This window comes from Vibrio sp. 10N.261.46.E11 (assembly GCF_041472735.1).
In the GTDB taxonomy this organism is placed as follows: Bacteria; Pseudomonadota; Gammaproteobacteria; order Enterobacterales; family Vibrionaceae; genus Vibrio.
Map to the genome: position 1 here is coordinate 95,165 of NZ_JBFRQW010000009.1, position 49,718 is coordinate 144,882.

At 42.0% G+C, this 49,718-nt stretch carries 37 protein-coding genes and 3 pseudogenes; 15 read left to right on the forward strand and 25 right to left on the reverse strand.

Features of this window, described 5'->3' with window-relative positions; all coding sequences use genetic code 11:
• Positions 1-44 precede the first annotated feature (44 nt).
• The 7 genes from AB4407_RS03775 to aspT form a co-directional block, all read right to left on the reverse strand.
• Positions 45-1,205, reverse strand: coding sequence for a BamA/TamA family outer membrane protein (locus AB4407_RS03775; protein ID WP_372118766.1), 1,161 nt, complete (start codon positions 1,203-1,205; stop codon positions 45-47).
• 255 nt (positions 1,206-1,460) lie between these two features.
• Entirely contained in the window at positions 1,461-2,369 is a 909-nt protein-coding gene (locus AB4407_RS03780; protein WP_372118768.1) for a LysR family transcriptional regulator, read from the reverse strand.
• 158 nt (positions 2,370-2,527) lie between these two features.
• A complete protein-coding gene (locus AB4407_RS03785) occupies positions 2,528-2,881 on the reverse strand; it encodes a hypothetical protein (protein ID WP_372118861.1) in 354 nt (117 codons plus the stop codon).
• A gap of 88 nt (positions 2,882-2,969) precedes the next feature.
• Complete coding sequence (locus AB4407_RS03790; protein WP_372118864.1) at positions 2,970-4,142, reverse strand: patatin-like phospholipase family protein; 1,173 nt, start codon at positions 4,140-4,142, stop codon at positions 2,970-2,972.
• A gap of 217 nt (positions 4,143-4,359) precedes the next feature.
• Positions 4,360-5,217 (reverse strand): pyridoxal kinase PdxY, encoded by an 858-nt coding sequence (pdxY, locus tag AB4407_RS03795; RefSeq protein ID WP_372118771.1) that lies wholly within the window; start codon positions 5,215-5,217, stop codon positions 4,360-4,362.
• Between the two features lie 200 nt (positions 5,218-5,417).
• Complete coding sequence (locus tag AB4407_RS03800) at positions 5,418-7,016, reverse strand: bifunctional aspartate transaminase/aspartate 4-decarboxylase (RefSeq protein WP_372118774.1); 1,599 nt, start codon at positions 7,014-7,016, stop codon at positions 5,418-5,420.
• Positions 7,017-7,178: 162 nt separating this feature from the next.
• A complete protein-coding gene (gene aspT / locus AB4407_RS03805; protein ID WP_372118777.1) occupies positions 7,179-8,894 on the reverse strand; it encodes an aspartate-alanine antiporter in 1,716 nt (571 codons plus the stop codon).
• A gap of 472 nt (positions 8,895-9,366) precedes the next feature.
• Here aspT and AB4407_RS03810 point away from each other — a divergent pair, with 472 nt between their 5' ends.
• The 6 genes from AB4407_RS03810 to AB4407_RS03835 all read left to right on the forward strand — a co-directional run bounded on the left by AB4407_RS03810 (position 9,367) and on the right by AB4407_RS03835 (position 17,697).
• Entirely contained in the window at positions 9,367-9,579 is a 213-nt protein-coding gene (locus tag AB4407_RS03810; RefSeq protein WP_060466791.1) for a DUF1656 domain-containing protein, read from the forward strand.
• A gap of 10 nt (positions 9,580-9,589) precedes the next feature.
• Entirely contained in the window at positions 9,590-10,450 is an 861-nt protein-coding gene (locus AB4407_RS03815) for an HlyD family secretion protein (protein WP_372118780.1), read from the forward strand.
• Between the two features lie 12 nt (positions 10,451-10,462).
• The gene (locus AB4407_RS03820) at positions 10,463-11,818 is read left to right on the forward strand and encodes an FUSC family protein (protein ID WP_372118782.1); all 1,356 of its coding nucleotides are present in this window, start codon (positions 10,463-10,465) and stop codon (positions 11,816-11,818) included.
• Positions 11,819-12,145: 327 nt separating this feature from the next.
• Positions 12,146-13,807 (forward strand): hypothetical protein, encoded by a 1,662-nt coding sequence (locus AB4407_RS03825; RefSeq protein ID WP_372118785.1) that lies wholly within the window; start codon positions 12,146-12,148, stop codon positions 13,805-13,807.
• Positions 13,808-13,998: 191 nt separating this feature from the next.
• Positions 13,999-16,155, forward strand: a complete 2,157-nt coding sequence (locus tag AB4407_RS03830) for a carboxylesterase family protein (protein ID WP_372118787.1) — start codon at positions 13,999-14,001, stop codon at positions 16,153-16,155.
• Positions 16,156-16,239: 84 nt separating this feature from the next.
• Positions 16,240-17,697, forward strand: a complete 1,458-nt coding sequence (locus AB4407_RS03835; protein WP_372118790.1) for a phospholipase D family protein — start codon at positions 16,240-16,242, stop codon at positions 17,695-17,697.
• A 261-nt stretch (positions 17,698-17,958) separates the two neighbouring features.
• On the opposite strand, the gene AB4407_RS03840 is transcribed toward AB4407_RS03835, so the two are convergent.
• The 5 genes from AB4407_RS03840 to AB4407_RS03860 all read right to left on the reverse strand — a co-directional run bounded on the left by AB4407_RS03840 (position 17,959) and on the right by AB4407_RS03860 (position 25,333).
• Complete coding sequence (locus tag AB4407_RS03840) at positions 17,959-19,677, reverse strand: autotransporter assembly complex family protein (protein WP_372118867.1); 1,719 nt, start codon at positions 19,675-19,677, stop codon at positions 17,959-17,961.
• Between the two features lie 197 nt (positions 19,678-19,874).
• On the reverse strand, positions 19,875-21,161 hold the full coding sequence (locus tag AB4407_RS03845; protein WP_372118793.1) for a DEAD/DEAH box helicase: 1,287 nt from the start codon (positions 21,159-21,161) through the stop codon (positions 19,875-19,877).
• 320 nt (positions 21,162-21,481) lie between these two features.
• A complete protein-coding gene (locus AB4407_RS03850; protein ID WP_009845310.1) occupies positions 21,482-21,670 on the reverse strand; it encodes a hypothetical protein in 189 nt (62 codons plus the stop codon).
• A gap of 312 nt (positions 21,671-21,982) precedes the next feature.
• Positions 21,983-22,984: a TerC/Alx family metal homeostasis membrane protein gene (locus AB4407_RS03855; protein WP_372118796.1), complete on the reverse strand. Its 1,002-nt coding sequence runs from the start codon at positions 22,982-22,984 to the stop codon at positions 21,983-21,985.
• 609 nt (positions 22,985-23,593) lie between these two features.
• Positions 23,594-25,333, reverse strand: a complete 1,740-nt coding sequence (locus tag AB4407_RS03860) for a bifunctional UDP-sugar hydrolase/5'-nucleotidase (protein WP_372118799.1) — start codon at positions 25,331-25,333, stop codon at positions 23,594-23,596.
• Between the two features lie 238 nt (positions 25,334-25,571).
• Here AB4407_RS03860 and AB4407_RS03865 point away from each other — a divergent pair, with 238 nt between their 5' ends.
• Complete coding sequence (locus AB4407_RS03865) at positions 25,572-27,377, forward strand: ATP-dependent endonuclease (RefSeq protein WP_372118802.1); 1,806 nt, start codon at positions 25,572-25,574, stop codon at positions 27,375-27,377.
• A 178-nt stretch (positions 27,378-27,555) separates the two neighbouring features.
• Here the strand turns inward: AB4407_RS03865 and AB4407_RS03870 are convergent, their stop codons facing one another.
• Together AB4407_RS03870 and AB4407_RS03875 are read right to left on the reverse strand one after the other, a co-directional pair.
• Positions 27,556-28,050 carry a DUF1097 domain-containing protein gene (locus AB4407_RS03870; protein WP_372118804.1) on the reverse strand — a complete coding sequence of 165 codons (495 nt, stop codon included), beginning with the start codon at positions 28,048-28,050 and terminating at the stop codon, positions 27,556-27,558.
• 204 nt (positions 28,051-28,254) lie between these two features.
• On the reverse strand, positions 28,255-29,160 hold the full coding sequence (locus AB4407_RS03875) for a LysR substrate-binding domain-containing protein (protein ID WP_372118807.1): 906 nt from the start codon (positions 29,158-29,160) through the stop codon (positions 28,255-28,257).
• 273 nt (positions 29,161-29,433) lie between these two features.
• Here AB4407_RS03875 and focA point away from each other — a divergent pair, with 273 nt between their 5' ends.
• Positions 29,434-30,885, forward strand: coding sequence for a formate transporter FocA (gene focA / locus AB4407_RS03880; protein ID WP_372118810.1), 1,452 nt, complete (start codon positions 29,434-29,436; stop codon positions 30,883-30,885).
• 350 nt (positions 30,886-31,235) lie between these two features.
• Here the strand turns inward: focA and AB4407_RS03885 are convergent, their stop codons facing one another.
• The 3 genes from AB4407_RS03885 to AB4407_RS03895 all read right to left on the reverse strand — a co-directional run bounded on the left by AB4407_RS03885 (position 31,236) and on the right by AB4407_RS03895 (position 32,771).
• A complete protein-coding gene (locus tag AB4407_RS03885; RefSeq protein ID WP_372118813.1) occupies positions 31,236-31,805 on the reverse strand; it encodes a YceI family protein in 570 nt (189 codons plus the stop codon).
• Positions 31,802-32,341, reverse strand: a complete 540-nt coding sequence (locus AB4407_RS03890; RefSeq protein ID WP_372118816.1) for a cytochrome b — start codon at positions 32,339-32,341, stop codon at positions 31,802-31,804. The genes AB4407_RS03885 and AB4407_RS03890 overlap by 4 nt, the downstream gene beginning before the upstream one ends.
• A 184-nt stretch (positions 32,342-32,525) precedes the next feature.
• The gene (locus AB4407_RS03895; protein ID WP_372118819.1) at positions 32,526-32,771 is read right to left on the reverse strand and encodes a DUF2164 domain-containing protein; all 246 of its coding nucleotides are present in this window, start codon (positions 32,769-32,771) and stop codon (positions 32,526-32,528) included.
• A gap of 289 nt (positions 32,772-33,060) precedes the next feature.
• Between AB4407_RS03895 and AB4407_RS03900 the strand changes: the two genes are divergently transcribed.
• Positions 33,061-33,696, forward strand: coding sequence for a hypothetical protein (locus tag AB4407_RS03900; RefSeq protein ID WP_009845296.1), 636 nt, complete (start codon positions 33,061-33,063; stop codon positions 33,694-33,696).
• 561 nt (positions 33,697-34,257) lie between these two features.
• Complete coding sequence (locus tag AB4407_RS03905) at positions 34,258-34,995, forward strand: EAL domain-containing protein (RefSeq protein ID WP_372118822.1); 738 nt, start codon at positions 34,258-34,260, stop codon at positions 34,993-34,995.
• Positions 34,996-35,218: 223 nt separating this feature from the next.
• On the opposite strand, the pseudogene AB4407_RS03910 reads toward AB4407_RS03905, so the two are convergent.
• Together AB4407_RS03910 and AB4407_RS03915 are read right to left on the reverse strand one after the other, a co-directional pair.
• Positions 35,219-36,896, reverse strand: a pseudogene (locus tag AB4407_RS03910) (efflux RND transporter permease subunit); the annotation flags it as partial.
• Positions 36,887-37,423 (reverse strand): annotated as a pseudogene (locus AB4407_RS03915) (efflux RND transporter periplasmic adaptor subunit); the annotation flags it as partial. The pseudogenes AB4407_RS03910 and AB4407_RS03915, both read right to left, overlap by 10 nt.
• A 149-nt stretch (positions 37,424-37,572) precedes the next feature.
• Here AB4407_RS03915 and AB4407_RS03920 point away from each other — a divergent pair.
• A complete protein-coding gene (locus tag AB4407_RS03920) occupies positions 37,573-38,319 on the forward strand; it encodes a TetR/AcrR family transcriptional regulator (protein WP_372118824.1) in 747 nt (248 codons plus the stop codon).
• Between the two features lie 112 nt (positions 38,320-38,431).
• On the opposite strand, the gene AB4407_RS03925 is transcribed toward AB4407_RS03920, so the two are convergent.
• The 3 genes from AB4407_RS03925 to AB4407_RS03935 form a co-directional block, all read right to left on the reverse strand.
• On the reverse strand, positions 38,432-39,703 hold the full coding sequence (locus AB4407_RS03925; protein WP_372118827.1) for a DEAD/DEAH box helicase: 1,272 nt from the start codon (positions 39,701-39,703) through the stop codon (positions 38,432-38,434).
• 57 nt (positions 39,704-39,760) lie between these two features.
• Positions 39,761-40,372, reverse strand: coding sequence for an ACP phosphodiesterase (locus AB4407_RS03930; protein ID WP_171387831.1), 612 nt, complete (start codon positions 40,370-40,372; stop codon positions 39,761-39,763).
• Positions 40,373-40,546: 174 nt separating this feature from the next.
• On the reverse strand, positions 40,547-40,675 hold the full coding sequence (locus AB4407_RS03935) for a hypothetical protein (protein ID WP_017059831.1): 129 nt from the start codon (positions 40,673-40,675) through the stop codon (positions 40,547-40,549).
• A 447-nt stretch (positions 40,676-41,122) separates the two neighbouring features.
• Between AB4407_RS03935 and AB4407_RS03940 the strand changes: the two genes are divergently transcribed.
• Together AB4407_RS03940 and AB4407_RS03945 are read left to right on the forward strand one after the other, a co-directional pair.
• Positions 41,123-42,346 (forward strand): aromatic amino acid transport family protein, encoded by a 1,224-nt coding sequence (locus AB4407_RS03940; protein WP_372118830.1) that lies wholly within the window; start codon positions 41,123-41,125, stop codon positions 42,344-42,346.
• Between the two features lie 148 nt (positions 42,347-42,494).
• On the forward strand, positions 42,495-43,919 hold the full coding sequence (locus AB4407_RS03945; RefSeq protein WP_372118832.1) for a methyl-accepting chemotaxis protein: 1,425 nt from the start codon (positions 42,495-42,497) through the stop codon (positions 43,917-43,919).
• A gap of 434 nt (positions 43,920-44,353) precedes the next feature.
• Here the strand turns inward: AB4407_RS03945 and AB4407_RS03950 are convergent, their stop codons facing one another.
• The 3 genes from AB4407_RS03950 to AB4407_RS03960 form a co-directional block, all read right to left on the reverse strand.
• Positions 44,354-45,082, reverse strand: a complete 729-nt coding sequence (locus AB4407_RS03950; protein ID WP_372118834.1) for an HAD-IA family hydrolase — start codon at positions 45,080-45,082, stop codon at positions 44,354-44,356.
• Positions 45,083-45,290: 208 nt separating this feature from the next.
• Positions 45,291-47,099 (reverse strand): HD domain-containing phosphohydrolase, encoded by a 1,809-nt coding sequence (locus tag AB4407_RS03955; RefSeq protein ID WP_372118836.1) that lies wholly within the window; start codon positions 47,097-47,099, stop codon positions 45,291-45,293.
• Between the two features lie 60 nt (positions 47,100-47,159).
• Positions 47,160-47,654, reverse strand: a complete 495-nt coding sequence (locus tag AB4407_RS03960) for a hypothetical protein (protein WP_372118839.1) — start codon at positions 47,652-47,654, stop codon at positions 47,160-47,162.
• Positions 47,655-47,902: 248 nt separating this feature from the next.
• Between AB4407_RS03960 and AB4407_RS03965 the strand changes: the two are divergent.
• Both AB4407_RS03965 and AB4407_RS03970 read left to right on the forward strand, forming a co-directional pair.
• A pseudogene (locus AB4407_RS03965) lies at positions 47,903-48,004 on the forward strand (lipoprotein); the annotation flags it as partial.
• 574 nt (positions 48,005-48,578) lie between these two features.
• Positions 48,579-49,718 (forward strand): DUF262 domain-containing protein (locus AB4407_RS03970; RefSeq protein ID WP_372118841.1); only part of this gene is annotated, 1,140 nt, incomplete at its 3' end.

The window sequence follows — 49,718 nt, forward strand, 5'->3', positions numbered from 1 at the left end:
TTAGCGCCTTTTTTATTAGAAAAAATCAAACCGATTTAGTAGTTCTAGAAACCACTGCCTATATTAAAGTAGATAGCGCGTTCTTCATGGCTTTGCGCATAATCCATACCAAGGTGTAAACCGTAACGTCTAGCGATTTGGTATCTGAAACCGACACCTCCTGCATTCACCTTGTTACTTTGATCAGCTAGCTCCGTTGCTTTTCCTGAACCATAGAAGCCTGACACTTTCCAACGATGACTAATACTGTAGGTCAGCTGCCCTTGGAGGGTTTCAATTTCATCCCCTTGATAGCGAAATGAGGAGACACCTCTTAACTCAACATATGGCTTAGCTGTTGGAGACACAAATCCATCACCTTGCTCGTAATTTTGATAGTTACCCGCTAAACCAAGTGTCCACTTTTCAGACACTGGAATGTAACCTTCCGCTTCAACATTTAGATTTCTGTAATTTGAATCACTGCCAATCGCATCATCAAAGACCATGTAGTCTGCAGAAAATCGGTATCCTTTTGTTGGGTAAAACAAGTTGTTTCTTGTATCAAATTCAGCTTCAATACCTAAGCCCGATGTCACTGATTCATTGCCTAGCGTAAGCTCCATTAACTTATCGACCAAACGATTATCAGCTTCGATCTTAGATTTAGCCAAAAGCTGTTTTACACCAATCATCCATGGCGTATCCCCAATTCTAAATTGTACCTTTTGTGAAAGTACGGCCACTGAAGTTGATGTGCCAAACTTAAGGTCCAGCTCTTTCCCACCCAAAGAAAGTTGCTTATACAAATCAATATTCGCAACACCAAAACCGCCGCCACCAATATAACGAATTGAATCATTCATCCATGAACGTCTGTGGCCACCAAAAAAAAACCAGGTTTCATTTTCAGTTCCCAAAGCACCAACAACACTCATCGCAGATGGAACAAGTTGCGCACCACCATCAATAGCCTTTAACGCTGCTTCTTTACGAATTCGTTTTTCTTCTTCGCTCTCGTGTAAAAACAATCCAGCACCACCACCACCGTAGCCCACCGCAGGCTCGGTAATTAGTATAGGTATAGGTAAAAACCCCGTTGCGTTTTCTGCAATGTGATGGCCCATATCAAACTGACCATCCACAGGGTCGTAAAAGGATGCCATAGCAGTTAAAGATATTAATAAGGAGCTTGAGAATAGTGCAAGCACACCACAACGGTTCATATAAATTGCCTCAAAAAAAACCGAGGCGCGAGCCTCGGTCGAAAGTTTGCTTCCGTGCAATAAACATTGAAATTAAGAACTTTTACTGCCAAGAGAGTTCCTCGCCAGCACAAGTAGAATAGTTCTATTTATACGTTTCCCCTACTCTCATATAGAGGGTGTCATCCTACAACTGAAATTAATATGCAGATAATAGATATAAAAAAGGCTCATACAAAATGAGCCGTTATCGAAAAGATAACAATGTACTCTTTTTCACTCATCTCTTTTTAACGCTTGAGTGACGTGTTCTTTGATAATAGACAAGATCGATAACTTCACTTCACTTGTTTGTTTAGAATGATTGCACCAAAGAGCAAAGCCAAACTTAAAACCATGTTCCATTTCAGATGATTGTATAGCTTCAACGTCGTAATGCGAAAATTCAGAATAAGCAAATGTTTTTGGTAGCAATGCCCACCCTAAACCAGCTTCAACCATTTTGATAACTAACGCTAATTGGTCGACTTCTTCATTGTCAGAACTCACGGTTATTTTTTCGGACATTCCTTCTTCAATGAAGGATTTTAAGACAAACTGCTTCGTATTTCTTAGCGCTAAAAGTACATCTTCTTTTGCCAAAGACGAAAACTCGCCATTTTTTTGAACGAAAGGGAAAAATTCTATATGGCCTAAAAAAGTGGCATCAAAACTGTGTATTCCACGACTGTCATGCACATTGACCAGTCCAAAATGATACTCGCCACTTTCAAGGCCTTGCTTAATGTCTTTTTTATTTCGGACTAGAAAATTTACTCGCATCATTGGAAAATCACGACGTAACTTCTTTCGAATATCCACAAGTATTTGGTGAGGTATTACACTTGAATAAGCAAAAGTAATACTTTCCAATCCGCCATAAGACAAGCTCAAAGCGACCTTGTCGAAAGTTCGTGCTTGTTCAATCGTTTGCTTAGCATAATGATAAAGGTGATGACCATCCTCTGTCGGCTTAACCGATCGCCCTACTCTTTCAAAAAGGTTTACTGCGAGTTGGTCTTCAAGGTTCGTAATCACCTGTCCGATTGTCGTTCTGTGCTTATTAAGCTTAACGGCAGCCTTGCTAAAAGACAGTTGTTCATAAACGGTAACGAACGCGAGAAGTTGTTCAATGCTAAAATTCATTTTGTTGTGCTTACTTTTAGTTGTTATGTATTTAAATTATCACAAGTTAACGAAATATCTACTTTTTCAAAGTAATAATATTGAAATCAATTCGTCTGGTTGAAACAAAAAAACCTACTTAAGTCAGTAGGTTATTTCATTGACGTGTAACGAATAACTTAAATGTATTCGATAACTCGAGCTAGGTAGTTAAAGTCGCCTGAGTCACCATGGTAATTGCGGTAAACATCGACACTGAAATATTTAGGTTGATCTGCTTGAATGTGCTCAGCAATACGCAGCTCAATAGACTCTAGAGTTTCACCCGTTTTAGAGTAAATGTATTTCTTGGTGCTCTTTTGAAGCTGTCGCTCTTTGGCTTCTTTGTGTGTGACGTAATTGTTCACCTCAACCCATTGACCAATATAATCAATCGCCACGTAGTCTGAACCCTCTTCGACCATAATTAGCGCCGCTTCTTGCTGAACGTCGGCCAGTTGTAACATGTCGTTGTCGACTTTTTGCTGATCCATTGAGGTTGCGTTTTGTGCCATTGCAGCGCTAGACGTTGCTAAGATAAGTAGCGTTAATGCTGTTCTTTTCATTCTTTAATATCCCTAATCAAGGTAATTCGGTTACCCAAGGTTTCCCCTGAGTTGCTTTGTGATAACCATATTCGTATATAGTTAATAGGTAATGTTCATCAAACATGTCTTTGGTTCGTTTGGCGTAACCAAAGTCGTGCTCGATGTAGGTGAATTGCATATCAATGTTGTTAATTTCACTGATGTATTTCATTCGATATAAGTCACCACGCGTTTGTGCAAGCGTTAGGCTTGATACGCTCTTTGCGACCAAATCGAGTCCCTTATCTCTCAACGAGTGATACGGTGCTTTCAGCGCGCCATTTCGAATAACATCGAGCTGTGGTGGTGTTTTTAACCCAAGTGCATCTGAGATCTGTTGATAGTCGAAGTTTGAGGGATTGAAGAACACTTGAGTCGCTAAACCACCATCGACGTGCAGTTCTTCAAAAACTTCGCCTTCATGTTCTACATCGATGAACTGCGGTGGGAACACACCAGGAATAGACGCACTTGCGGCCAACACCTTATATATAAGTTCAGACTTATCTGGCATGTCGCTATTTGCTATTGCACCTACATTCCAAATGACAAGCTCACCAGAATCAAAATGAGTGCTACCAATAAACAGACGTTTGCCGCTGCGATGTCGCGCTGCGATTTGCTCAATCATGGGTTCAGGGAACGCCTCAGCAATAAACTGGTACAAGTTTTCGCCATCAGTAAACGCATCTTTAAAGACGGTGTTCAAAAAATTCTTTTTACCGAGTACGGATTTATCGTCTATGTTCAACATCACGTCCTTCATCTTAGAGAACGCATCTCCCCCGATGAACACAAACGGTGCCATTAACGCGCCTGCACTGATTCCTGTCACAATGGAGTAATCTTTTAGCTGGCCTGACTCTTCAAGCCCTATCAAGATACCGGCACCAAAAGCTCCGTTAGCACCACCTCCCGACAAGGCCAAAATGTTCAATTGGTCATCTGACACAGTAATCGGCGTGGTTTGATCTGCTGGAGAGTATAAGAAGTTTGGCGACTCACTCGCCCAAATACGCAGTGGCTCTGCTACTGATGATGCATCCTCTACAATGACTTCTTTGTAATTGTCTTTGTTTACGCGTACATCCAGTGTGTGATGTGAACTACAAGCCACTACCAAGAGTGACAAAGCAACGGTAAGACCCGAAGAGATTAGACGGTTCATATTTAGGCTCATTTAGTAGTCTCTAAATTGATTCAGAGTCTCTGTTTAATAAATAATAAAGTTAAAAAACAGAAAGATTAGGGATAAAGTGAAGTCCATCTCTTTGTGGTCGTAATATAGCGAGTATCCGGCTTAACTCGTAATCTCGTTTGTAGGACGCTACCCATCGAATAGTCGCCCCCTTACTTGACCTTAAGCACTGTTGGAGTCAATCGCTCTAGCCTATTTTGACCACGTTGAAATCGTGGGTAGGCTCTACAAATTCATACTGAGCATTGATTGTTTGTAGCTCCCAAGTGCCATAGCTCTTAGTCAGATCCAACACACCATAAACCGCGTTGTTGGCATGACGGAATGAAGCCACCGGAGACATTCTTTTCATTAATCCCGCTGTAAATAAGCCTGAGATAAGGTCGCCAACACCAACTGGCTGTTTATCAAATTCGATATTCGGTCGTTGAGCTAAATAGCATGCCTTTTTCGTTGCGAGGATCATGCTGAACGCATCATCGGGTAATGAGTGCAAATGCTTCACAAGCACCATCTTTGGCCCAAGTTCCAGTGCCTTCTTACAGGCTGTAACCGCATCATAAAGCGAGTGGATTTTGATACCGGTCAATTCGCTCAGCTCAAATTGGTTTGGCACGATGACATCGGCAATAGGAAGCAAGTGTTTGGTAATGGCTGTTTTAACGCCATCCTCAACGATACAACCTTTATCTGGATCACCCATTACAGGGTCACAAATATAGAGTGCACTGTGGTTCTTTTCTTTAACTAGATTAACCGACTCAGCAACCGCTTTGCATTGGTCTGCGCTTCCCTGATAACCCGATAGGATCGCACCGCAGTCTTTCAGCGCGTTGATGTTGTCTAGGCCTCGAATCAAGTTTCGAATATCATCTGAGCCAAATGTTTGCCCAGTCCAACCTTGTTGATATTGAGTGTGATTAGAGAACTGAACAGTATGGATTGGCCACACATCGAGTCCCATTCTTTGGATTGGAAAAACCACAGAACTGTTGCCTGCATGCCCATAAACCACGTGAGATTGAATAGAAATAATGCTTTTCATGCGTCGCTCTTTCAGTTTGAAATGGATTTGATTACTTAGATAAGACGACTAAATAAACACAACGATTGCATCCCATAGATAGCTACTTGAACACTGTGCTTATTTGGTCGGAATAGCCTCGACATCGCCGAGGCTTATTCTTAAGGATTTGAACATAGCTGGCCTAGAATCATGTATTCGATTCTAAGCCTGACTAGAGCTTACGCGCCTTGAAACTCAACGTAGTGCTCGTCCAACACCTTACGAGTTGCACGGCCAATCAGTTCGTATTCATGGTGAGTCAGGTTAGCTAGCGATACACGAACAGAAGCGTGTACTACATCGAAGCCCTTGCCTGGAAGCAAGATAACGCCAGTTTCGTGTGCAAGTCGGAACAAGAAGTCTTTGCCCTTCTCGTTCGCTTTGAACCATTCAACGAATGCTGGTCCGTACAATTTTCCGCCCAAAGTGTCGAGCTCAAGCAATGTGTAGTAGTCCACACGATCTTTGTTTTCTTCAATTTCGATACCCATGTTTTTGTACAAAGTTTTGTAGCGTTCGCGAATAATGCGTTTGCACGATTCTTTGTAGTTTTGCTCTGAATCCATTAGGCAGTTCAATGAGAACAGCGCCATTTGAACTTGTTGTGGTAGTGAAAGGCCAGCTGTGTGATTAAGTGCCACACTTCGGCTGTCTGCAACAATACGATCAATGAACTTAATACCACGCGGTTCTGGGTCTAGCGTTTTGTAACGATCATCCAGTTCCAGTTGACGTGATTCTGGTAGGCTGCGCATTGCATCATCGAACACGTTGTTGTGCTGAATCGCAATCGAGCCAAGGCGCCAGCCTGTTGCACCGAAGTACTTTGAGAACGAGTAAACACAAAGTGTGTTGTACGGTAGTTTTGCAAATAGAGAAACGAAGTCATCGGCAAATGTACCGTATACGTCATCAGTGATGATGAATAGGTCACTGCGTTGCTCATTCACAAAGTTTGTTAGGTTCTCTAAAGTCTCGTTAGAGAATTTCACTGATGCTGGATTAGCAGGGTTAACTACGCAAAGTAGTTTGATGTCTGTATCTGCCAGTTTCTCGACTTCAGACATTGGTAGCTGCCAAGTGGTCTCATCAAGACGTAGCTCAACGATCTCTAGCTCGTACTCAGAAAGCTCTGGGATTTCAAGGTAAGGCGTAAAGATTGGCGTAATTAGCGCCACCTTATCGCCTTTTTTCAATAAACCATTGTTGAACATCGTTTGGAATGTGTAGGTCATTGATGCCGTACCACCTTCCGTTGCGAACAAGTCGAAGTCTGTGGTCATTGGAACCGGGCCATACATCTCTTCTGCAATGTACTGCTTCACCACTTTCTCAATGTTAGTCAACATACGTGGTGGTACTGGGTAGTTACACGCTAAGTACGCGTTCACTAGTTCATTCAAGAACACTTGCTTTTCGATACCTAAACGATCTTTTGCGTAGCTTAGTGCGCGTTCGATGAACTGAACACCTTTGTCGTTTGAGTATTCTTTAGCAAACGTATCGAAACGCTCAACAATACCAACACCATCAGGGATACCGCCGAAATCACCCCCAAGGTACGCATAGTTACGTTCTGCTTCATTAACAGAGAACTCACCAAGACGAATAAACGCTTTACGTGGCAATGTTGCTAGGAAGTTTGGATTGCCACGACCGGCGTCTAGTAAAGCGCGATCTGGCACTGCTTGAGCAACTTCAATTAATTTGTCTTTTAATTCAAATGGGCTTAAATCAGCGAATTTTGAAAAGTCGATAGTAGTATTTTGTGTAGTCATGATATTTACCTAATAATTTAATATTAAACACTTTCAATTAGAATGAAGCGTTTTGCTTAAGCGTGATTATTCAGTCCCATCTAATGTCGTTATTGGTTAGGACTTTTAATAAATTGATATTTTTGGTTATTTTTAAATCTGTAATGAATTGGTATTTTGTAATTACATACCAGCATTAACGGTAATAATACCGACGATAATTGGTCCCCATAGCGTCAGTAACACGTTGGCTACGGCATAAGTTACAGTGAAAGAGAATACTGGCGTTGCATTACCTGTTTTTTCCATCAATGCTGCGAATGCTGGGTTTGCACTTCGACCACCAGTCACACAACCTAACGCTTCTACTGGGTTCTTGATCTTCAATACAAAGTACGAGAAGAAGAATGAAATAATCTGTGGAATGATGGTGACTGCCATACCCAAGAACAACAATGACATACCGTGTTCTTTAATGGTGTCAACCGCTTGAGGACCTGCTTGCAACCCCACAATTCCTACGAAAGCTGCCAGACCAAAGTCACGAATAAAGCTCACAGCTCCCGCTGGGAATTGTGCAATATGAGGGTTTCGGCTACGAATCCAACCAACGAATAAACCAGAGATCAAACAACCTGCACCAGAACCAATCGTTACGGGAATACCTGCAATCTTGAAGCTGATCAAACCAATGAGCAGACCAACAACCATACCCAAACCAAGAATAACAAAGTCAGTCATGGTTGCTGACCCCATGCGCTTACCGATGTGTTTTTCAACTCGGTTGATGTCTTGAGCGGTACCGGTTAATTGAATAACGTCGTTTTTCTCAACAATAAGGTCTTCGGTAATAGCCACTGAAGTACCAGCACGCATGTAGTCTGTAACATACACACCACGGAACGAACTTTGATTTGAGCTATCTTTTATCTCTCTTAACGAACGACCAATCAGCTTGCGGTTATCAGCGATTAGTTGACGATTTTCTTCAATAACTTCATAGCTTTCCGGTAATGCTACTTCATTGCTTTGTGCCTTATTCTGTAGTTCATGAACCGCGTTTCTGCGGCCGGTAACCACAACAAGGTCGCCTGCTTTAAGCGCTGTGAACTTGTCTGCACTCAGCTCTTTACCGTCGCGCTCGATAAGTTCGATACACGCAGCAAGTGATGATTGGTTCAATTGCGCCAGTGTTTTTCCAACTAGTTTATCGTCGTGAGTTACTTTAAAAGCACGTGTCACTAAAGCGGTGACTGCGTTGAATTCGCCGTCTGCTAAATCACGTTTTCCGTCTGAGTTTTTCTCTTCTAGTGCGATAGCTTCAGATCGGATATCCCACTTCATGAGCGTTGGGAATACCCAAGTCACCATCAAGATTGGCCCTAAAGAACCAAAGATATAAGTTACCGCGTAACCAACCGCTACGTTTGTTTGCATCAGGTGTTTGGCTTCTTCCGATACACCACCTAAACGTGCAATCGCATCGCCTGCAGTACCAATAATCGCAGATTGAGTTAAGCCACCAGCCGCTAGACCTGCAGCTGTACCTCTATCTAGGTCAAATAACCACGCAGCGGCAAGCACACACAATAAACCTGAAACCGTCATAACAACCGCGGAGAGCAGAATGTTAATGGTTCTGAAGTTAAGTGCTTTAAAGAATTGAGCACCGCCTTGATAACCTACAGCATAAATAAAGAGCGTAAAGAAAATACTTTTTACGCCGGGATCAATATTGACACCAAATTGCCCAATAATTACGCCCATTAATAATGTTCCGGCTACCCCGCCTAAAACAAATCGGCCGATAGTAATTTTACCAACCATATAACCCAATGAGAGTGTAATAAATAGTGCGACAAATGGTGCCATGTCAAACAGATTAGAAATAATGTCCATGACAAATTTACTCTTGTTACTGAATATAAGGAGTAAATAATCTAACGAATAACTTAATAATGATATTTGTTGGATTATTCAATAATAAATAAAGCATCTCGTTGCTTCGAACCAAATATTAAGAACAAAAGGTTTTATTATGTAATCCCATTTGATGGATCAAATCATCACTTTGACTATTTGGATAAATATTGAAGTGTAATTTCCATCTAAAGTGATTGCTTTTACTGGATTTAGTCTACGATAGTAAAAGTCGATTATTTTCGAAATAAATTTTGAAAAATGTTTATACCCCCAGAAAACATAACCTATCAGCTCTCGTTGTACTGGCTTAGGGCACCAAAAAAGACGTGGTGAGCACAGTCACCTCATAAAGTCAGATTTTTGATGGATCTGACCCTCTATAAGCGATTGTCACAATAAATCGAATTCCGTTATCTTTGTATTCATCAAACGAATAGAGAAAAGAACCATGAATACAATGCCACATGAACTCGTGTGGGGCGAAGTCTACTTCCCACCGCTGTTACTGGTTATTGCATTGGCTTACATGTTAACAATCTTAACTGGGTCAATCGCCACAAGGCTTGGAGTACATAAATATGTCGCCTTACCTGCAATAGCAGAACTAAGCTTAATCGTGATTTTTACTGGCGCTATCGGCCATTTTATTACCATTTTTTGAGGCACTTACCGTGATCAAACGTTATCTCATCACACTGTTATTAGTTGCGACTGCTGGTTCTGTGGCTTACAACTACTACCAATCTTATACAAGCAATCCGTGGACTAGAGACGGTCAAGTCAGCGCATACATTGTTTCAATCACACCTCGCGTCACCGGGCAAGTGGTCAAAGTGCACGTGGACGACAACTCACAGGTGTCCAAAGGCGATCTTCTTTTTGAAATCGATCCGAGTATTTACAACGCGACCTACAAAAAAGCGCTTGCCACTCAAAAACAAGCGGTTGCCCTACTCGCCAAAGCCAAAAATGAAGAACAACGCGCCTTGAATTTAGAGAAAAGAACGCCCGGAGCCGTACCCGTTCTTACTCTAAATAACTTAAACAACGCTGTAGAAACAAGCGCCGCGAATGTCGAACTAGCAAAAGCGAACGTCGAAGAAGCACACCTGAATCTTGAGTACACCAAGGTATACGCGCCTACTAACGGTTACATCACTAACTTGAACTTACGCGTGGGCTCTCAAGTTGTCGCGAATTCACCTGTGGTTGCGTTAATTGATGAAGATAGCTTTTGGATTGAAGGTTATTTCAAAGAAACCGATCTGGTCGGCGTTGATGCTCAAGATAAGGCCTACGTAACACTTATGATGCACAACAATGTTCAACTAGAAGGCCATATCAAAAGTATTGGCTTTGGTATCGCTAAACAAGAAGGCAGCACAGGTAATGATTTATTGCCAAACGTGAATCCAAACTTCCAATGGATACGTCTCGCTCAACGCATCCCTATTAAAGTTAAGTTAGATAAAGTACCTGCAGACGTGCAACTGCGTGTTGGTATGACAGCCTCGATCAAAATCATTAAATAATTGGGTGTTTCTATGTTCAATGCATCAACTAAAGAAGCGATCAAAGCCGCACTTTCTATTGTTATCGCAATTTGCCTTGCTCTTTGGTTTCAATGGGAGAAACCGTATTGGGCAGCGATTGCGGTTGCAGTGATGGCGTTGAACGAAAGCTTCGCCCATTCAATAAACAAAGGTCATAATCGGTTAATGGGGACCTTGTTAGGGACCGGCTATGCCTTTTTCCTCATTGCGATGTTTTCACAAGACAGATTTTTGTTTCTGACATTTTTTACCTTGTTCTTAGGCACTTGCATTTTTATGTCTAGTGACGAGAAATATGGTTATGTGTTCTCTATTGGTTTCGCCGTCTGTTCGATTATTTCTTGTATGGGCGGGTTTGATAGCCAAACCACTTTTCACTTTGCTGTACTTCGACTTCAAGAAACACTATTAGGTGTTGTCGTCTTCTCTATTGTGTATCGCATCGTGTGGCCTGTGAATACTGAACTCAACTTTGTACAACGTTTCGAAACAAGTAAACAAGCCTTATTAGATGCGATGGAAAAAACAAACGACATCGACATTGCCGCACTTGAAAGCAATACCGCAAATATTGATAAGCTGTATCAACTTTTAGATCTCCCACTGACCGGAAGTTACCACCTTAAAGAGAATATCCAAACATGGCGTTTGCGTATCGATGAAATGGCGCATATCCAAGATACACTACTCAAACAAAGTAACAGCGAATCTGACTTGGGCATCCAATGGACAGTTCTTGCTCACAACTTGAAGACGTTCGATGTATTAACACCAGATCAATCTCTTGTTGAGGGCAAACTCAATGTACTAGGCAATCATAAAGAAGTGTCTTGGCATCATGCTCATCGCACGTTTGTTGAACATTTGAATGAAGACGGGCGCAAGGTCCTACAAGGGATGTCGATGTTCGTAACGTCGTTATTAGTATGGATATATCTTCCAATGCCGGGTGGTTTTATTTTCCCTATGATTGCCGGTGTATTCTCTTCTATGGTGCCGACCATGCCACCAAGCGTTATTAAGGATGCCTTCTATGGCGTATTGGGCACAGGATCGGTGATTCTATTGCAATACATCTTTGTGATGCCATTAATGACAGAACTCTGGGAACTTGGGCTATTCTACTTCCTTAACATTATGGTCATATGGAAAGTGTTCGCGACACCTAAGCTCATGATACATCGAATTTTGGGTATCAACTTGTTGGTTGTTCTTACATCTGGAGCACTTAACCTCACTCCTGTTTATAGAATAGAAACGCCACTGTTGATGCTGGTGAATATCTTGATCATTTTAATGATCGCGAAGCTGTTTACTGATCTATTCAGAGTAAAAGTAACCGCTTAGAACAGGATGCACTAAATCTCTCATAACAAAACGGCCTGCCAAGTATATTTACTTCGCAGGCCGTTTTTGTATCTATTGAAAATCATTATAAATCAGTCAATTAATGCTAATTCTTTCTAAGTGAGGATAGCATCCATCAAACGCGATTAACGACATTTCCTACCTCACCTTAGAATACTCCCATTGACTGACGCAATGCATTTCCAAATGCGATATTCACATTGCAAATCCTTATGGATGCATTAATAACAAACTGAACACGAAGTTCAGTACAACATAGACTGTTTGAGTCTCGAAGGTTTGAGACTAATCAGATTGGAAACCGTCATGAGTTTTTTTGAAATAAGCATAAATACCTGTAAGAACCATACTCTTTCTGTATTAGCGAGTGCCCTATTACTTACAACACCCAATTTTGTTCACGCGGCGGAAGAAACACAAACTTACACCAACGTCATGGAGCAAGGACGTGCTATTTTTGACAAGTATGGCATGAGCCATGACTTACCAAAGCTAGCAATCAGTTCATTGGTCCAGGGCGAACATTTGGTCGAACATGCACATCGTACTATTGAAATTGGCGAAGAAGTTCGAGATTCAAGCGTTTACATGGTTAAAAACACTGACACTAAAGGCAACATCGATCTTCGTATCAAATATAACCCAGAAGAGCTAGATGATAACGAAAACCTACTCGATGAAATAGAAACCTTCACACGTACCGAATATCGCTTACGTAACTATGCTGAAAGCTTTGATTCATCTTCGGTTCGCGTCAAAGAAATCGACGATAACAAAGTAATCATCAGCTTCGATTATTCGAAGTATGGACTTCCTCAAGACATTGCCTACTTCCGTTTTTTGAGTGTCGACATTGAGTTAGTCAACGGTGAACCAAAACGCATGCTAATCAGCAATGAAAAGCCTTTCAAACACCATACCTACAAGGTAGAAAGCTATAAGCAAGAGATTGAGTTTCAAACTTTGTCATCGGGCAAGCTAGTCATCGTGAGTAAAACAACCGAAGTGGTTGGTACAACCAAGCACAAGCCAATGAAGATGACGAGCATAATCGAGCCAGTCGCGTTTTATGAAGACAATAAAGGCGTACAAGTGATCAACGAAGCGAGGCTTCAAGAAGTATCAGACCCGAGAATGTTAGAAGCGAGCGTCAAGCTGGATCGCACCTTCCCTTTAATGGGTGACATAGTGCGTCGCCAAGGTATTGATTTACCACTACCCTTTGGTATTTCTGTTGCTTACCGTAATCAAGATATGGATGTTCCCATGACTGATTACGTGATTGGTGGTGTTCGCTTGAACGACCTATTTGATCCTGAAGATAGTGTTGCAACAGTAAAGGCAGAAAGTCTTTCGATACGCGGTGACGTTAATATCCTGCCGTTCTGGAATGTATTCGGATACGTCGGGAAGGTAAACGTAGATGCGAATATTGACGCCTCTTATACCGGCGCCGCAGGAGAATACCTACAAGACAAACTCAATGACAAATTGCCTGGATTAGGTAACGCGCTTTGCGAAGGCGTATCTGCCTTGTGCAACAGTGGTCGTTTAAATGTGCCCTTACATCTTGAATATGACTTGCGCGGTGCGGGTACCACATTGTCCGTTGGTTACAAAGAATTCTTTGCTTCTGTTACCGGCACTTACTCACAAACCCGTCTTAAAGGGCTAGACGATTGGGGCGATGGCATTGTGACAGTTCAACCAATGCTAGGTTATCAATTAGTCGATTATCGTGCTCAGTTCTTCGTTGGTGCCGAATACCAAGGTTTAGATTCACGTATGCAAGGCACAGTAAAAACCGGTGACATTGAGTTTGATTATGACGTTGGTGTAGACATCGACCAATGGGCATTCCTAACCGGGTTTAATAAGCAGATCGGCAAACATTACAACATGACTGTGCTGTACAACAAGGGGGAAACTCGCTCGGCTGTGACGTTGAACCTTGGCTATCGCTTCTAACTCCAAACAATGCAAAGAGTGGTCGAGGCCACTCTTGTAGGGTCCCGTCCTACTTATGCGATTCCATCAATCGTAATAATGTCTTTAATATACATCCCATAACAAAATTACATATATCCAAGCACGACAACGGTCGACGATAACGCACGGAATTGCTGGTTTGGTAACAACAAAAAACTGTGGACGTAATAATGAAACTCAACAAACAATTAATTCCTGCTGTGACCATCTCAATGTTACTCGCTGCTTGTGGCAGTGATACAGAACCGACTGTTCCGATGCCAAACAAACCCGAGCCCTTAGTACCGGCACCTGCCAAATCATTTGATGCTCCAATCGGTGACGTAACGATTAAAGCGTCCATAGAAGAACTGGTAATAACTTCAAATACCGAAGACGACAAACTGGCTTCTGTTGAAACCTTTAAAGGTATACGCTTTGCGGATGCTGAACGTTTTGAGCACAGCGCCACTGTAGCCTTGACGGAACTATTGAACTCGGAAGGTATAGTCGACGCCACTTCGTTTGGTGATGCTTGTCCTCAACTAAAAACGACATCACAAACACAAGATGAGAACTGCCTTAACCTCAATATCTGGCGTCCAGCAGGCGTAGATTCTGATGCAGATCTACCGGTTTATGTTTTCATCCACGGTGGTGACTTTGAGTATGGCTCAGGTTCTGAAGCACTTGTGCACGGTGATACAGTGGTTGCTCAAGGAAGCGACGACGGTAAGCCTTTCATCTACGTAAGCTTTAACTACCGTCTTGGTCAGCTAGGGACTCAATGGATTAAAGGCGAGAACGAAGATGGTAACTATGGCCTAGGTGACCAAAAACGTGCCTTGGAGTGGGTATACAATAATATTGCTGATTTCGGTGGCGATGCTCAAAACGTAACCGTTATGGGTCAAGGCTCAGGGGCTATGTCTATTGGTTTCTTGCAACAAGATAACGATATCGCAGGTCAGTATTTCCAACTAGCTATCATGCAGAGTAACCCTTATGGCTTTGAATACCCTAGTTATGAAGTAGCAAAAGATCGCAGTAAGGAGTTTACAGCAGACACTTCGCTCGATGAGATCATGGCGTCGCAAGAAACAGCTTTGAATGGTATTGAACAGCTAAAAAATTGGTTATTGAGTTCGCTATCGATTTCAGTTTCTTATGCGAATCAAGAGTTGGAAGTAGGCCCTAAAACAGGAAAGACCCCTATGCCAACACTGATGCCATTTGCTCCTTATCTAGGTTGTGAGTCACTTGCTTCCAGTGATGAGTCAAAGACAATATGTATAGAACCATCTAAATCACCACTAAATTCTGATTTTTCTGTACAAACGATTTTAGGAAACAATGCTCATGAAGCAAATAGTTTTGGGATGTTGTTCAGTGTGACCTTTTTGATTCCAACTATCATTGACGAATTTCTTTCACCTGAAGCCATAGAAGGTAAGCGTTCAGAGGCCATTGCCTTAGATGCGTTGAAATGGCTAGATGATGAGCACAATCAAGATCGTTTATTAGCAAGAATAAATAACATGAGTTCTAAGGACGTTGCTGCAAATGCAGGTCTTTCACTCACCGCATATACAGCTGTTACTGAACTATTTTGGGGGATGGATTCATCTGTTGATATAGGAGTTTTTACGCCAATTTGTCTAGCTAAAGACGACCCAATAGAGGTAATCGAATGTATCGCAAAAAATGTAGATATTGAATTAAACGGCCATGAACAAACTAATAAAGTGTTAAACCTAACTGACTTCTTCCCTAACTCAGAATCTAGCTTAGGTGGTGCTCTTGACAACATGAAGCAATTTAAAACCTTGCTAAATGACACCTTGTTCAATGGTCCAGCTCGTCACATGGCAGCAAACAGCGGAGTAGAAGCAACGCTATACCACTTTGAGCACAAACCCAGCTTTAACATGTGGAACTATAAAACAGGTCTAAATGAAGAAACGGGCAAATACGACCAACTGTCAATCATTGATCTATTCAAGACGATTGGTTGTATCAGCGGTGCGTGCAACGGTTCAGAGTTGCCGTTTGTGTTCAACAAAGCTGTACGTTTTGACGGTGGTGAGATTCACCCGACAAGTAATGAGAAGGCCATGATGAACGAAATGTCACGCCTATGGTTTAGCGAAGAATTATTCACTAACTACCAATACAGCGATACAGCCGATAATGTGCTTGTAATTGATGGTGCAGGGTTCAGCGACAACAGTACTACTTTCGACTGGGACTATGTCACAAACCCAGGTGTTGATCCCAAGCTTCGTGAAGGTCGCTTAACCGGTCTAGCAGAGCAAGGTCTTATGCCTTGGGACTGGTACCTAAACTAAACATATTTAACAACCCTCTTACTGTAACGGCCAGCTCGCTGGCCGTTTTTATATCCAAATTTTACGTTCAAACGCAGGTTAGTTATGACACTTAGCAAACTAAAAACAGCATGCACAATGATGTTGATTGCTTTGGTCACAGGATGTGCCCAACCTTACCCCGATGTTGAACCAGACTTCGAAGCAAACTGGCAAAGCACGGAACACCAAGCAGAAGTGTACCTGATCCCGACGGCGCCAGAAGCCTTCGCACGTCGTATCGAGCTTGTTCGCCACGCCGAGCACTCGATTGATATGACCTACTTCTCTTGGGAGCGTGACACGCTTGGGTTGATGCTTCTCAACGAGCTAAAGCAAGCGGCGAATCGCGAGGTTCACGTCCGACTGATCCTAGATGACCTACTGGTTTTTAATGATAAATGGCTAGCGGAATTAGACTCACATCCCAATATTGAAATTCGACTGTTCAACCCGTTTGAATCACGTAAAGCGGGCTGGATTGGCAGAGCATTTAACTTCTCAACGAACCAAAAACGGTTAGATAATCGATTGCACGAAAAATACTTCAACGTAGATCACCAATCAATGATTCTCGGCGGACGCAACATCGGTGATGATTACTTTGGTTATAGTGAGAATGCGAACTTCTTTGATATGGATGTTCTATTTAAAGGCGATATCATTACTTCTTTCGACCACAACTATCAAATGCTGTGGGATAGTGAACATGTTGCACCTATCCAAGAGCACATTAAAATCAAAGATAATGAGCAATACAAAACATTTACCAAAGCGTTAAACAAAGGTGAGATAAATAAAACTCTGATCCTTTCTGAAATAGAAAAACAGATCAAAAATTTAAATCAACCAGATTTCATTATTGCGTCTGTAACACCAGTATTTGATTCGTTAGAAAAGCTTAAAGACAACAAGCCCTACTTTCGTCAACGAACAGAACGCTTAATGACTCAAAAAGTTCCGTCGCCTTCAAAAGCGGTGATTTCGACGCCCTATGTCGTTCCAAGCGATGATCAGTTTGTGTTTATCGATGCGTTAATACAGCAGCAAGCCGAAGTAACTTTAATTACGAACTCTTCAGCTTCTAATGATTCGGGTTTTATTCCTGCCTATTACGAGCAACACCGTGAGACTTTGCTCGACAAAGGCATAAGTATCTATGAGTACAAAAGCCAAGCGATCAATGACGACCACTACTTTCATGTCGACACCTACTATCACAACAAAACCGTCATTTTAGACGACCGTGTGACTTATATCGGCTCATCTAACTTTGATCCAAGATCAGATTTTCTGAACATCGAGTTTGGTGTGTTGATTGATAGTGAAGCATTTGCAGATCAAGTAATACACTATTTAACACACCAGAAAGAAGACTTGTTTTGGATTGTATCGCGTGGGCAATCAGGTGACACTGTTTGGCTTTCAGAAGATCAAGCCAAAGATAAGAACCCGAACTATAAATCATTGAACAAAATACCGGACTGGTTATTTCGTAAAATGGATGCAGAGTTTGAACTCTAGTAGCAATAACAACGTTAAACTTTCAAGAATAAATGGTTCAAAGTTACAGTTAAAGTGAGTCCAACAATCCATTTTCAGGCTATTCAAAACACTTTTAGCCTATTCGAAATACAAAGAAGCCGCGATTTACGCGGCTTCTTTGTTTCTTGCACAACTACACAGTAATACCAATCGTAATAAATAATGGGTCACCCTAGCTTGTTAAAAACTTCGATAACTTCGTTAGAGTTTTTGATTATAGAATAACTACTTATCGAACAATTAAAACTGAGTACCTAATGAGAAGTGAATACGAAACTCATCGCCTTGAGGTGCATCCAACCCGTAAGCAAAATCGAGTTTCACAGGCACAAATTGTGAGTTCCAAATCAGGCTAAGGCCAGTGCCGCGCTTCCAAACCGCTTTGTCATCAAACGCATCACCAACATCGAGAAATGCGCCCATCCAAATTGAACGATATACCTGGTGTTGATACTCAAGCCCTGCTGTTAGCATGTAGCGTGCACCTGTTAATTCACCGTTGTCATCTGTTGGAGAAATCGATTCATAGCTATAGCCACGTAAGCTCCCATCGCCACCAGCAAAATAACGCAGTGACGATGGCACATCCGACAACGATTTAGCTATGTTAATGCCGACGTTTGAACGGAAATGCAGCTTCTGACTTTCACTAATGTCCCACGAAAGCACACTGTTTCCTTCCAACCGCAACAGTCTTGAATCAGAGAACAGACTAGGGTCAGAATACTCAACAGAATACATGTGTCGATGATTGAGCTCTAATTGATCATTTTTACGATCAACTTGAGAAAAACTGATGCCAGGTAACAGCAATTGTGATTGGTCTTCCTCAGACGCCTGACGGTACTGTTCGTGCAAGTATTTGACGTAAATGGTACTTTGCCAATCGCTGTCTAATTGCCAATAACGTTCAAACTTAAGATCGTTTGAAAAGCTATTGGTGTCTCGATGATCAATTCGTTTCGATTCAAACTGAATACCAAAGTAATCGGTCGTGACTTTCTCTGTTGGGATTTTGTACCCTAGTTGCAGTGATTGCTCTTGTTCAGACAAATATGTCTGTGTTTCAAAGCTGTGTCCTCTTCGGTTATACCAAGGCTTTGACCAATTTAAAGACGCTCTTAGACCGAGATCGGTAGAGTAACCGCCACCCACCTGCACAATGTTACGAGAGCTTGGTTCAGCAATAATCTCAATTGGCACTTCTAGATTGTCATCAAGATGATTAAAGTCACCGTGTACCACGACACTCCGAAACCACTGAGTTTCAAACAAGTCAGACTGCAGCTCACCCAACTTGATCGTGTCAAAGTCGTCCCCTTGTTTGAATGTGGGAATTTTCTCTATACGCGTAGGTTCAACACCATCATCAGGAATGTTAATAGCGCCAAACTTGTAGCGTGAGCCACTAGAAAAATGCAGGTGAATATTGGCGATGTTTTCGCTAGGAATCACTTCAATCTTAGACTCGACAAACCTACCGTCAAAATAACCTTTACGCTTTGCCAAGGAGAAAATCGCCCGTTTAGTTTGGTCATACTCTTGGTGAGATAATGGTGAACCTGAATCTAACTTACTTTGCGTGAGTATTTTGATGAACTCTTCGTCTTTACTCGCTTCACCTGTGACTTTTACAACCGATTCTGCAATGTACATGACAAGGCCAGAATCGACGTTTAAGGTGAGGTTATCGCTGTCATCAAGTTCAATATCTATCTGAGGGTGATAGTAGCCATAAGGGTTGAGCGCGTCTTGAACCCGTTTTAATAGCTTAGTATGGGATAACTGGGAAGCTGGGACATCAACCAAAGGCTCTAAGTATAACTCTACATTTTCAGTGAGAGTTTTGTTCAACCCTTTAATCTTGAAGTCTGCACCTATCGCAGCGGGCTGAGTAACCATGAAGAGTGAAGCTGTCAATATTACTTGTTTAATCGAGGTCTTCACGCCGTTACCCAGTTGCTTAGAACCGGAATAGGTTATGAGCAAAGCGAGAAATCACTGAATCTCTTATGAAGGACGCAACCCTACAAGTAAACTTAGCTGATTTTGAATACCACACAACCGTACACTAGCTACTTATGCTCCTCGTATTACAGACACAAAAAAGACGCCATTAAGCGCCTTTAAAATATCGATTGTTTACTGAATCACTATCAGTTGTTTTTCAGCCACACATCTTGGTTTTGTGCTGCTTTCTTCTTTTTCTTCTTGCCTGTACCAGCCGGTGGCGCTACGGGTTTTAACGCAGCAACAAGTGCAGCGGTTGCCTCTTCATCCACTTCAAAGCCTTCAATTTGCTCGCGCTCAAGACGAATTTTGTTCTTCTTCTCGATGATTGTGAAGTGGTGGTAATCTTCGTGATCGATCAGAGATAACGCTAGGCCAACCTCACCCGCACGACCGCTTCGGCCAATACGGTGCATGTAGTCTGATGGGCTACGCGGTAAATCAAAGTTGATAACCACTGGAAGTTTTTCGATGTCCAGACCACGAGCTGCGATGTCTGTCGCGATCAGAACGTCAATCTCGCCAGATTTAAAATCTTCTAGGATACGAGTACGTGAACCCTGACCTTTATCACCGTGGAATACTTCCGCAATGATACCGCGCTTGTAAAGCTTATCAGCCAAATGCTCACAGCTGTTTTTGGCATTCACAAAGATCAATGCTTGGCGCCATTCGTGTTGCTGAATCAGGTGAGCTAGCAATGCTGTCTTACGGCCTTTTTCCACTTCGAATACACGCTGAACCAGTGTGCTCGCATTAGCACTTTGAAGTTGAACTTCAATTGGGTCAGTCAGTAGTTCGTGAGTAAGCGTTTGAACTTGCTCTGGGAACGTTGCAGAGAACAACAGAGTTTGCTTCTTACTTGGCAGTAGCTTCAAGATAGCGTCTAGTTCTTCTGTAAAACCAAGGCTTAACATACGGTCAGCTTCATCAAGAACAAGCGTTTTCACTTTATCAAGCTTGATAGCGTTGCTTGAAATAAGGTCAAGTAAACGACCCGGTGTCGCCACTAAGATATCAGTGCCGCCACGTAGTGCTTGCATCTGAGTGTTCACAGACACACCACCAAATACACAAACAGTCTTGATCGCACCGTTAAAATGTACTGCATAAGATTTAACGCTATCAGCAACTTGCTTAGCCAGTTCACGAGTCGGCACTAAGATAAGGCCAGAAACGAAGTTACCTTTGCCCGAACGACGGTCCAAAGGTGCATCTTCATGGATCTGCTGTAACAGAGGAAGCGCAAATGCAGCGGTTTTACCTGAACCCGTATTTGCGCCTGCAATTAGATCGCGTCCTGCTAACACACTTGGAATAACTTGCGCTTGGATAGGCGTTGGCTGTTGGTATTCAAGCTCGGTAAGACGAGCCATCAAAGGAGAAATTAAGCCAAGATCAGAGAAGTTGGTTGGTGTCGTGGTGTTAGTCATTAATTGCAGGAACTCAAAGCTAAAATAATAGCGCGCTATATTAACGTATTTCAGCTGTATTACGTAACTAAATCGCCCCTTTCTCTCGTGTTTTAGCAATGAGCTCAAACAAAGCAGTCCAAGATATGAAGTAATCGATTTTAAATGAGTTGTGAACACGGTATCAGCTTCACGTTTATGTTGCTTGCCTCTTTTGAGAACCAATTTTATAAACGTTCACTCAAATTCAGGTCCCCTTCTTTCAGATAGAAAAACGCCAGCTAAGAAGCTGGCGTTTTTTTAATTCTGTCTTTATTTTATTCTATGCGTTTACGCTTAGATTAACGGTTGATACCGATATCGCGTTGCATGTGACCAGATAGGTCGCTTGAGTAGTAACTACGTGGAGAGTTGTCTACAAAAAGAATATCGAAAATGTGTGCAATCAATCCTTTGAAGTTAACCGAGTAGGTCTTCTTATCCATAGAGTTAGGAACAGCGATAGTATTCATTTGCATTGCTTGAGCCATGATTGCCTCTCTATAAATTTGTTTAAGTGGTTCGTTCTGATGACAAGAATAATAGGTGATTTTTTACACGTTAAAAAATGACTAAATTTGGATGTTCAGATTAGTTTTTCTAATAAAACAAACCATTAACAACGCATGGAAATACATATTCATAAATGGTGACTATAAATTCACAATGGACTTGAAATCATGCATTTAGTACAAATACCCTTCAAATCACAGTGGCCAACGTCACAGAAATTTTACATAAATAAATTTCCCACTTCATCGGCCACGTATCTCTTATCGAGTTTTCGATAAGTTATATTTGTTTTAATTTACTTGTTCAATGTCTGGCTTCTTTGCATAAATCGACGCTATAACCGCAATCGTCATGGTAGAAATCAGCACCGCTAACGACCAATACGTTGGGATAGCCCATTCGCTGTCGACCAGTAGCATTTTCACACCAATGAAGACCATGATGAACGCCAATGCTGGCTTCAAGTAGATGAACTTATCCATCATGCCTTGCAGCACAAAGTACAGAGAGCGAAGGCCAAGTAGCGCAAATACGTTAGCAGCAAGTACCAAGAACGGTTCTTGTGTCACAGCAAAGATAGCTGGGATAGAATCCAGTGCAAACATCACATCCATAACTGCAATCGCACCGATCACCAACATCATTGGAGTGAATGCCCATTTAACGCCTTGTTTAACCATTAATGCAGGACCATGAAAATCCTCTGTTACCGGCATCACTTTACGAAGTAACTTCTCTGGTAATGTATTTACACTTTCCTCTTCGCCCTTGTCTAACGCCAGCTTAATACCAGTACCAATCAAGAACGCCGCAAACACGTAAAGCACCCAGTGATATTCAGCCAACAGCTGCGCGCCTAATGCGATCATAATTGCACGAAGCACCAATGCACCGATTACACCCCAAAGAAGCGCACGCGGTCTTAGATGCTCTGGAACTTGGTATTGAGCAAAGATCATCGCGAATACAAACAGGTTGTCTACGCTCAATGATTTTTCTAGCAAATAACCGGTAATAAATGACACGGTTGCTTTTTGCGCGGTGTAGTCACTATTTGGAGCATAGATGTCCCAAAATAGGTAGATAGAACCTGCAAACAAGAACGCGAGAACAAACCAGAAAACGCTCCAAATTGCCGCTTTCTTAATGGTTACACTGCCACCACGAGTTTGATAGATATCGATAGAGACGAGAATGACTGTCAGCAGGAAAAAGCCCACATAAGTCGTCATGATTGGCGATGAAAAAAAGGATTCACTATTGGTAGATAATAGAGATTGAGTTGAGTTCATTATTCCTCCGGGCGGAAGAACTGTACAAAGACCTTCCGCAAACAAAGCATATCAAGCTCCATTACGGATCTTGACTGTGATTGCGTTGGTCTCGTTGAAGTGAAATATGGGATTTCACCTTTACATACCGGATAGGCTCTTAGCCTAACGAGATGACGACATGTAAACTTGCGCTAACTACTCCCCAAACGCGTGGATAATATTCCCCTATTTGTGTTTCGTCTATTAAAATTTGCACTAGAAATACAAAAAAGGAGCGAATGCTCCTTTCTTATTGATGCCACCCTGTCAAATAGACACTCGAATTGATTCTAAGAATAAATCCGCTAACCAAATTCACGATGGCACTGCGTAGTTACACTGCAAAACGATCAAGTAATAATTCTGCGCAAATTACTATCTTGCGTAAATTACAATCCTGCAGTCGGTATCAAATACACTAACGCAGACCAAACCGATACCCAACCAACCACCGCTACTGCATCTAACCAATCTTTCTTATCCATGCTTATCTCCACAAGAAGTGTGACCTGCAGGAATAAAGCATAAACAGTGCCAAATTTATAAACAGCTAGAACTAATAATGTTAAGTGCAAGCATTGACGCTGCCTATCTAAAACACTCCATGCAATTCAGCGGTTCATTGTGTTTAAGAGATTCTGGGTATTCTTGTAGAAACTCGATAAAACAGTCTGCCATAGAATCGGTCGTCACCACGCCATCACCTATCATATCTAAGACGGCGTTATAGCCCTCTTTTCCTTTCATGGTGTAGGCTGACGACGCGCCTCGGTAAACACGTTCACGCACAACAGCTTGCCAACCCGATACTTCAGAGTGAATTTCTAAATGGTGAATCCTATGCCCTATAGGTGCTTCTTTGTGATAACAAAATCTCAAGTTATGAGTATAAGGAAAGCTGCCAGAACCCGTACCGACCACACCATTATCGAGCGCGTTGTTAATTGCCCCTTCCAGCATGCCTGCGATCGTTTCACCTTTTACGTTATACACACCAATAGGTACGGCAAACGGTAGTAGTTTTCCGGCAATATCGGCAACCGAAACATCACCACTATTCAGTGAGTTTCTAACACCGCCAGAGTTGTGGATAGCAAAGTCTACCTGATGGCCTTTCTGGTTCATCAAGTAATGGAATGACTGAGCCACCAAGGGCGCAAGTTGGCTTGGCCCTTTTTCATCAGGGATACGAACATGGCGAAGTTTGCTTTCAGCATGAGCGATAACTTGCTGCTGAAGTTTTCGAACTCTCGGCTGGTATTTATCCGTCAGAATACTCTGTAGTTCAGGATCTTTCTTACACACTGCAACGTTTTGGTGATTGTTCAAAAACTCACACGCCACATCGTGTGCGTCGTCTTGCCCTACTTCACTCAGTTTCGCGTCTATAAAGAGTCGACGACCTAATAACAGTTCGTTTTTGCCGTTAAAGTGCGTCACTTTACCTTGAGCATCGAACTCGATTTCACAGTGCCCTAGACTCATTGCGTGAAAACCGGCTTGCACAACATAGGTGTCGCCAATTTTTACGCCGTAGTCATCGTCTTTCACTAAGCCGATATCAGAGAAATCACCTTGTAAACGGTGACTGTGGCCACCAACAATCACACCAATGCCTGTTACGTTGGCTGCTAGCTCTAAATCAGTTTCGTAACCAAGATGACTAAGTAACACAATCTTGTTGATGCCAGCTTTACGAATCTGCTCAATGGTCGCTTTTGCGGTTTCTAAAGCATTTTCAAATGGTGTATCGATATCTGGATTAGCAATGCCTGCCATCTTGTCGATGCTTAAGCCAAATATTGCGACCTTCTCGCCATCAAACTCTTTCGTTATAAAAGAGGCACTTCGCGTTACAGTCAGATAGGGTTTAACCAGTTCGTTGTCCGCTAAGGTATGAGTTTTATTGATATCCTCATTCGATAGGTTCCAGTTACCTGCTAACAATGGAAATTTAATTCTTTTAGCGAAGATCGCAACGGGCTCATTTCCCATGTCTAACTCGTGATTTCCGAGCGTCATTGCGTCAATATTAAGGGCATTCAACAGATCGGCGTTGGCTTTTCCCTTGAATAAAGAAAAGTACAATGTGCCTTGAAAGCAATCACCCGCGTGTAAAAATAGGGTTCCAACCTTCTGACGCTGAGCATCTTGTTCAATTTGTTTAAAGCGTGTTGAGATTCGAGCAAAGCCACCAGCACTGACATAAGGTTCTATGATGTGGCTGTTCATTTTAAGTGATAACTGTAATGAAGTGGGTTCAAAGTATGAGTGGGTGTCGTTGATGTGTGCCAACACTATTTTGGTCGGCTTATTCTTTTTAGTCATATTTTCTTCTCTCTTTGTCCCTTCATACTAGGTCGAGAATCATGACAGAATCGTGAATTTTATGAAACTGCACTGCAAAAAAATACTCGAGATAGATCAAAAATCTCATTTTGCGCCGTATCAATAATCACTGGGTTTTGTGACCAGTGAGCATACCGAATTTGTGATTTTCGATTATGATTAAAGATATCTGTTAGCTTTCAAACAATTAGCAGAGCCTTCCGTTAGGAGTAAGCCTATGCAACTAGAAAGAATCGAGATTTCTGGCTTTCGAGGTATCAAGCGCATGTCGCTCGCGTTTGATGAGCTAACCACGCTTATTGGTGAAAATACTTGGGGTAAGTCTTCTTTATTGGATGCCCTTTCCGTCGTTCTCCCTTCAGACGGAGTTCCATATCACTTCGAAATGACCGATTTCCATGTCGATTATTCCGTTTCACATCCACAGTCTCAACACCTGCAAATTGTTCTCGCATTAAAAGCCAACGATAAGAGTGAGCTAAATGCAGGGCGTTATCGCAAACTCAAGCCGGTGTGGGTTCAAGACGAGTTTGGTGTTTTTCGTATCTATTATCGAATCAGTGCCACGTTAGAACAGTATGAAACGACAACACACTATGCATTTTTGGGGTTGGACGGAAACCCTCTCAAGCTTCATCACTCAGAAAAGCTCGCTCAAGAATTAATGACGTTACACCCTGTAATTCGTTTGAGAGACGCAAGGCACTTCGATCGCCCTTTCAACGGCAACTCACTTAACCACAATGCTCACCTACCGGGTAATGTTCACACTAATACTGTTCATGCTAGCAACGGTCACACCAATAATGTGAATGGAAATGGTAACAGCAGTCCAAGTAACAGATATGGGAACGGCCAGAGTCAAACAACCAATGGCGATGGTAATGGCAGCTATGGAAACGGCAATGGGCGTCAGGCAAGGATAGAAAAACGCATTGACAACACCTGCCGTCGCCTTATGGCGATACCCGGACATGTAAACAAAGGCGAGATGCGCAGTAGCTTAGAGTCGATGCAAAGCCTAATAGAACATTACTTTTCTTTCAAAAGTACTTCTCGACGAAACCCGAGAAAACAAAGAGATGGCTTACTTTATTCTGCAGGGGCGAATGACAAGAGCATTCATCAACTTGTCGAAGAGACCAAGAACAAACAAACTCGCTTATTATTCATGGGGTTACTTAATGCTTACTTGCAAGCAAAAGGGCCAAATGACTTAAGACGATGTGCACGCCCTCTTTTGATCCTTGAAGATCCCGAAGGTCGTTTACACCCCACTCACCTAGCTAGGGCTTGGAGTTTGATACAGAAATTACCCATGCAGAAAATTCTCACGACCAACAGTGGTGAGTTACTCGCGGCCGTGCCGCTTCAATCGATTCGTCGTTTGGTACGTCAGTCGGATAAAACCATTGCTAACCAGCTCAATGTGAACCACTTCAGCAAAGATGAACTTCGTCGAATTGGTTTTCATATTCGTTTTCACCGCTCCGGCGCTCTATATGCTCGCTGTTGGTTGTTAGTAGAAGGTGAAACCGAAGTCTGGTTGTTTAACGAGTTAGCCAACCAATGTGGCTATAACCTTGCTGCGGAAGGCGTTCAGATTATTGAATTCGCTCAATCAGGACTCAAGGCACTGATCAAAGTCGCGCAAGAGTTTGGTATCGATTGGCATGTGGTGACCGATGGCGACGCGGCAGGTAAAAAATATGCCGCAACCGTGCTATCTAAACTCGGTAATGACCAAGAACGTCATCGTTTAACTGAGTTGCCTGACAAAGACATCGAACACTACTTGTACATGAATGGGTTTGAGAACTTTTTCAGAGACATGGTTAAGATTCCTTACGATCACCCTATCCCAGCGAAAAAAGTCGTGGCTAAGGTACTCAAGAAACACGCAAAACCCGACTTGGCTTTAGCAATCGTTTCTCACTGCGAGAATCAAGGACAAGACTGTATTCCATTGTTGTTAAGATGGACTTTAAAACGCGTGATCACCATGGCAAACGGAAATACCTAGCTTCTTGCTTATCTGATAAGTGCTATTCGTTCTTCTGTTGATAATTTCTTTAATTAGCACAGTAATCAAAACCAAAAAAGGCACACCAAATGGTGTGCCTGTATAAATCTATATACAAATTAATTGGGGGTTATCTCGCAAGAGTTCACAGTGACTAAACTAAGGTTAGGCTAACGAATTAAGCCTTAGCTTGCTTAGCGTGTGGTTCTACCGCTTCCGAAGATTGAGTCGATTTCTCGTGAAGCCATAGCCCCGTTGCTTTCATCAAGTATCCAAAGACACCACCAAGCAGTAAAGATGGCACGACAAGTTGCCAATCACCGCCTGCGGCAAACGTTGCGCAGCAACCAATGAAGGTTCCTGGGATATAACCTAGCCACGCTTGTTTTGCTTGAATACACATAAAGAAAGCGACAATAGCAGTAATCACATAGCCTAAAATCTCTAACCCTGCGAAGGTTGAGCTTTCGATAATCACCATTGCCCAGAATACGCCTGTCATGTTGGTTAGTAAGCTACCTACCAATCCTTTTACGCCGCCTGTTGGCGAAGCAAAATAACTGGTGCAACCTAAGAAACCGGCCCATGACAGCAAGCCGAAAGAGATAGCTATCCATCCCCATAGACCTGACAAAATACCTGTTGTTAATGAAATTGCGACTAATGTACTCATACTATTTCTAAAGCCTAATTACGAATTTCATCGCAACCGGATTTAGCCTCACTTAAAATCAAGTAAGCATATTATGGGAAGAACGCCTTTCCTTTGACGATCGCGATCACATTTATAATGTACGCGAATGTGCATTTATCATCAGATGGAGACCGAAATCGCTTATTCAACATAATTGGTTATCTGGAGCTTGTCTAATATCTGCTAAAGAACCGACGGTTTGCCTTTCATCATGCGCTTGCCTTCTCGCTTAATACATTCAGCAAGTGGGTTTTCTGCCATATCCGCACGCCAAATAAACGAAAGCGTACGTTCCATTTCAAGCTCAGGAACATTCAAAGTAACGAGCTGTCCAGATTCAACAAACTGCTCAACATCGAGATAAGGTAGACACGTCAAATATGGGCCGTTTGCAACCAAACTTCTTAAAACAGGAACGTGTTCATACTCTCGCCAAACATCAAGATCGCCAATTAAATGATGAATAGAGCTATCAAAAACTTTGCGAGTACCCGAACCATGTTCGCGTAATACCCACTTCGCTTGTTCTAATTGCGCCAAGCTTACTCGTTCACGCTTCGCAAACGGGTGATGAGCGGATGCAACGACCGTTAAATGGTCTGTACACCACACTTCTTGATGAACGCGACTGTCGTCACAGCGACCTTCGATAACGCCTAGGTCATATTTATAATCTAGTACGCCATCTATAACCGCATCGGTACTTTGCACGCCAAGCGAGATTCGCATCTCAGGAAAGTCGTTATCAATAATACTGATGAGGTCTGGAACCAAGTGTTCTGCCGGGGTTTGGCTCGCACCGAGTTTGAGCTCTCCACTTAATAAATGCTGCTCGTAAAAACCCATTTCAATTTGCTGTGCATCTTGCAGTAAACGCTTCGCTTTTGGCCTCAGCCACATACCCCAATGAGTAAGCGCCATTTGCTTACCCTGCCTTTCAAACAAAGGCCTGCCGAGCATTTTCTCCAACTGTGCAAGAGACATACTTGTCGCCGACTGAGTCAATGCAAGCCTATCAGCAGCCTGACTTACGCTTCCCGAATCTGCTACCGCGTCAAAGACGGCGAGTTGCTTTAATGAATAACGCAAAATCTATCCTTAATTCTTTTAATAACTTGTGTCCTGTTGCTCGTTTTTTGTTAAGCCGATGAGCAATCAATTTCATTCTACGCCTAACCAAATCTATATCAATATTTTTGATGTGGTTTCTAAAAATTATCAATTTTACCTCTACCCCTCAACACCCTAATCTGGAATGGCAGGACACAACGAGCCCTGCAAAACATTACTGATTAACCATTACGGATTAACCAAGTCATTAACACTAGGAATTACACATGACGGATTGTTCAAGGGGGGGATATGGCAACCAGCACTTCTGAAAATCAGCAACTGTTCTCACCAACAGAAATGATGGCGGAAGCCGAGAAGTTTGCATTAAGCAAAGCAAACAAAACCAGCAGCATGACATTGAGTTTGGCAATCATGGCTGGCGCATTCATCGGGCTTGCTTTTTTATTCTACATCACGGTGACCACAGGTAGCGCTGATGCAGGATGGGGATTAAGTCGTTTAGCCGGTGGTCTTGCATTCAGCATGGGGTTAATCCTGATTGTGATTTGCGGTGGCGAGCTATTTACCAGTTCGGTGTTATCAAGCATCTCATGGGCTAACAAGCAAATCACCTTCACCAAGATGCTGTCTATCTGGGGCAAGGTTTATGTAGGCAACTTTATCGGTGCCATGTTCCTACTGGCTTTGGTAAGCGCAGCAGGCTTGTATCAACTGGATGGCGGGCAATGGGGCTTGAACGCTCTTAACATTGCTCAACACAAGCTACATCACAGCCCTGTTCAAGCGTTTGCTTTGGGTGTGCTTTGTAACTTGCTGGTGTGTTTAGCGATTTGGTTAACGTTCAGCTCTGCTAACGCCATGACCAAAGCAATGATGACCGTGTTACCCGTTGCGATGTTCGTTAGCTCAGGCTTTGAACACTGTGTGGCGAATATGTTCATGGTTCCACTAGGCATCACGATTCAAGCATTCGCACCTGAGAGTTTTTGGATGCAAATTGGCGCAACATCAGCCCAATACGCAGACCTGAACATCATGAAATTTGTCACCGCAAACTTAATACCAGTGACAATCGGCAACATTGTAGGTGGTTCAGTATTGGTTGGCTTAGCCAATTGGAGTATCTACCGTCGCCCGCAGCTTAAAGCAGCAAAAATTACAGCAATAACTCAAACAACAGAAATTACGTCAGTTAAGGAAATCACTATGAACACTACTACAATTATCAAGCAAATCATGAACACTCAACCAATTACACTGAGCGTAGAAATGCCTACTTCAGTCGCGATTGATTCACTTTTAGACGCTCAACTTGTTAGCGCTCCTGTTTGCGATGTTGAAGGCCGCTTAGTAGGTATCTTCTCTGTTCACGACGTAATGGTTGATCTTTGGTGCCAAGATTACATTCCGACTAAAGGCCAGAAAGTGGTAGACCTAATGAGCCGTGACGTAGTCGCTATCTCTGCTAGCGATAAGTTGGTTGATGTTGCTGAGTTCCTATGTATCGACAAAGCGCAACTTTACCCTACTACAAGCATGGGCTACGCCACTCGCCTGACTTCTCTTTCTCTAGAAGAGCGTGCAAAAGCAATGAAAGTAAGCCAGCCGCATATGCTTCCAGTGCTAGAAAACGGTGTAATGGTGGGTGTTCTTACTCGAACTGAAGTGATGCAAGCACTTCGCCCAATCTACGGTGACCGCCTAAACGTAGTACCAAAAGCGGAACTAGAAACGGCTTAACTAGCGACTGTTTACAAAGCAAGCGTTTCATTAGAAACAAAGTAACGAATCGTAGGATGAACTATTAGGGATTAGTCGTTCAGCTAGATAACTCAGTCATTGCAACGTTGACTGGCAGAGGTAAATGGCGGCTTAAGACGCAGTAAAAGGTTTGACACAAAACAGACCTAAATGCGTGGCCATTTACCTCAATAAAAAAGGCGCAAAGTGAAAACTTTGCGCCTTTCTCTATATTCTAGCTGCTTTGCTACTTTCCATATTACTAAATAACCGGCTAACGCTGCCCTATCTCGTATCGACTAGGATTTTGATCTTTCTAAATATGTTGATAGCGATTATTGATAGCTAGATTACTTCTTTACACCTTCAACATGCAGATCCATGTCTACATAGCTTGAAGCGCCCATTACTGGGATATTGAAGTCAGCAAGCTCTAGACGAGTTGTACCAACGAAACCAGCACGCTCACCGCCCCATGGGTCTTGACCAGCACCGATGAATTCAGCTTCGATAACGATAGGCTTAGTGACACCGTGAAGCTTAAGGTCACCCATTACTTCAAGTTTGCCGTCGCCTTTATCAACCACTTTTGTACTGTTGAAAGTAGCGTCAGAGAATTTACCTGCGTCAATGAAGTCAGAGCTACGGATGTGCTTGTCACGTTCTGCGTGGTTTGAATCAAGGCTAGTTGTATCAACAGTTACGTTGACTTTTGATGCTTCAACATTGCTTTCATCAAATGAGAAATCACCTGAAAATTTGTTAAAACGGCCTTGGATAAAGCTGTAACCTAGGTGGCTAACTTTAAAGTTAACTGAAGCATGCGCACCTTTTGTATCAATCACGTAATCAGCGGCGTTCGCAGCGAAAGGCATTGCCATAGCAAATGCTAATCCTGTAGCGATAATTGACTTTTTCATTTTGAAGCTCCTATCATTTTTCGTAGCGTATCGTCTTTGTCGATAACGTGGTGTTTTATCGCCGCTAAGGCGTGCACTGATGCCATAATGATCAGTACCCATGCAGCATAGTAGTGAACCGTACCTGCAAGATCAGATTGGTTTTCAAACAGTTCACCCATACTTGGTACAGTGAACCAATTGAATACCTCGATCCCACGGCCATCTGATGTCGAAATCAAATAACCTGAAATAAATAAAACCGCTAAGTTAATGTACATAAATCCATGAGCGATCTTCGCCGCTACAACTTCATAGCTTTTACCTTCCACATTAGGTGACGCGGTAACTAGCTTCCAAAGCAAGCGGATAATGGTAACGGCAGCCAAAAGGATGCCTACCGAACGGTGGTAGTCTGGTGCTGTTTTGTACCACTCGCTGTAATATGAAAGATCAACCATCCATAGGCCTACACCAAATAGGCCAAATATTGCGAGTGCTGAGATCCAATGCATTGCTCTTGCTAAAGGATTGTAATTTATAACGTTGTTATCCATGCATCTGTTCCGAGTGTTGACGAATTGTGTAGTTTTGAAAAGCGTACCCTACACCAAGTTTGCGTAACATATTATTTACCAAGTTTTACATTAGTTACATCATTTCAAATTAAACGAGTTATTCAAAAATTTTGAACAAGTTGCTTTATGGACAAATTTCTTTGTCGAACAATCGCTTGCTGAGTTATATCTCAACGATTTGTTCAATTTCATAGAGCTCATCTGAGATGTCTAACATCTTACTCTCCATCACTTTTTGAGCGTCTTCTATCCCCTTGTTGTAATACACGGCCCCAAACTTTTTACTGATGAAGTCGACTAAGAATTCAGTGTCGAACTGACCAAGCTCTACATCGAGCTCATCTTGTAGATACTTTTGAAGTGTATGAGTGAGTTCGGATTTTTGCTTTGAATCTAATTGAATGGTCATGGGTGTTTCCAAATAAAGAGTATGTAGAACAATTGTGATTAGCCGACTAAGCTATAATTTCGTTAGCTCACTGCAACTCTGCCAATCAGTTCAAGTTTTCTAACTAGCTATAATTCCTCATAATTTAGTTTACAGACCTGTAGAGTGCCAGTGCTATCCATAAAATCGCTTAGTAATGGTTAATTTTGATAGAGGGATCAAGAACTCGCACTTTGGCGATAGGTAATGGCGCCAAAATTACCGTACTATTGCCCATCAATAAGATAGCAACTGTGTATAAGAGGCTTCATTGTTATTAGATCTGGTGATTAAAAGCGTCAATCAGTTTCAAGACGATTGCTTGAAACTTTGTGAACGTCATTACCCTACCGTACACAATCAAGGGATCAGTGAACATCACATAGGCAAAGCGTTTGCGAGACGAATGGAGCACACTTTCGTTAGCTTCAATCATGCAAGCAACGTAAGCCCACTAGAAATGCTCTCTTCTGGTGAAACGCCACGACATTTCCGAATCTCTTCTGAAATTGGTACCGTTTGGATGATTAGCCACCATATGGTGAGCGCAGGCAAGACTTGTCGTAAAAAGTTGATGCTGGACATTCATAACTGGCAGCAAGAGTACGGATTTGCCATTCAACCCAATGACCTATTGATCATTGTTTCCGACCATTGGATAAGTCGAAGTAAAAACAGTGGTGAACTCTTGCATTGGTGGATGGGGGAACTCCCAGACCAGATTAGCGACTACAGCCTACAAGGTATCACGCTAAGAGAGAGTGATACTCAATTCGCAGATGATTTAAATAGTAACTTCAAAATCAGTCCGTGTTTTATCCGATTCGCTCACCCGCTAAAACGCTCTGGAAATCAACAACTAGTTCGTAAATACCTGCAACTTTATGCGGTAATACAATGGCAGTAAAATACAAGCCAATTTTCAATTTGATATATAACGTAAATAATTATACCTACACTATTATTTTATAAAATAATACCTGTATTCCACTCATTTATTATACAGTTTACTAATTAATAACTTAACAACCTCAATATTAATTTTGAGAGACAGACATCATTTTTATGTAACCACAAAGATCTATTTATTTTATTATTTTGATACTCCCCCAGAATGTAAACCTTTAACCATATTTATCTCAGGTGTATACGTGTTAAGGCTTTATACTGATAGGGTTGATATGATACAGGTTACTCAGACATCAAATTCACTGAACCTATTAAACAAGCTAAGCAATATATACCCTTGATACATAATGGCCTTTATCATCCTGATTTTTCGCTGACTTTAATTATTTAGATGTTACCGTGACAAATTAATTTTTATTAATTGACAATTTATCAACACCTGTCAATATTATGACAACTGTGATGTATATTCTCGTCACTGAATAAACACCTTTTATTAGCGATTATGATTTTATCAGACAGAAGTGAATTTATTAGTTGTATATCTGTGAATGCCGATATGCAGTTTATTGCGAAATACCAAGACTTAACACTTACAAGTGTCTACCAACCTATATTTGATTCTTCTTTGACTCAGATAGGTGTAGAGGCTTTGGTTCGTATTTCCAATTGTAAAGGTGATATCGTTCGCCCAGATCACTTCTTCCATTCAGACGAAACCTCATACACAGACAAAATCAACGTAGAGAGACTGAGCCGAGCCATTCACATCCGTAACTTCGCACAATCGACGGTCCGTCACTTAAACCTTTTTTTGAACGTTCTTCCAAACGTGGGTGAGTTGTTTGCCTCTGAAAAAGTAAAAGACACTCTGTTAGCTAAACGTCTTCACGAGCTTAACTTATCGTGCGAACAAATCGTCATGGAGTTGGTCGAACTTAATGTAGAAAGTGAAGAACGTTTAAAAAACGCGGCCCACTCACTTGCAGATAATGGTTTTCAAATCGCGGTTGATGACTTTGGAGCACAGGCGTCAACAGAGCAACGTGTTCGCCATATCACTCCTCATATCATCAAAATCGATCGCTCTGTGATGTTGGATTTTGAAAACGGCGATACTCGAAAAATGGAGCTAGTAGTTAATCTTGCCAACCAAATTGGTGCTAAGACGGTCATCGAAGGGATAGAAACCCAACAGCAACTGACTGCGATGCAAAGTTTAGGCTTCGATATGTATCAAGGCTATCACTTAGCCATGCCAAAGCCGATTGAGTTGGATATCCGCCTAGTAATCTAGAGTCTGGCCCCTATTCTCTAATATACCGGAAGCCGCTTTACCATTGGCTAACGACTTTTGTAATACCTATCTTTTAAAACGCTCCTTGTTAAAGCACGCATTGCTATCGCAACGTCCTCTTAGTTCGGCCCTATCTTCGTCTTGTTTTATCAAACCATATCCGTAAAAAAGCCCAGTCAAAATAAACTGGGCTGGCTTAAAAGAATCTGTTTTATATCAATCCCTAATAACCCGCAGTGGACGGTTTGATTCTATATAGAATGGCGAACATCACTGGTACTACTATTAGCGTTAGTACTGTAGCAAAGCCTAAGCCTGCCATGATGGTAATCGCCATCGAGCCGAAAAATGCATCGAATACCAAGGGAATCATGCCCAAGATAGTCGTTAGTGCTGCCATAGATACCGGTCGTACACGACTGATCGCGCTGTCGACAACCGCTAAATATGGGTCTTTACCTGTTTGTAGCTCACTGTTGATCTGGTCAAGCAGTACGATACCGTTCTTCAAAATCATGCCACTTAGACTCAATAGACCTAAGAACGCAGTGAAGCTAAATGGCATATTAGTCCCTAGCAGACCAATCGAAACGCCAATGATAGAGAGTGGCACCGTAAACCAAATCACAAGTGGCTTACGAACCGAGTTGAACAGAAGCATGGTAATAATAAACATCAACAAGTAACCCATTGGTAGTGAACCAAATAGAGATTCTTGTGCATCTTTAGAGCTTTCGTATTCGCCGCCCCAACTGATGCTGTAGCCTTCTGGTAGATCCAATGCTTCTACTTGTGGTTTCACACGAGCAAACAAGCTAGCTGGTGTTTCATCTCCCAATACATCGTGGTCTGCCAGCACGGTTAACGTACGCTTTCTATCGCGACGTTGAATCAGTGGCTCAGACCATTGAAGTTCAACCCCATCGATCACTTGTTCTACGGGAATGTAAGTTTGTAGCGATGGGCTCCAAATCTTCACATTATTCAGTGACTCAAAGTCAAAACGCTCTTCTTCAGGTAAACGCGCAACGATAGGTAACATATGAGTACCATCACGCAGTAAACCAATGTTGTAGCCACCAAACGCCATTTGTAACGTTTCAGAAAGATCAGTTTTTGAAATGCCAAGACGACGTGCCTTTGACTCGTTAAATAGCGGCACGAGTTCTTTAGTGCGTTCACGCCAGTCGTGACGAACATTTCGTGAGCCTGGTTCAGCAAGTAAAACGTCTTCGACTTCAACTGCAATACTACGCAATACTTGAGGGTCAGCACCGATAATACGCGCTTCAATTTTTGAAGCTGGTGATGGACCAAACTCAATCAATTTGAACTGGAACGTTGGTTGTTCAAATTCGTTTGCTAAGTCTTTGTCTAACGCCGCTAGAGCCTTAAACATGGTGTCGCGGTCAGTGGTTCTTACTTGCAACTGGCTGTACGCTTCGTAGCTTTTCTCTGGTTGGTATGTCAGCGCAAAACGTTGCATGCCCTGCCCAACCGTTGTGGTTACCAATTTCTACTACATTTACACCAGAAGAGAACGCAATGCCTAGGTTGATCGCTGGTTTACCGTTGTAAGTTAATACATTACCCGGTTTTTCTTGGATACCGCGAGTCACCTCAGCGACATCTTTCAAGCGAATCAGGTTGCCAGTGTCACGACCATGAATGATCAGATTTTCAAGCTCTTCAACTGTGCTCAGCGTGCCGTTCGGCTTGATGGTTAGGCTTTGGCCATTTAACATCACCTCGCCTGCCGATACCACGCTGTTTTGTTGCGCTAACAATGACGTTACCGTCGACATATCTAGGTTCAGCGCCGCTAAACGCTCAAGTGACATCTCAACAAACAATTGCTCTTGTTGGTCGCCCGCGATACTTACTTTGCCTACACCATCGATACCACGCCATCGAATGGATCAACTAATGTAGTGTAACCAAGGTTTGTTTTTGCTTGGTCCAACTCAACTTCAGCGGCAGTAAAGGTGTTGACGGCTTGGTCGTAATAATCGGTACTGACTAACTTTTTCGAGTACAGCTCAGAAGCTTGCTTGTATTGGCTGTTCGCCAAGTCAAATTTAGCTTGAGCTGCATCAACGGCAATACGGTAATCCGTCGCGTCTAATACGGCGAGTACCTGACCTTTCTTAACTTCTTGTCCCATACGAACATCGAAAGCTTCGATATCACCACCCACTTGAAATGAAAGCGCAGCACGGTCGGTTGGATCCACTTTTGCGATAAAACTATCAAGCTCGATATCTGCCTGCAGAGGAATCTCAAATAACTTTACAGGCTTGATTACCTGCTCATTTTCCTCTGACTGAACTTTGTTACATCCAGTTAGAGAGCCTGCGAGCAATAGTGCGGCAATAACCACGCCCGTACGCTTGGTCGGTATCGCTTTGATAGACAAATTGGATTGCATGATGCTTCTCCATTTAATTATTATGATTTATTACACAGATGGGCAGTATATTTATTATTAAAGAATTCTCAAGCTTTACTTTCCAGCTGTGCAGTATTTTTTATTTCAAGGAAAACAGTGTAGAATGTGGTAATCAGGTAAATGTAGAAATGAAGATGACTGAAAAGAAACAAGGCAGAAGAAGCGCAAAAGACGCTGAAGAGACTCGATTTCAAATAATGGCGGTTGCTGCAGAGATGTTTTGTGAAGCAGGTTATGAACGAGTTTCGTTACGTAATATCAGTGAAAAAGCTGGGGTCTCTCACAGCCTTATCCGCCATCACTTTGGTAGTAAAGAAAAGATCTGGCATGCAATAAGTGATTGTTTGCACGAGTATTTTCAATCTTACATCAGTAAGATCATGCAGGAATTACCAAAAGACGTAACGCCCAATATTTCAATCTATTTATTCGCGATGCGCCTTTTTACCAACATGATTCACTCACGCAGACCGATGCAACTTCTCTCGGATTCTGTACGTCAAGAAGACAACCTAGTCGATTACTTCATCGACAACGTGGGCGACCTTGAGTACGAAATCAATATGTTGGCTGACCAATACAACAAAGCAAATCCGGAAAAAACCGTTAATATTTTCGAAATAAAATGGCAAATGATCATGTTCGCCAACGGAGCGGTTTGTTTAACTCCTTTCATGGAAAGTACGTGGAATGAGGGAGACATGGAGGCGACAGCTGAAGAAGCTCTGATGAAGCATTGGCAGATGTTCAATAAGCAAATGGTCGACCAATTCGCTATCGAAGATGAATGGGTACTTAATCCAACTAATCTCGAAGAGCTGATTTACGAAGTACCTTGCGTATGGAAGTGTAATCCTGAACACCACAAATCCTGATAGCCTATTGCGAAGCTAATTAGCTTAATCAAAAACGCGCCCTTACAGAACTAACTGTAACGGCGCGTTTTTATATATAGAGCGCTTTAAACGAGCTTTTTAAGCTGGTTGACTAGCGACGAGTTTTACCACGATTTTGGTGGATTTTAAGCTTCGCTTTCATCTTACGTTTTTCTGATGAACGACTCTTGCTGCGGCCACTGCGATCTGGTGCAAGGTCTTTTTCAAGGCTTGGTTCAAAACCGTCTAACCACTCTTGAGGCAAGCGCGTATCCAGTAGTCGTTCAATGTCACCCAATAGGTAAGCTTCGTCTTGGCTCATCAATGAAATTGCTAAACCGCTGTTACCAGCACGACCTGTACGACCAATACGGTGAACGTAATCTTCCGCTTTAAATGGCATATCGTAGTTCACCACTTGTTCTAGTTGCTGAATGTCGATACCACGAGCGGCCACGTCGGTTGCAATCAACGCACGCACCTTGCCTGATTTGAAATCGTCCAGTGCCTTTTGGCGAGCACCCTGGCTCTTATCACCATTGATTGATGCCGCTTTAATGCCGTCTAGCTTAAGTTCTTTAACCAGAGCATCCGTACCCTGCTTAGTTTTAGTGAATACCAACACTTGTTGCCAGTTTTTTGAACCGATCAAGTAAGCCAGCAGTTCACTCTTACGTGATTTATCTACCGGATAAACCATCTGGGTAACGGTGTCCGCGGTGCTGTTTTTTGGCGTCACTTGAATTTCGCTTGGCGACTGCATCATTCGATATGCCAGCGCTTTAATTTTGTTATCAAACGTCGCAGAGAAGAACAGAGTCTGTCGCACCTCATTCATACGAGAAAGAATTCGTTTAATGTCAGGCATGAAACCCATGTCTAGCATGCGGTCTGCTTCATCCAGTACCAACACTTCAGTGTGGCTCAACATGATGTTCTTAGTAAACATATGGTCGATAAGACGCCCTGGAGTCGCGACTAAGATATCTGCGCCACCACGTAATTTGTCGGTTTGAACCTTCATGCTCACGCCGCCGTAAGCCACCACAACTTTAATGTCGGTGCCCTTTGCATAACTGGTTACGTTATCGAACACCTGTTGCGCTAGTTCACGTGTTGGTACTAATACCAATGCACGAACTAGCTTCGGGTTTGGAATAACGTTGTCTTTTGTCTCGATTAATCTTTGGATAATCGGCAAACCAAATGCGGCCGTTTTACCTGTACCCGTTTGAGCACCAGCCAATACATCTTTGCCTTCTAATACCAATGGAATCGCTTGCTCTTGAACACTGGTAGGAGCCGTAAAATTAAGCTCTGATAGCGTAGCAAGAAGATGCTCAGACAATCCAAGTTGGTTAAAAGATTTTGTAGATTCAGACATAGTATGATGCTCAAAGATTAAATAGGCGCGGATTGTAGCAAACCTGCATTACGCTGTTTACCTTTCCTTTTGATTTTTCTTCATTTGAAGCGAATTAAACTGCTTCGCTTCTTCTAAAACACTAGGATAAAGCTCATTAAAGTGACACTGCAACGTGTTGTAGTGATGTTCTAGATCGTGATAGCAAGATTTAAGCATCCCAAGCTTTGGCCGTCTCAAAGCCATTCGTTGTAATACCAACTCAATGGAAGACATGTCTTGATAACTCTCTAACCACCTCTGATCAGCCATTTTCCGGTGAACAGTAATAAAGTGCTCAGGCCAGTGTGACTCTTGGTGTTCAAAGATCTGTTGATGGCTTTCTACGCAAAAGTGCTCTAACGATTGTGTTGAGAACTGCCCCCAGTGATTGGCCAAGCAATGATCCCAGAAGACATCGAGAGCAATAGGTGCAAAGCGTTTTGTTTGGTTTGAAAAGAGATTTTTTGCAGAACGAGACACATCATGACGGTCGGTATAGCTATCGACAAATCGATGAAGTCTTATCCCGTTAGAAAGCGAATCTGAGTAGTGTTTATTAGGGTCACCTTTAACGAAGTCACCTAACAAGTTGCCTGCTAAGTTGCTGTTACAGTGCTGAGCGATGTGAAGGTGTGCGAGAAAGTTCATTGAACCTCATTAAAGTATCGAGAACTAAGTAACATGGTAAACGTACTCGTTTATCTTCGCGAACTTTAATGAGGATAGTTTTGGTATGACGTGTGAGCGAATGGGATTTGCTCAGTTTAAGAATTGTTTGATTTGAGAACGTTGAACTACAGAAATCTTTAGTTCAGGTAAAACTTAGTTCGAAGACTTGAAAAGCTCTTCTGCTAATTGTTTAACCGTCTGTTCATAGTCAGATAAATCGATACCAATTTCCATAGCATCTAACAACTCTAGACTTTCGTCATTATAAGATTGGTCACTCATGGTGCCCCCTCTATTCCTTGGTGTGGACATGTTGTCCTGTTAACTAGTGCACCATCTTGGACTTATATTATGTCACTTTGATGAACGCACTCTACTCTACCCATTCCATATTTATAGCTTGAAGCTACTCGCGATCATTAGCGCTTGTTTACGCTAAAAGGGCATACGCGAACGACATATGTACTGCCACCTTACACCAATTACAACAAATTACCCTATAAATTTTGAAGCAAATCACACTCAAACGTTTGCTTAAGCATTTTTAATTCCTTACGCACCAATCGCCGTACATATTTATATACAGTGGATATTTTTAATTACATTAAACATTGCATTTGGAATTAAACTCAATCAAGATACTTAAAAATCGAGATATTCTTTGGGTTTACTCTCTTAGACCAGAAGAAACACAACGAAAACCCACCCTAACGTAAAGAATTATATACAATGAATAAATCAAAGGTTTTTGGTAGTACTTTGATCATTGCAGGCACAACCATTGGTGCTGGCATGCTCGCTCTTCCACTTGCGTCTGCAGGTATTGGCTTCTCAACTTCGCTTTTCTTAATGTTATGTCTTTGGGCATTGATGGCCTTTACCGCTTTATTAATGGTAGAGCTTCATCAGTTCGCTGAATCGGACGCAACCCTACACACTTTAGCTCATACAATTTTAGGGACGAAAGGAAAGTGGATCGCAAGCTTCGCCATGATGTTTCTTTTCTACGCTTTGTGTGCCGCATACATTGCAGGTGGCGGTGCGCAGTTTAACCAACGTATCTCGGATATCGCAGGGATTGAACTCAATGGTCAAGTCACCACACTCCTATTTACACTCTTAGTTGCGGGAGTTGTGACGATTGGTACACACAGTGTTGATAAAGTTAACCGCGTTTTATTCGGGCTTAAACTGATTGCGATGGTACTGGTACTCAGTTTCCTTGCACCAAACATCACCTCTCAATACCTAATGAGCATGCCTTTGCAGCAAGGCCTGATTGTTGCTGCAATACCGGTTGTGTTTACCTCTTTTGGTTTCCACGGCAGCATCCCTTCAATTGTTCGATACCTGGATGGTGACGTTCGCTCTTTACGTAAGGTCATGATTATTGGCTCTGCACTGCCTTTGGTCATCTATGTTTTCTGGCAGAGTGTTACGTTGGGTGTGGTTAGCCAAGAGCAATTATTGTCTGATACTAGCTTGGGTGCGCTTCTAATCTCACTATCGCAAACTGTTCATCAATCAAACTTAAGCTTGATCGTGGGTGTATTTGCTGACCTTGCACTTCTTACTTCTTTTATTGGCGTGAGCTTGGGGTTATTTGAATTCATGGGTGATTCTCTAAGCAAGAAACTAGGCAATGCCAAACGCGTTAAAACGGCCGCTATCACTTTTTTACCACCGTTAGGTTTTGCCTTGTTCTACCCACAAGGTTTTATCATGGCTTTGGGTTACGCTGCCATTGCACTTTCAGTGCTAGCAATTCTGCTGCCGACAGTGATGGTATACAAAGTTCGTTACACAGATTTATTAGTAAAACCTCACGCTACAGAATCAACTTACCAAGTGTTAGGTGGAAGCAAAGCGCTGTTTTTAGCGGGTAGCGTTGGCGTGTTTATCATTGCAATTCAAATCCTTATTTCAGTAGGGTTATTACCATCATTAGGCTAATAAACCCATCGAGAGCAAAAATACTTGATTGATGTCTCATGAACGATATATTGCTATCATGAATTCTCATACTTAATCGATCGGAATCACATTTTTATTAAGGTCGGTTATTTAGAGTCCACGGTAAAGGATTTACCGTGGAGTTTTTATGAAAGAAGTACAATTTAGAACAATAGACAAACTGTTTATTAAAATGTCTATTAACGACAAGTTTTGGGTCATTTTCTTGATCTTTTTCGCCGCTGTAGCAAGCCTCGCTGGCTTCAACTATGTCAACAAGCTAGAACAAATTGACGCAACTGCAAAACAGCAGGTTGAGTTTCAATTGCAAGGCATTTTATCAGCATCAGATTCCCCAGCTTCGGTTCATTCTGTTAGCCAACAAACACGCCTTCAAGAAACCACTATTTCAAACACGGGTTCGGTGACTGCTACGGCACTGGCACAAGATGGCAACTACTACTCTCTTACCGTTTCAACTACTGATACACAGAACCAAAAGCAGCAAGCTCTGTACACATTATTACTCAGTCTTTTATGGTGTTTGCCTTTTGGTCTTTTCTGTTACTGGGTTGCAACCTTCCTAGGAGGCGCACTTTGGGTTCTTTACTCAACCACTCAAAAGATTGGTGATGGTGATTTAACATCTCGCCTTGGCTTCCATCCAGGCCGAGATGAGTTTGGTACGATTGGTTGCGCCCTTGACCGTTCAATGGATACGCTAAGTGAACTAGTCAATAACGTAAACCAAAACGCAGCGACACTGAGTGAAACGTCAGCTTCTTTCGAAAAAGAGATGAAGCGCAGTGAAACACAGATTATGAGCCAGAATTCATCTCTAGACTCTGTTGCAACGGCAATGGATCAGATGACGGCATCAGCGAATGAAGTATCTAATATCTCTGCGCGCTCTACAGAGCAAGCGGAGCAAGATGCTCAACAAATCAATGATAGCCATGCTATGGTTCAGCAAGCAATCTCAGAGATAACCACCCTTTCTTCTTTGATTGAGCAAACCTCGTCTTCTGTTACGAGCTTGAATGTAAATACAAGCCAAATCAACGAAGTCATCACCACGATCAACGCAATTTCAGAGCAAACCAACTTACTTGCACTCAATGCCGCGATTGAAGCAGCTCGTGCGGGGGAACAAGGTCGTGGTTTCGCGGTTGTTGCTGATGAAGTGAGAACGCTTGCTAGCAGAACTCAATCCGCTACAGTTGAGATCCAAACGATGATTGAACGCTTACAGCAAGAGAGTCAAAATATTGCTAAGATTACGGTGCAAACGGTTGATCAAGCGCAAACCAGTAGCCAACTCATTTCACATATCGGTGATGACGTAAACTCGATTGCAGATTCCGCACAAGCGCTAATGGACATGAGTCTACAAATAGCAACGTCAGCTGATGAACAAAGCAACGTAGCGAATACCATCGCTGCTGAGCTTAATGATATACGAGGCCAATCAGACGTAATCAAAGATGTCGCTCAAAACTCTTCAAAGGGCGTATCTAAGCTGACTGAAGCATCGGTTTCTCTGTCTCAAACTTTGGCAAGATACCGCACTTAGCACTTGGCAAATAGCTATCAGCTATTTGAACTTAATGCTTAATGCTTAATGCTTAATGCTCAGAATTAAGAACAAACCTAAAAAGGACTCATATAGAGTCCTTTTGTATTGGTATCGATTAATAACCATGGCAAATCCATACTCCTCAGTTATTAACATGAAGTAAGTCGCAAAGGAGGGATTAAGAGGAGCCAAAACTGTCTAATAATCGAGCTTGGGGGTAATCTATTTGAACGGGTCTTATTTTCGCTTACCCTTTTGCTGCAGGTGACACATAATGAATAAAACAGATGCACCATACACCGACGACATCACATGCCCTTTATGCCAACACGACGAGTATCTACTTTCAGAAAGTGGAGAGAAGTTCACTTGTGCTGCATGTGGTTTCCACACAACACAATTAAGTAAAGTAGTCAGCCTTCAATTAGGCTCTACCCCACCAAAGCTCCGGAGTGCGGTATACCACCACTTGAGCAGCGCTTGCCATTAATCCAAATCGATATTTCTTCCAAACTGTAAATATCCTGAGCCGCTAGCTCTGCTATGTCGGCTTCGGTATTATGACTCAATGCCTCTTCAAACGTTGGTCGCAATCTAAAAGATTGAATACCCGCACCAACCCCAGCTTCAATGCCTTTCACCGTGTCATCAACATAAATACATTCGTTTGGTAAAAAGCCCATGTTCATTGCGGTGTACATGATCAGATCAGGCTCTGGCTTCCAGCTATTGGCATCAAAAGCTGAAAATACTTTGCCTTTGAAGTCGTCGAGCATTCCTGTCATTGCCAATGAAGATTCAACTCGAGATTTAGGCGCATTGGAAGCAATACAAAACTCGATGTCTTGTTGCTTGAGGAATTCAATAAGCTCGATAGCGCCATCCATCGGTTTTAAATGCCGTTGGAACAAGGCTTCTAATTCAGTGCGGTAAAGCGGCTCGAGTGTATCAATGGAGATAGACAGCCCTAAACGTTCTTGAGTATCCATTAAGATGTCAGCTAGCTTCCCACCTTGAAAGTGCACATAGCAGTCATTAACGTTTAACTTAGCGCCAAAGCCAGAAAACACATTCACTAAGGCTTGGCAACACAGCTTCTCGCTATCGATGAGTGTTCCATCACAATCGAAAATTACACATTTAGTTTGTTCTAACCGCATAGCTCTCTCACTCGCATTGAATTCAAGTTTTATCCTATAGTGTTCTTTCAATACGCGGGATGATTAAGGTAACACTTTACCTATCAGCCCTTTTTTCTCTACGCGAAATATGCAGTGGATCACTTTATACCTAGCCATAAGCAACAGAACTCATTAAATTAATATGCTTTGAGTGTCACCAATCACGACTTTATTTACCAATAAACCGTTAATTCACGACCAATTCTTCAATAACAATAGGTTTATCCGTTAATTCAATGCGACATTCAGCGGTGGCGGTGTCTGGGTACGAATCACGAATAGCGACAAATTCGGGTAAGTGGCTCAATAGTAACTGAGCAAGCTCAGGATCGAACTGATAGCCGCATTCTCTCTTGAACAAATCGACAACCATCTCTAATGGCCACGGCTCTTTGTAACAGCGTGCGCTAAGTAGCGCATCAAACACATCGGCGACGGCGGTAATACGAGCAAACAAGTGAATTTCGTCACCGACTTTGCCATTAGGGTATCCAGCCCCATCCCAACGTTCATGATGCTCGTTGGCAATGATAGCAGCCAGATTGGTAATATCACCGGCTCCACTCTTCAATAAGTTATAGCCAGCCGTTGTGTGAAGCTTCATCACTTCCCACTCTTGCTCGGTCAATTTACCTGGTTTATCCAAGATTGATTCAGGGACTGAAATCTTACCCACATCATGCATCGGACTGATGATCTCTATCATCTCGACCTCGCGATGACTCAAACCACGATACTTAGCAAGCAACGCAGACAGTTTGGCAACACGTTTAACATGATTACCGGTTTCACCAGAGCGAGTTTCAATCGCCTCTCCAAGAACATGAATCATATCCTTTTGAATATTCAGCGTTTGCTTCTGAAGTTTTAAGATTCGCTTGCTCTTTTTAGCCAGTTCTTTCTTTTGGCGTAGAGTGACAAATTGCATCAAAATAATCAGGCTCAAACCGGCAATGACCATCGATAGACCCAATAACAACTGAAAGTTTTTACGAATAAAGGATGAAGGCTCGTTAATGAATATAGCGTCATCAGGTAGCGAGTTTGCGCTAATCCCATGTCGTTTTATTGCAAGATAGTTAAATACAAATCGTTTGTTGTCACCGGGAATTAAAGGAACAGTAAAACCCAGATGAAGATACTTATCCAGCGCATTAACCGCCTGCTCACCTATGCTTTGAGAGTGATTTACATAGCCGCCCAATACATCTCCCGAAATATAAAACTGCCACAAAGCAAACACTGGTGCAGCACTTGCTTTAGACAATGTATCCGAAATCTCTTGATATGTATGATACACGCCTTGATTCAATTCGGTGTTGTAGTGACTGAGCAAAACCGCATCATCAGCAGAGATACCTTCTAAAAACTGGCTTGTATGTTCTAACGACAGATCGCGTATTTCGACCAAAGTGATATTGGGAAACTCAGCCATCACGCGATTCATTTCTTTCTGGATCAATTTAGAAGTGACACTGTAATCATTGACAAAATACAGCTTCTTTAGATTAGGTCTTAATTTAGAAATCAGCTCAATATTGACGTTTATCTGATCGTTCTCATAAAGCACGGTTGCTCTATCAGATACCGTATACATATCAGTGCTGGAATCATTAATACCGGCAGCAACGACAGGTGTGGAGCGCTCAATCAAATTAGGCAGAGATTCTAGAAAGTTGGCCGCGTTGTCGTCAGTCGCGATGACACCATCAAATGTATAGCCTTCATATTTGGTGCGTAAGTAACCGGCGAGAGAATCGTAGTACTCTGGGCTATGTACACGCTTTGAATCCAAATACTCGATTGAGAGTTTAACTTCGGTTTGAGATTGGCTGAACGCACTGTCTATACCTTTTTGGAAGTCAGCAGTCCATTGGTAAGAAGGTTCGTATGAGTGTAAAACGAGGACGCGTTTGATATCCCAGTCATTAGCAAAACTGAGTGAAGAATAAGCGCTAACACACAATACAGCGATTGAGAACAATAGCTTGTACATACAATACCCTTTAAATAAGACGGGGTATTTTACTTAGATTAACGCTTTCTCAAAGAACATTTAGTTCTCGACCCACACTTTATCGCGAGAAGCATGATCTTGTACCCAAAAATCAAGTATCTGCTTAGCAAAAGCGTTGATACTTTGACCACTTCCAACCACAACGTCTGAGATTAGCAGAGAATTCTCCGCTTCTGTAACGATAGCGCTCGCTGCAACATCACCATTTTGAGTCCCTATATATAAGATATGTTCTTCAGATAACATAATCTGACTCAAAAACTCTAACATGTGCGCCCTTTCAGTTTCATCTTGGTAAGCGCTAGCTTGGTTGAGTGAAAAAAGTACGGTCAGTTTATGGAAGTCGACTTTATGCAGTTCATCAATTTGGGAAGGAGTTTGATCTTGGGTGAGGAGTTGGTATGTCTTGGACGGGAGTTTGTTTTGATAAAGTTCACGGCCGAGGAGGCTCTCTTTTGCGGGGTAGGCAATATCGAGTTGACTAAACAGCCATTGGTTTTTCTTATTTACAATTTCAGGTATTTCGTTATTCATTCTTTTAGTACCTACGGTTAGTATCCCCAAATGTCACAGCTATTTGGAAGACATATATTCGACTGAGGTGCCGAGCTACAAGCACAGAGCATACAGAGCATGACAAAGGCCAACAAGTACTTTAAATGCTTCATATTTTCCATTATCCAACAACATCCTTTAAGAACTTAACGAAAAGCTCTACACTCGTATTCAAGCTTTCAATATCCTTATAGTAAACAGAACTCTATAAATAAAAAGGACTTCTTATGAAAAAAGCCTTAATAGCAGCGAGTATTATCACAATGTTGGCTGGCTGTTCGGACAACGAGGTCGGCGACGTCTCTCTGGGTTTCTTCACAATGAATGATGGCACTTTTATTACACCACCATTCTGAAAAAAACCTCAATAATTAAAAGCTCATATTTTTCAATAATTTGCTAAATTTCAACCATATCATTTGAAAATGAATAGTCTATTTTCCCCTTACGTTTAAACTTATGAATTTCGATTCTATGCGAACACTCTATGATGAATTCTTGAAATGTCAGTGAGAACAACTGTTCACGTACCTTTCTGTCATGATCTTTCCGTATCTCTTTTAAGTTCATCTGCTCCCCCTTATTTTTCATTGTTCCCAATGCTTGCAATGTACTCTGGCAACCCAAAGCCATCATCCACTCATGATCTAACAATTAAAGATTACAAACACTATGCTGCACTTACTGGTCACTTTTACTACAGGTTGATGATTAAGATAAGACAAACAAAGGCTCAGATCATAGAAGTCACTTTAAAACACCGAAATATGCGCAAACACACATACATCAGACCTATTCATTGCGACAGTTAGTTATAATAGAGCGCACCATAAATCTATTGATTTGTAGATTTATCGGCTTAAGTACCTTTTCATAACAATCATTTACGGAGTTAGAACACATATGTCATTTCAAGCACCTATAACAATCGCTGAAGCTATTAGAAATGTCGAAAATAACCGATATCTATTACCATCAATCCAGCGTGAGTTCACATGGAAGCATGAAAAGATTGAATGGCTGTTCGACTCAATAATGAGAAATTATCCTATTAGCTCATTTTTATTTTGGAGGGTTGAGGGTGACACAAAAGACAGGTTTAAATTTTACAAATGTATTCGTGATTTTCGTCAAAGGTACCAAACGCACAACGAAGAGATCACGACGTCAGGTCTTCATGATTTCACTGCTGTGCTGGACGGCCAACAAAGGCTCACATCCCTCTATATAGGTTTAAGAGGGAGCTATGCATACCGAACTCCTCGCTTGAAAGAAGAGAATAGTGAGCGTGTATACCCTTCTAGGAAACTATACTTAAATTTAACTCGACCACTTGAAAACGAGGAACATGGAAGAGTATACGAGTTTAAATTCCTCACAGATCACGATATTAAAAAATCAAACTATAAGTGGTTTAAAGTATCCGATATTTATGGGTTGTCTGACGATTTTGAATTCAACAAACATCTCGACAGCCACAACCTAAAAGAAAATGAATTTTCTTATAGATCTTTATCCACTTTAAAAAATGTAATTCATTCAAAACAAATTATTAACTTTTTCGAGGAAAAGGAACAAGATATTGACAAGGCACTCAATATATTTATTCGAATAAATAGCGGTGGGGAGCCCTTAAATTTTTCTGATTTAATTATGTCAATTGCTGTAGCAAACTGGGAAGAAAAAAATGCCAGGCAGGAAATTCATGGCTTAGTTGATACCATTCGAGACAAAGGGTTCTATGTATCAAAAGACTTCGTACTTAAGTGCTTCTTATACCTTCATAGCAAAGATATAAAATTCAAAGTAACCAACTTTTCAAAAACTAATGCTGAAGACTTTGAAACTGAGTGGGATAAAATCAGGGATACGATTCTCTCAACATTTGACTTGATCAGTTCATTTGGTTTTACCAACGCTACCTTGACTTCGAAAAATGCAATTATTCCAATTGTATACTACCTGTATCACCGAGGTATTTCTAAAGAATACTCGTGTAAGTCACGATTCACAGATGATAGAGATGATCCGCACCAGAAGTTT

Coding starts and splice junctions, on each gene's coding strand:
- AB4407_RS03820 (WP_372118782.1), top strand. CDS start 10,463: ATGTTCAATGCATCAACTAAAGAAGCGATCAAAGCCGCACTTTCTATT.
- AB4407_RS03885 (WP_372118813.1), bottom strand. CDS start 31,805: ATGAAAAAGTCAATTATCGCTACAGGATTAGCATTTGCTATGGCAATG.
- AB4407_RS03955 (WP_372118836.1), bottom strand. CDS start 47,099: ATGTACAAGCTATTGTTCTCAATCGCTGTATTGTGTGTTAGCGCTTAT.
- AB4407_RS03865 (WP_372118802.1), top strand. CDS start 25,572: ATGCAACTAGAAAGAATCGAGATTTCTGGCTTTCGAGGTATCAAGCGC.
- AB4407_RS03945 (WP_372118832.1), top strand. CDS start 42,495: ATGAAAGAAGTACAATTTAGAACAATAGACAAACTGTTTATTAAAATG.
- AB4407_RS03800 (WP_372118774.1), bottom strand. CDS start 7,016: ATGACTACACAAAATACTACTATCGACTTTTCAAAATTCGCTGATTTA.
- AB4407_RS03860 (WP_372118799.1), bottom strand. CDS start 25,333: ATGACTAAAAAGAATAAGCCGACCAAAATAGTGTTGGCACACATCAAC.
- AB4407_RS03935 (WP_017059831.1), bottom strand. CDS start 40,675: ATGAGTGACCAATCTTATAATGACGAAAGTCTAGAGTTGTTAGATGCT.
- AB4407_RS03940 (WP_372118830.1), top strand. CDS start 41,123: ATGAATAAATCAAAGGTTTTTGGTAGTACTTTGATCATTGCAGGCACA.
- AB4407_RS03905 (WP_372118822.1), top strand. CDS start 34,258: ATGCAGTTTATTGCGAAATACCAAGACTTAACACTTACAAGTGTCTAC.
- AB4407_RS03830 (WP_372118787.1), top strand. CDS start 13,999: ATGAAACTCAACAAACAATTAATTCCTGCTGTGACCATCTCAATGTTA.
- AB4407_RS03775 (WP_372118766.1), bottom strand. CDS start 1,205: ATGAACCGTTGTGGTGTGCTTGCACTATTCTCAAGCTCCTTATTAATA.
- AB4407_RS03930 (WP_171387831.1), bottom strand. CDS start 40,372: ATGAACTTTCTCGCACACCTTCACATCGCTCAGCACTGTAACAGCAAC.
- AB4407_RS03950 (WP_372118834.1), bottom strand. CDS start 45,082: ATGCGGTTAGAACAAACTAAATGTGTAATTTTCGATTGTGATGGAACA.
- AB4407_RS03845 (WP_372118793.1), bottom strand. CDS start 21,161: ATGACTAACACCACGACACCAACCAACTTCTCTGATCTTGGCTTAATT.
- AB4407_RS03810 (WP_060466791.1), top strand. CDS start 9,367: ATGAATACAATGCCACATGAACTCGTGTGGGGCGAAGTCTACTTCCCA.
- AB4407_RS03890 (WP_372118816.1), bottom strand. CDS start 32,341: ATGGATAACAACGTTATAAATTACAATCCTTTAGCAAGAGCAATGCAT.
- AB4407_RS03925 (WP_372118827.1), bottom strand. CDS start 39,703: ATGTCTGAATCTACAAAATCTTTTAACCAACTTGGATTGTCTGAGCAT.
- AB4407_RS03825 (WP_372118785.1), top strand. CDS start 12,146: ATGAGTTTTTTTGAAATAAGCATAAATACCTGTAAGAACCATACTCTT.
- AB4407_RS03790 (WP_372118864.1), bottom strand. CDS start 4,142: ATGAACCGTCTAATCTCTTCGGGTCTTACCGTTGCTTTGTCACTCTTG.
- AB4407_RS03920 (WP_372118824.1), top strand. CDS start 37,573: ATGAAGATGACTGAAAAGAAACAAGGCAGAAGAAGCGCAAAAGACGCT.
- focA (WP_372118810.1), top strand. CDS start 29,434: ATGGCAACCAGCACTTCTGAAAATCAGCAACTGTTCTCACCAACAGAA.
- AB4407_RS03870 (WP_372118804.1), bottom strand. CDS start 28,050: ATGAGTACATTAGTCGCAATTTCATTAACAACAGGTATTTTGTCAGGT.
- AB4407_RS03895 (WP_372118819.1), bottom strand. CDS start 32,771: ATGACCATTCAATTAGATTCAAAGCAAAAATCCGAACTCACTCATACA.
- pdxY (WP_372118771.1), bottom strand. CDS start 5,217: ATGAAAAGCATTATTTCTATTCAATCTCACGTGGTTTATGGGCATGCA.
- AB4407_RS03780 (WP_372118768.1), bottom strand. CDS start 2,369: ATGAATTTTAGCATTGAACAACTTCTCGCGTTCGTTACCGTTTATGAA.
- AB4407_RS03785 (WP_372118861.1), bottom strand. CDS start 2,881: ATGGATCAGCAAAAAGTCGACAACGACATGTTACAACTGGCCGACGTT.
- AB4407_RS03835 (WP_372118790.1), top strand. CDS start 16,240: ATGACACTTAGCAAACTAAAAACAGCATGCACAATGATGTTGATTGCT.
- aspT (WP_372118777.1), bottom strand. CDS start 8,894: ATGGACATTATTTCTAATCTGTTTGACATGGCACCATTTGTCGCACTA.
- AB4407_RS03960 (WP_372118839.1), bottom strand. CDS start 47,654: ATGAATAACGAAATACCTGAAATTGTAAATAAGAAAAACCAATGGCTG.
- AB4407_RS03855 (WP_372118796.1), bottom strand. CDS start 22,984: ATGAACTCAACTCAATCTCTATTATCTACCAATAGTGAATCCTTTTTT.
- AB4407_RS03850 (WP_009845310.1), bottom strand. CDS start 21,670: ATGGCTCAAGCAATGCAAATGAATACTATCGCTGTTCCTAACTCTATG.